56 protein-coding genes and 1 tRNA gene (1 of these 57 running past the window's edge) are annotated in these 57671 nt (G+C 44.8%); 32 read left to right on the top strand and 25 right to left on the bottom strand.

Annotated features, from left to right (window positions below):
- The 4 genes in view from GTQ48_RS12375 to hemB are tightly spaced (at most 9 nt apart) and all read left to right on the top strand, a layout consistent with a single transcriptional unit that may run on beyond the window.
- Positions 1–189 carry the final stretch of a hypothetical protein gene (locus tag GTQ48_RS12375; RefSeq protein WP_163106975.1) on the top strand. It extends 372 nt beyond the left edge of the window, so 189 of the gene's 561 nt are visible here — the last part of the coding sequence; its start codon lies off the left edge, out of view; its stop codon occupies positions 187–189.
- Positions 190–966: a TatD family hydrolase gene (locus GTQ48_RS12370; protein WP_163106974.1), complete on the top strand. Its 777-nt coding sequence runs from the start codon at positions 190–192 to the stop codon at positions 964–966.
- A gap of 9 nt (positions 967–975) precedes the next feature.
- Positions 976–2865, top strand: a complete 1890-nt coding sequence (locus GTQ48_RS12365; RefSeq protein WP_163106973.1) for a sensor domain-containing diguanylate cyclase — start codon at positions 976–978, stop codon at positions 2863–2865.
- A 2-nt stretch (positions 2866–2867) separates the two neighbouring features.
- Positions 2868–3872 (top strand): porphobilinogen synthase, encoded by a 1005-nt coding sequence (hemB, locus tag GTQ48_RS12360; RefSeq protein ID WP_163106972.1) that lies wholly within the window; start codon positions 2868–2870, stop codon positions 3870–3872.
- A gap of 101 nt (positions 3873–3973) precedes the next feature.
- Here the strand turns inward: hemB and GTQ48_RS12355 are convergent, their stop codons facing one another.
- Both GTQ48_RS12355 and rhlB read right to left on the bottom strand, forming a co-directional pair.
- A complete protein-coding gene (locus GTQ48_RS12355; protein WP_163106971.1) occupies positions 3974–5485 on the bottom strand; it encodes a Ppx/GppA phosphatase family protein in 1512 nt (503 codons plus the stop codon).
- Between the two features lie 13 nt (positions 5486–5498).
- Positions 5499–6785: an ATP-dependent RNA helicase RhlB gene (rhlB, locus tag GTQ48_RS12350; protein ID WP_163106970.1), complete on the bottom strand. Its 1287-nt coding sequence runs from the start codon at positions 6783–6785 to the stop codon at positions 5499–5501.
- A gap of 100 nt (positions 6786–6885) precedes the next feature.
- Here rhlB and trxA (GTQ48_RS12345) point away from each other — a divergent pair, with 100 nt between their 5' ends.
- The 10 genes from trxA (GTQ48_RS12345) to GTQ48_RS12300 all read left to right on the top strand — a co-directional run bounded on the left by trxA (GTQ48_RS12345) (position 6886) and on the right by GTQ48_RS12300 (position 17984).
- Positions 6886–7212, top strand: a complete 327-nt coding sequence (gene trxA, locus GTQ48_RS12345) for a thioredoxin TrxA (RefSeq protein ID WP_032095435.1) — start codon at positions 6886–6888, stop codon at positions 7210–7212.
- Positions 7213–7480: 268 nt separating this feature from the next.
- Entirely contained in the window at positions 7481–8746 is a 1266-nt protein-coding gene (gene rho, locus GTQ48_RS12340) for a transcription termination factor Rho (protein WP_032095483.1), read from the top strand.
- Positions 8747–8956: 210 nt separating this feature from the next.
- Positions 8957–10255 carry an amidohydrolase gene (locus tag GTQ48_RS12335; protein ID WP_163107044.1) on the top strand — a complete coding sequence of 433 codons (1299 nt, stop codon included), beginning with the start codon at positions 8957–8959 and terminating at the stop codon, positions 10253–10255.
- A gap of 21 nt (positions 10256–10276) precedes the next feature.
- Complete coding sequence (locus GTQ48_RS12330; RefSeq protein ID WP_163106969.1) at positions 10277–13111, top strand: ATP-binding protein; 2835 nt, start codon at positions 10277–10279, stop codon at positions 13109–13111.
- A gap of 339 nt (positions 13112–13450) precedes the next feature.
- Positions 13451–13945 carry a 5-(carboxyamino)imidazole ribonucleotide mutase gene (gene purE, locus GTQ48_RS12325; RefSeq protein ID WP_032095432.1) on the top strand — a complete coding sequence of 165 codons (495 nt, stop codon included), beginning with the start codon at positions 13451–13453 and terminating at the stop codon, positions 13943–13945.
- Positions 13942–15078, top strand: coding sequence for a 5-(carboxyamino)imidazole ribonucleotide synthase (locus GTQ48_RS12320; protein WP_163106968.1), 1137 nt, complete (start codon positions 13942–13944; stop codon positions 15076–15078). The genes purE and GTQ48_RS12320 overlap by 4 nt, the downstream gene beginning before the upstream one ends.
- Positions 15079–15139: 61 nt before the next feature.
- A tRNA-Thr gene (locus GTQ48_RS12315) sits at positions 15140–15215 on the top strand.
- Between the two features lie 67 nt (positions 15216–15282).
- Positions 15283–15891, top strand: coding sequence for a copper chaperone PCu(A)C (locus tag GTQ48_RS12310; RefSeq protein WP_239060107.1), 609 nt, complete (start codon positions 15283–15285; stop codon positions 15889–15891).
- Positions 15892–16096: 205 nt separating this feature from the next.
- Complete coding sequence (locus GTQ48_RS12305; protein ID WP_163106967.1) at positions 16097–16570, top strand: Dps family protein; 474 nt, start codon at positions 16097–16099, stop codon at positions 16568–16570.
- A 268-nt stretch (positions 16571–16838) separates the two neighbouring features.
- Complete coding sequence (locus tag GTQ48_RS12300; RefSeq protein ID WP_163106966.1) at positions 16839–17984, top strand: PQQ-dependent sugar dehydrogenase; 1146 nt, start codon at positions 16839–16841, stop codon at positions 17982–17984.
- Positions 17985–18161: 177 nt separating this feature from the next.
- Here GTQ48_RS12300 and GTQ48_RS12295 read toward each other — a convergent pair whose 3' ends face one another.
- Entirely contained in the window at positions 18162–20276 is a 2115-nt protein-coding gene (locus GTQ48_RS12295) for a S9 family peptidase (RefSeq protein WP_163106965.1), read from the bottom strand.
- Between the two features lie 196 nt (positions 20277–20472).
- Positions 20473–20802 (bottom strand): Mpo1-like protein, encoded by a 330-nt coding sequence (locus GTQ48_RS12290; RefSeq protein WP_163106964.1) that lies wholly within the window; start codon positions 20800–20802, stop codon positions 20473–20475.
- 232 nt (positions 20803–21034) lie between these two features.
- Here GTQ48_RS12290 and trxA (GTQ48_RS12285) point away from each other — a divergent pair, with 232 nt between their 5' ends.
- Positions 21035–21904 carry a thioredoxin gene (trxA, locus tag GTQ48_RS12285; RefSeq protein WP_163106963.1) on the top strand — a complete coding sequence of 290 codons (870 nt, stop codon included), beginning with the start codon at positions 21035–21037 and terminating at the stop codon, positions 21902–21904.
- A gap of 77 nt (positions 21905–21981) precedes the next feature.
- On the opposite strand, the gene GTQ48_RS12280 is transcribed toward trxA (GTQ48_RS12285), so the two are convergent.
- The gene (locus tag GTQ48_RS12280) at positions 21982–22410 is read right to left on the bottom strand and encodes a hypothetical protein (RefSeq protein ID WP_163106962.1); all 429 of its coding nucleotides are present in this window, start codon (positions 22408–22410) and stop codon (positions 21982–21984) included.
- A gap of 246 nt (positions 22411–22656) precedes the next feature.
- On the opposite strand from GTQ48_RS12280, the gene GTQ48_RS12275 reads away from it, so the two are divergent.
- The 6 genes from GTQ48_RS12275 (at position 22657) to GTQ48_RS12250 (ending at position 28490) form a co-directional block, all read left to right on the top strand.
- A complete protein-coding gene (locus GTQ48_RS12275; protein ID WP_163106961.1) occupies positions 22657–23820 on the top strand; it encodes an aminotransferase class V-fold PLP-dependent enzyme in 1164 nt (387 codons plus the stop codon).
- Between the two features lie 107 nt (positions 23821–23927).
- Positions 23928–24110, top strand: a complete 183-nt coding sequence (locus tag GTQ48_RS12270; RefSeq protein WP_163106960.1) for a DUF2065 domain-containing protein — start codon at positions 23928–23930, stop codon at positions 24108–24110.
- A gap of 271 nt (positions 24111–24381) precedes the next feature.
- Positions 24382–25680: an adenylosuccinate synthase gene (locus GTQ48_RS12265; protein ID WP_032095424.1), complete on the top strand. Its 1299-nt coding sequence runs from the start codon at positions 24382–24384 to the stop codon at positions 25678–25680.
- Between the two features lie 313 nt (positions 25681–25993).
- Positions 25994–27400, top strand: a complete 1407-nt coding sequence (locus GTQ48_RS12260; protein ID WP_163106959.1) for an aldehyde dehydrogenase family protein — start codon at positions 25994–25996, stop codon at positions 27398–27400.
- 11 nt (positions 27401–27411) lie between these two features.
- A complete protein-coding gene (locus GTQ48_RS12255) occupies positions 27412–27828 on the top strand; it encodes a VOC family protein (protein ID WP_163106958.1) in 417 nt (138 codons plus the stop codon).
- Between the two features lie 191 nt (positions 27829–28019).
- Positions 28020–28490 (top strand): LabA-like NYN domain-containing protein, encoded by a 471-nt coding sequence (locus GTQ48_RS12250; RefSeq protein ID WP_032095421.1) that lies wholly within the window; start codon positions 28020–28022, stop codon positions 28488–28490.
- A gap of 45 nt (positions 28491–28535) precedes the next feature.
- On the opposite strand, the gene ggt is transcribed toward GTQ48_RS12250, so the two are convergent.
- Positions 28536–30134, bottom strand: coding sequence for a gamma-glutamyltransferase (ggt, locus tag GTQ48_RS12245; RefSeq protein WP_239060117.1), 1599 nt, complete (start codon positions 30132–30134; stop codon positions 28536–28538).
- A gap of 169 nt (positions 30135–30303) precedes the next feature.
- Positions 30304–31680 (bottom strand): Na+/H+ antiporter NhaC family protein, encoded by a 1377-nt coding sequence (locus GTQ48_RS12240; RefSeq protein ID WP_163106957.1) that lies wholly within the window; start codon positions 31678–31680, stop codon positions 30304–30306.
- A 198-nt stretch (positions 31681–31878) separates the two neighbouring features.
- Between GTQ48_RS12240 and GTQ48_RS12235 the strand changes: the two genes are divergently transcribed.
- A complete protein-coding gene (locus GTQ48_RS12235) occupies positions 31879–34002 on the top strand; it encodes a glycoside hydrolase family 3 N-terminal domain-containing protein (protein WP_239060106.1) in 2124 nt (707 codons plus the stop codon).
- 899 nt (positions 34003–34901) lie between these two features.
- On the opposite strand, the gene GTQ48_RS12230 is transcribed toward GTQ48_RS12235, so the two are convergent.
- Positions 34902–36527: an exo-beta-N-acetylmuramidase NamZ family protein gene (locus tag GTQ48_RS12230; protein WP_239060105.1), complete on the bottom strand. Its 1626-nt coding sequence runs from the start codon at positions 36525–36527 to the stop codon at positions 34902–34904.
- A 139-nt stretch (positions 36528–36666) separates the two neighbouring features.
- On the bottom strand, positions 36667–37635 hold the full coding sequence (gene murQ, locus GTQ48_RS12225) for an N-acetylmuramic acid 6-phosphate etherase (protein WP_163106956.1): 969 nt from the start codon (positions 37633–37635) through the stop codon (positions 36667–36669).
- A 218-nt stretch (positions 37636–37853) separates the two neighbouring features.
- Between murQ and alr the strand changes: the two genes are divergently transcribed.
- On the top strand, positions 37854–38936 hold the full coding sequence (gene alr, locus GTQ48_RS12220; RefSeq protein WP_163106955.1) for an alanine racemase: 1083 nt from the start codon (positions 37854–37856) through the stop codon (positions 38934–38936).
- Positions 38937–39369: 433 nt separating this feature from the next.
- On the opposite strand, the gene GTQ48_RS12215 is transcribed toward alr, so the two are convergent.
- Entirely contained in the window at positions 39370–40080 is a 711-nt protein-coding gene (locus tag GTQ48_RS12215; protein WP_163106954.1) for a YitT family protein, read from the bottom strand.
- Between the two features lie 240 nt (positions 40081–40320).
- Positions 40321–40623 carry a hypothetical protein gene (locus GTQ48_RS12210; protein WP_239060104.1) on the bottom strand — a complete coding sequence of 101 codons (303 nt, stop codon included), beginning with the start codon at positions 40621–40623 and terminating at the stop codon, positions 40321–40323.
- Positions 40624–41072: 449 nt separating this feature from the next.
- Here GTQ48_RS12210 and GTQ48_RS12205 point away from each other — a divergent pair, with 449 nt between their 5' ends.
- The 4 genes from GTQ48_RS12205 (at position 41073) to GTQ48_RS12190 (ending at position 45862) form a co-directional block, all read left to right on the top strand.
- A complete protein-coding gene (locus tag GTQ48_RS12205) occupies positions 41073–42206 on the top strand; it encodes a porin family protein (RefSeq protein WP_163106952.1) in 1134 nt (377 codons plus the stop codon).
- Positions 42207–42224: 18 nt separating this feature from the next.
- The gene (locus tag GTQ48_RS12200; protein WP_163106951.1) at positions 42225–43022 is read left to right on the top strand and encodes a substrate-binding periplasmic protein; all 798 of its coding nucleotides are present in this window, start codon (positions 42225–42227) and stop codon (positions 43020–43022) included.
- A gap of 100 nt (positions 43023–43122) precedes the next feature.
- A complete protein-coding gene (locus GTQ48_RS12195) occupies positions 43123–44466 on the top strand; it encodes an alginate export family protein (protein ID WP_163106950.1) in 1344 nt (447 codons plus the stop codon).
- A 121-nt stretch (positions 44467–44587) separates the two neighbouring features.
- On the top strand, positions 44588–45862 hold the full coding sequence (locus GTQ48_RS12190; protein WP_163106949.1) for an NRAMP family divalent metal transporter: 1275 nt from the start codon (positions 44588–44590) through the stop codon (positions 45860–45862).
- An 18-nt stretch (positions 45863–45880) separates the two neighbouring features.
- Here the strand turns inward: GTQ48_RS12190 and GTQ48_RS12185 are convergent, their stop codons facing one another.
- The 6 genes from GTQ48_RS12185 to GTQ48_RS12165 all read right to left on the bottom strand — a co-directional run bounded on the left by GTQ48_RS12185 (position 45881) and on the right by GTQ48_RS12165 (position 50326).
- A complete protein-coding gene (locus GTQ48_RS12185) occupies positions 45881–47359 on the bottom strand; it encodes a hypothetical protein (protein WP_163106948.1) in 1479 nt (492 codons plus the stop codon).
- A 346-nt stretch (positions 47360–47705) separates the two neighbouring features.
- On the bottom strand, positions 47706–47879 hold the full coding sequence (locus GTQ48_RS17545) for a hypothetical protein (protein WP_200883130.1): 174 nt from the start codon (positions 47877–47879) through the stop codon (positions 47706–47708).
- A 200-nt stretch (positions 47880–48079) separates the two neighbouring features.
- Positions 48080–48589 (bottom strand): P-loop NTPase family protein, encoded by a 510-nt coding sequence (locus GTQ48_RS12180; protein WP_163106947.1) that lies wholly within the window; start codon positions 48587–48589, stop codon positions 48080–48082.
- Positions 48579–49151, bottom strand: a complete 573-nt coding sequence (locus tag GTQ48_RS12175; protein WP_163106946.1) for a histidine phosphatase family protein — start codon at positions 49149–49151, stop codon at positions 48579–48581. Before GTQ48_RS12175 ends, GTQ48_RS12180 begins: the two co-directional genes overlap by 11 nt.
- Positions 49152–49230: 79 nt before the next feature.
- Positions 49231–49875 (bottom strand): DUF4386 family protein, encoded by a 645-nt coding sequence (locus GTQ48_RS12170; protein ID WP_163106945.1) that lies wholly within the window; start codon positions 49873–49875, stop codon positions 49231–49233.
- Between the two features lie 91 nt (positions 49876–49966).
- Entirely contained in the window at positions 49967–50326 is a 360-nt protein-coding gene (locus GTQ48_RS12165) for a hypothetical protein (RefSeq protein WP_163106944.1), read from the bottom strand.
- A 214-nt stretch (positions 50327–50540) separates the two neighbouring features.
- Here GTQ48_RS12165 and GTQ48_RS12160 point away from each other — a divergent pair, with 214 nt between their 5' ends.
- Entirely contained in the window at positions 50541–52001 is a 1461-nt protein-coding gene (locus GTQ48_RS12160; RefSeq protein WP_163106943.1) for a potassium/proton antiporter, read from the top strand.
- A gap of 408 nt (positions 52002–52409) precedes the next feature.
- Here the strand turns inward: GTQ48_RS12160 and GTQ48_RS12155 are convergent, their stop codons facing one another.
- Entirely contained in the window at positions 52410–52778 is a 369-nt protein-coding gene (locus GTQ48_RS12155) for a VOC family protein (RefSeq protein WP_163106942.1), read from the bottom strand.
- A gap of 627 nt (positions 52779–53405) precedes the next feature.
- Between GTQ48_RS12155 and GTQ48_RS12150 the strand changes: the two genes are divergently transcribed.
- Together GTQ48_RS12150 and GTQ48_RS12145 are read left to right on the top strand one after the other, a co-directional pair.
- Positions 53406–53690, top strand: coding sequence for a type II toxin-antitoxin system TacA family antitoxin (locus tag GTQ48_RS12150; protein WP_163106941.1), 285 nt, complete (start codon positions 53406–53408; stop codon positions 53688–53690).
- Complete coding sequence (locus GTQ48_RS12145) at positions 53687–53968, top strand: type II toxin-antitoxin system RelE/ParE family toxin (RefSeq protein WP_163106940.1); 282 nt, start codon at positions 53687–53689, stop codon at positions 53966–53968. Before GTQ48_RS12150 ends, GTQ48_RS12145 begins: the two co-directional genes overlap by 4 nt.
- A 122-nt stretch (positions 53969–54090) precedes the next feature.
- Here GTQ48_RS12145 and GTQ48_RS12140 read toward each other — a convergent pair whose 3' ends face one another.
- From GTQ48_RS12140 to GTQ48_RS12130, 3 genes are all read right to left on the bottom strand, one after another.
- Complete coding sequence (locus GTQ48_RS12140; protein ID WP_163106939.1) at positions 54091–54498, bottom strand: hypothetical protein; 408 nt, start codon at positions 54496–54498, stop codon at positions 54091–54093.
- Positions 54499–54701: 203 nt separating this feature from the next.
- The gene (locus tag GTQ48_RS12135) at positions 54702–54998 is read right to left on the bottom strand and encodes a type II toxin-antitoxin system RelE/ParE family toxin (RefSeq protein ID WP_163106938.1); all 297 of its coding nucleotides are present in this window, start codon (positions 54996–54998) and stop codon (positions 54702–54704) included.
- Between the two features lie 3 nt (positions 54999–55001).
- Positions 55002–55220 (bottom strand): addiction module protein, encoded by a 219-nt coding sequence (locus GTQ48_RS12130; protein WP_163106937.1) that lies wholly within the window; start codon positions 55218–55220, stop codon positions 55002–55004.
- A gap of 255 nt (positions 55221–55475) precedes the next feature.
- Between GTQ48_RS12130 and GTQ48_RS12125 the strand changes: the two genes are divergently transcribed.
- A complete protein-coding gene (locus GTQ48_RS12125; RefSeq protein WP_163106936.1) occupies positions 55476–55718 on the top strand; it encodes a type II toxin-antitoxin system ParD family antitoxin in 243 nt (80 codons plus the stop codon).
- Positions 55715–56017 (top strand): type II toxin-antitoxin system RelE/ParE family toxin, encoded by a 303-nt coding sequence (locus GTQ48_RS12120; protein ID WP_163106935.1) that lies wholly within the window; start codon positions 55715–55717, stop codon positions 56015–56017. The genes GTQ48_RS12125 and GTQ48_RS12120 overlap by 4 nt, the downstream gene beginning before the upstream one ends.
- 91 nt (positions 56018–56108) lie before the next feature.
- Here the strand turns inward: GTQ48_RS12120 and GTQ48_RS12115 are convergent, their stop codons facing one another.
- The 4 genes from GTQ48_RS12115 to GTQ48_RS12100 form a co-directional block, all read right to left on the bottom strand.
- Positions 56109–56405 (bottom strand): HigA family addiction module antitoxin, encoded by a 297-nt coding sequence (locus GTQ48_RS12115; protein ID WP_020745300.1) that lies wholly within the window; start codon positions 56403–56405, stop codon positions 56109–56111.
- On the bottom strand, positions 56405–56683 hold the full coding sequence (locus GTQ48_RS12110; protein ID WP_020745301.1) for a type II toxin-antitoxin system RelE/ParE family toxin: 279 nt from the start codon (positions 56681–56683) through the stop codon (positions 56405–56407). The genes GTQ48_RS12115 and GTQ48_RS12110 overlap by 1 nt, the downstream gene beginning before the upstream one ends.
- A 119-nt stretch (positions 56684–56802) precedes the next feature.
- Complete coding sequence (locus GTQ48_RS12105; RefSeq protein WP_163106934.1) at positions 56803–57117, bottom strand: DUF2695 domain-containing protein; 315 nt, start codon at positions 57115–57117, stop codon at positions 56803–56805.
- Between the two features lie 139 nt (positions 57118–57256).
- The gene (locus tag GTQ48_RS12100; RefSeq protein WP_163106933.1) at positions 57257–57493 is read right to left on the bottom strand and encodes a hypothetical protein; all 237 of its coding nucleotides are present in this window, start codon (positions 57491–57493) and stop codon (positions 57257–57259) included.
- Positions 57494–57671 lie beyond the last annotated feature (178 nt).

Genomic DNA, 57671 nt, shown 5'->3' with positions numbered 1-57671 from the left:
GTGTCTAAAGGCACCCGTGGAAAGCAAGTCATTACCTTTAATGACGGCTCACAGTGGCAACAAGTGGATAATACCTATTTGAAATTAGAAACAGGGCAGGGCGTTACTATCGAAAAGGGCCTATTTGGTGCATTCTTTCTAGGCGTTGATGGCATAAATAAACGTTTAAAAGTAAAACGACTGAAGTAAATGACCTTATTCGATGCTGGTGTCAATCTGCTAGACAGGCGCTTCGATGCCAGCGAAGTTATTCAACGTGCCTTCGAGGCAGGCGTTGAAAAATTATGTGTCATTACCACTCATCCAGATGAGTGGGAGCCTGCTTATCAGCTATATCTAAAGTTCCCTCAAATACTGTGTTACACCATTGGCGTGCATCCTCACCACGCAAAAGACGTTACCGACCAATCATTAATTCAACTTGAGCAGTTAGCGCAGCGTGAAGGCTGTGTAGCCATAGGCGAATGCGGCTTAGACTTTAACCGCAACTTTTCTGCACAAGACACCCAATTGTCGGTGTTTGATGCTCAGCTTGCTATTGCAGTTAAACTGCAAAAGCCCGTTTATCTGCACGAGCGCGATGCGTTTGAACCACAGATGGGGCTGTTAACTCACTATATTCCTCAGTTGCCAGGCGGCATTGCTCACTGTTTTACTGGCACGGTGGAACAGGTTAATGCCTATTTGTCTCTCGGTTTGTACATTGGGATCACGGGGTGGGTATGTGATGAAAAGCGGGGCGACGCGCTAAGAGAGGCGGTAAAAAATATTCCCAAAGACAGGCTTATTTTTGAAACTGACGCTCCCTATCTCTTTCCAAAAACATTAAGACCAAGAAAGCGAAATAACGAGCCAGCCTTTTTGCCTCACATTGTGAGGGCGGTTAGCGAGATGTTAGCACTATCTGAAGAGCAGCTAAGCGAATACAGTTTCACTAACAGCTGCACTTTGTTTTCCATAGGCTGAGAACGGTTGATGCAAATTCACACAGACAAGCTACGTAATTATGATGTTGGTTTGCTGGTAACTGCCATCGTTGCTGTTGTGCTTTTTATATCACTGTTTTTAAATATATCCCCCAACTCGTCGCAGCCCCCGCATTACTCACAATTAAAATATCGTTTTGCATCACCTGACGAGCTAAATTTTGAGAATGTGGACCAAGTACCATCCAACCAATGGGTGCCCGCTACATCACCCGTCAATTTAGGAATGAGTGACAAAGCCGTGTGGTTTTCAATGGTCATTGAGCCCACTCAAAGCCCAGATAGCAAATATTTGCTGCATATTGACTATGCCTTATTAGATGAACTCGACGTAGGCATATTTGAGAATATTAGTTCGGCGCCCGTTGTTACTTACTCTGCTGGAGATACACAAACGGCAGAAAACCGTCCGTTTCAACACGTAAAGCCACTTTTTCCGTTGCCGTCTAGCCAGTTTTCACAGCAGGTTTTTATTAAAGTAAAAACCTCGGGAACCATCCGGTTACCCATTCGTATTTGGAAAGAAAGTGAATTCATTCAGTTCACCGCCAATCGAAATGCTGCATTAGGTGTCTTCTTTGGAATACTGATTGCGATGGGAATAAGCAATTTATTCCTCACCGTCACTACTGGGAGTAAGTCATTTTTCCTCTACTCCGGCTACGTTTTTTGCCTAGCCCTCACCATTGCCACACTTCAAGGTTATGGTTTTACCTATCTTTGGTCGGGTAGCCCTTGGTTTCAAGGTAAAGCCGCCGTTATTTTTGCCAGTGCCACCATCATGTTTGGCAGCATGTTTACTCGTAGCTTATTGCCCATAAAGAAATACAGTATTCTGTTGGACAAAATAATGCGCGGCATTGGTTGGCTATGTGGGGCAAGCATCGTTGCCAGTGTGTTACTGCCTTATTCAATTATGATCAAAATTTTCTTAGTGGCCTTGAGCATTATCGTCTCTTTCACGTTGCTATTAGGCGCGTGGATGGCCACTAAAGGCGAAGTGATAGCTCGATACTTTACCATTGCTTGGGGCTTTTTACTGATAAGCGCCTTAGCGGCAAGTTTTGACAATTTAAACCTAGTCCACCTGCCATTAACGTCTAATACGTTACTCATTATTGGTGGTGCAGTTGAAACGCTTATTCTGGCGTTAATCTTGGCGATTAATTTCAGCCACAGCAGAGATACACTGATAAACGCTAAGCAATTTGCATTAGAGCAAGAGAAGCAGGCCAACACGGCCAAAGAGCACTTGCTAACCATGCAGCAACGTCATCAAGAAGATTTGGAGTACAAAGTTGAAGAGCGTACCCTAGAGCTTGAGGTTACGTTGCGAGAGCTCTCTGAAGTGAACCAAGAGCTAGAGCGACTCAACGCAGTAGACCCGCTTACAGGCGCTCACAACCGCCGTCACTTTGATAAAAGCCTGCGCGCACAGGGGCGACGAAGTCGCAGAGAGCAAATACCGCTCTCGTTGATTATTCTCGATATTGATCACTTTAAGCAAATTAACGATAAATTTGGTCATGATGCCGGTGATGAGTGTTTAAAGCATATGACACACCTCTTTCAAAAACATATTCATCGCCCTAGCGATGATTTATGTCGAATTGGGGGCGAAGAGTTTGCTGTTATCTTACCTAATACCGATCTCCAAGGCGGTAAATTCATTGCCGAAAGTCTGCTAACAGCGTTGGCATCTGAACCACTGAGTTATGAGGGCGATGAAATAAACCTTACTGCCAGTGCCGGCGTAGCAACTGCTATTATGCATGATGAAGATCAGGCTCAACACTTATTCAGACTTGCCGACTCACTATTGTATAAAGCAAAGCAGAGTGGGCGAAACAAAGTAATATCTCAACAACTGCAGGACTAACTATGACCACTTCGTTTCCCAATCGCCGAATGCGCAGACTTCGAGCTAAAGATGCTCTGCGTGGACTCGTTGCTGAGAATGCACTTTGCGTAGATGATTTAATTTACCCCGTATTCGTATTGCCTGGGCAAGACTCACGAGAGGCCGTCCCCTCAATGCCAGGCGTAGAGCGTCTTTCTCTCGACCTTTTATTGGAAGAAATGAAAAAGTGGGTTGGGCTAGGCATTCGCACATTTGCCCTTTTTCCCGTTACGCCAATGACATTAAAAACAGACTGTGCAAAAGAAGCGTTTAACCCTGATGGTTTAACGCAAACGGCACTTCGCGCGATAAAAAAAGCGTACCCAGACATCATGCTAATGTCTGATGTTGCTCTCGACCCATTTACGTCTCACGGCCAAGATGGCCTCATTGATAGCGATGGGTATGTGGTCAACGATGAAACGGTGGAAGTATTGGTAAAGCAGGCTTTATCTCATGCCGAAGCTGGCGCTGATATTGTGGCACCATCAGATATGATGGATGGACGCATAGGTCAAATTCGCCAGGCGCTAGAAAGCAACGGATATGTAAACACGTGTATTATGGCCTACTCAGCCAAGTACGCTTCGTCTTACTACGGGCCCTTTAGAGATGCCGTCGGCTCAGCTGCCAATATTAAAGGCGGCAATAAAAAAACCTATCAAATGGACCCTGCAAACTCCGATGAAGCCATTCATGAAATTGCCCTAGATATCGAAGAGGGTGCAGACATGGTAATGGTGAAGCCAGGCATGCCATATTTAGATATAGTGCGTCGCTGTAAAGATGAGTTTAGCGTGCCTACGTTTGCTTATCAGGTAAGCGGCGAGTACGCCATGCACCAAGCGGCTTTTGCCAACGGTTGGTTAAACGAAGATGAGGTGGTACTGGAATCGTTATTGGCATTTAAACGTGCCGGTGCCGATGGTATTTTGACTTACTTCGCCCCCAAAGCAGCAGAGCTATTGCGCAATAGTAATAAATAACACGTTAGGCATGAGTACAAACAAAAAGAGCTGCTTTAAAGCGGCTCTTTTCTTATGAAGTAATTTTTTTCTTATGTAGTGGCCTTACCTAACATCGCTCATTACAAACAAACCAGCTCACATCCTGCTTTGTGCTGCAGCCAGCACTCATTGGCTAGCTCGGCATTAATTAAAGGGTGAGACTTCAACCAACCTTCTGGAAAGGTAAGCGTCCACTTATCACCTTCACACAACAGTTTTACATCGGGAATATGCTTGTTTTGTCTGCGTAAACACAGCACCACGGCAATGCGTAAAACCCGAAGTAACCCTTTAAGCATAGGGCGGTAATCTTGGTGATAATTATCAAATATATCACTGGCAACATTTAACCGATGCTGAGACACAAGCTCTCTAATTGCTGAGCGCTGTAAACGGGTGAAGCCTGGTAAATCAATATAACTGAGTATATAGGCACCGTGTTCATGATGGCGCTTGTACTCAATATGCAGGCCAATTTCGTGAAGCTCTGCGGCTGCGCCTAAAATTGTCTCGGTATCGAGGTGACAAATATTCTGTTGACCACATAGTTGATAGCACAGCGACAGCGCCACTTGCTTTACCGTAGCTGCGTGAGCCGTGTCGATGTGGTAACGCTGTTTGGCTTGGTTTAGCGTCTGCTGGCGGCGGTCGTTATCGGTAACATTGTCCAACATGCCATAGATTAGGCCCTCACGCAGGGCGCCACCAGAAATGTTCATGTACTTGATATCAAGCGCTTCAAACAAGCTAATAAGAATAGCCAGTCCCGATGGAAATATTGCTTTGCGGTTTTCTTCTAACCCTTCAATAGTGAGTTGGTCGATAGAGCCGCATTCAACACACTGCTTTTGCAAGTGGTAGAGGTAATCGAGTCGAATAGCATCGCTGATCCCTTGAGCCACTAATATTTCAGTTATCGCCTGGGGCGTACCTGAAGCACCAAGACAGTTTTCCCAGTCAAAGCATAAAAAGGCGTTAGACACTTCACCAATAAGTGCATGTGCAGCTTTTTTTGCCTTATCAAAGTTGTCATCGGTTATGCTTCCCCCATGGAAATAGCGTTCCATAAAGGTGACACAGCCCATGTCTAAACTTTTCAAATGAATGGGCTGCATATCATTACCAATAATAATTTCAGTGCTAGCACCACCAATATCAATAACAAGGCTGTTGCCTTGATTGGCCGATGTATAGGCTACGCCGAGGTATATCTGTCTGGCCTCTTCTTCGCCGCTGATAACATTAAGCTTATGATTAAGGATTTCTTCGGCTTTGCGCACAAAAACGTGTGCATTGGTGGCAAGGCGCAGTGTCGCGGTTGCAACCACCTTGATATTTGAAGGGGGGATATCTTGTAATCTTTCAGAGAAAACTTGCAGGCATTTCCAACCGCGCTCCATGCTTGTGTCATCAAGCAATAATTGTTCATCAAGCCCGGCTGCTAATCGCACCTTCTGCTTAATTTTACCAATAATTTGAACGCTTCCATTGACCACATGGACGATCACCATGTGAAAACTATTAGAGCCTAGGTCAACGGCGGCATAATACTCGCCGTAGGTCTGGGCATCGTGCTGGAGTTCTGCCTGCATAGTGTCTCGTGTTTTATTTACTTGTATTTCGCTGCTGGGGTTTGCCGCGCCCACGGCTATTGCCTCTACGAGAAGAGTTTCGATTATTAGGCACACGCTTTCTGCGTGGCTTAGGAGGTGTTACCTCATCTAATAATGCGGTTCTGTCGTAGTCTGTAACCGGAATAGTTGCATGAATGTACTTTTCAATTGCCGGTAGGTTAAGCGCGTATTTTTCGCACGCAAAACTTATTGCAATACCGCTTCTTCCTGCTCGACCGGTACGGCCAATACGGTGCACATAATCTTCGGCATCGTCAGGCAAGTCGTAGTTAAATACGTGCGTTACCGCATCAATATGTAAACCACGAGCCGCCACGTCCGTCGCAACTAATATGTCTAATGCGCCCTTGGTAAAGTCTTCTAAAATACCAAGTCGTTTCTTTTGCGGAACATCGCCACTTAACAAACCAACGCGGTGTCCGTCTGCGGTTAGCCAATCTGTGACTTTCTCACAGCTGTGCTTGGTGTTGGCAAACACAATGGCCTTTTCCGGCCACTCTTCTTCTAAGAGCGTGAGAAGCAGCAACATTTTATCGTCATCTGACGGATAAAATAGCTCTTGGCTTACGCGGCTTGCAGTCGTTTGTTCAGGGGCAACTTGCACATGAGTAGGGTTATTCATGTGTTCATAGGCCAGCTCCTGTACGCGATAACTCAACGTGGCTGAGAACAGCATGCTAAGTCTTTCGTTTGCAGGTGGCATACGACGGAATAAAAAGCGGATGTCTTTAATAAAGCCCAAATCGAACATACGATCGGCTTCATCGAGCACGGCAACCTGAATATTTTTCAGCGAGAACACATCCTGTTTATAGTAATCCAGTATGCGTCCTGTCGTGCCAATAATAATATCCACCCCTTCTTCTAGGGTTTCACGTTGACTTTGGTAACCTTCGCCCCCATAAATCAACCCTAACGATATTCCAGTGTGCTCACTGAGCAGTTTGGCATCGTTATAAATTTGCACGGCAAGTTCTCGTGTAGGTGCCATAATAATGGCACGCGGACCGTCTAATTTGCTGTTACTTGAGTTTTCTGCTTTGCTTAGCAGGTAATGGAATGTAGCGACCAAAAACGCAATGGTTTTTCCCGTGCCCGTTTGAGCTTGGCCAGCAATATCGAGGCCTTCTAACAACGGAGGCAGTGCAAGTGCCTGAATTGGTGTACAATGCGAAAAATTCTCTGCCGTCAAGGCGTCAACGACTTTGCTGTTGATCGGCAGGTCAGAAAAATGAGTTTCAGTTAAATGAGTAGGCATAGCTTATAGCTTATCAGTGCTTGCATTAAAAAACAGTTTCTATATAACACTTATGGTAAGGCTGAGAAGACTCAGCGACAGACCAACAATGGAGAAAAGAATGAGCGACAAAATTATCCAGTTATCTGACGATAAATTCGAAGCAGATGTTATCAATGCTGACAGTCCTGTACTAGTTGACTTTTGGGCCGAGTGGTGTGGCCCCTGTAAAATGATCGCACCTATCTTAGAAGAAGTTGCGACCGAGTTTGATGGCAAGTTAACAGTTGGCAAGTTGAATGTCGATGAAAATAACGAAACTCCGCCTAAATACGGTATCCGTGGCATCCCAACGTTGTTACTTTTCAAAAACGGTAACGTTGCAGCGACAAAAGTGGGTGCGTTATCAAAAACTCAGTTAACAGAATTTCTCAACGAAAACCTGTAATTGATACAGAAAAGCCGGTGTAGGTAACCCCTACATCGGCTTTTTTCATCACACTAGGTAGCATTACACTTTAGGATAGTGAGCCCAATTTAATTAACATTTAGTGACCAAATCGCTGGACGTTGGTTAAATATAGTGCTAACTTTTCCCTCAGCGCTCATCCGAGCAGCATTCTGCAACTGTCCAAATCCGGGCGATACCAAATCTAAACGAGAACAGAGTGACCAAAAGTCCTGTAAGCGAAGCTCAAGCACAAAGACCCACCAGTATGAATTTAACCGAATTAAAGAATAAACCAATTAGCGAATTGGTTAACATGGCCGAGAAAATGGGCCTTGAGAATATGGCTCGCGCCAGAAAACAAGACATCATATTCTCTATCTTGAAGACGCACGCTAAAAGTGGCGAAGATATCTTCGGAGATGGAGTTTTAGAAATTTTACAGGACGGTTTCGGCTTCTTACGCTCAGCTGATTCTTCTTACCTCGCAGGTCCAGATGATATTTATGTATCGCCTAGCCAGATTCGTCGCTTTAATTTGCGCACTGGTGACACCATTGCAGGAAAAATTCGTCCTCCTAAAGACAGCGAACGTTACTTTGCGCTATTAAAAATTCGCGAAGTAAACTTCGACAAGCCTGAAAACTCGCGAAACAAAATCTTGTTTGAAAACCTGACTCCTTTGCATGCTGCAGATCGTTTGCGCATGGAACGTGGTAATGGTTCAACAGAAGATATTACTGCGCGTGTTCTCGATTTAGCATCGCCTATTGGTCGCGGTCAGCGCGGACTCATAGTTGCGCCGCCTAAAGCCGGTAAAACGTTGCTTCTACAGAATATTGCACAGTCTATTGCTGCCAATCACCCAGAATGTGAATTGATGGTACTACTTATCGACGAACGTCCAGAAGAAGTCACTGAAATGCATCGCCTAGTACAAGGTGAAGTGGTTGCCTCTACGTTCGACGAGCCAGCAAGCCGTCACGTACAAGTGGCAGAGATGGTTATCGAGAAAGCGAAACGCTTAGTAGAGCATAAAAAAGACGTGGTTATTCTTCTCGATTCAATCACTCGTCTTGCTCGTGCCTATAACACGGTTATTCCATCATCAGGTAAAGTACTTACCGGTGGTGTAGATGCAAACGCACTTCATAAGCCAAAGCGTTTTTTTGGTGCTGCCCGTAACGTTGAAGAGGGGGGTAGTTTAACTATTATCGCCACAGCACTTATCGATACCGGCTCTAAAATGGATGAAGTTATCTACGAAGAGTTTAAAGGTACCGGTAATATGGAACTTCACCTTAATCGCAAAATTGCGGAGAAGCGTGTGTTCCCAGCTATCGACTTTAATCGTTCTGGCACACGTCGTGAAGAGCTACTTACAAAACAAGATGAACTACAGAAAATGTGGATCTTGCGTAAAATTGTTCATGAAATGTCAGAAATCGACGCGATGGAGTTCTTAATTAGTAAGCTCTCTATGACGAAGACGAACGATGAATTCTTCGATGCAATGCGAAGACAAAGAAGCTAGCACTCGCTAAGAATATGATGAAGGCGCCTATTGTGAAGGCGCCTTTTTTGTATCTGTTTATGTCTACAGGCTCATGTATTGAGAGTATTAGACTTCCGTATAATGTTTTTGTATTTGTCGATGCGTTATTTTTCCCTTCTCAGCTAAGGTTGGTGGTGTGTTCTTTTACCAGATGATCTATTCTGGCTAAAACAACAAAGGAGAAACATGATGATTAGGAAGTTAGCAACGTTAACCTTCGCAAGTTTAGCAGTGTCAACCAGCGTATTTGCTGCAGCTGTCGATGTTGACAGTTTGGCCACCAATGTAGAGCCAGATGTCATTAAATGGCGTCACCACTTTCACCAGTTCCCCGAGCTGTCTAACCGCGAATTCAAAACCGCAGACTATATTGCGAATTACCTCACCTCCCTGGGCTTAGAGGTACAAACCGGCGTTGCAAAAACTGGCGTAGTGGCCATTCTCGACTCTGGAAAGCCAGGTCCTGTGGTAGCGCTTCGCGCCGACATGGATGGGCTGCCTGTTAAAGAGCAAAACCAATTATCCTATCGCTCTGAGCAGATGGGCGAATACAATGGAAATGACGTGCCGGTCATGCACGCATGTGGTCACGACACTCATATGGCCATGCTGATGGGCGCAGCTAAAATCCTAACCGGCATAAAAAGCGAACTTACTGGCAAGGTAAAGTTCATCTTTCAGCCAGCAGAAGAGGGCGCACCCGCGGGAGAAACCGGTGGTGCCGAAGTAATGGTAAAGGAAGGGGTACTTAAAAACCCTGATGTGGATGTGATTTTCGGTTTGCACATCAATGCAAACACTGATGTGGGCAAGGTGCGCTATAAGCCTGGTGGCACCATGGCTGCCGTAGATCCGTTTAAAATCGTTATTCACGGTAAACAGGCGCATGGCGCTTACCCGTGGAAAAGTGTCGATCCCGTCGTCACTGCCGCACAAATGATCATGTCTATTCAAACCATTGTGAGCAGAGAATTAAAGCTAGTTGACGACGCTGCTGTTGTTTCAATCGGCTCAATTCACGGTGGTAACAGGTCTAACATTATTCCTAATGAAGTTGAGCTTGTTGGTACTATTAGAACGTTGAATAAGGCTGCCCGTGAGCATATTTATGAGGCACTGCCTCGCAAGGTAAACGCCATCGCTGAAAGTATGGGAGCCAAAGCAGAGCTCACGTTACCGTTAGATTATTCCTATCCTATTACGTATAACGACCCCGCATTAACGCAAGCCATGTTGCCAACAATGCAGCGCACCGCCGGCGTTGAAAACACCTTGTTATCTAACCCTGTTACAGGTGCTGAAGACTTCTCTTTCTTCCAAGAGCAAGTGCCTGGCCTGTACGTGTGGGTTGGCGGAAAGCCTCTGAATGTGTCTGAAGAAGATAGCCCCGCTCATCATACCCCAGAATTTTATGTGGACGATGAAGGCATGAAGTTGGGCGTTAAATTACTCACTAACTTTACACTCGACTACATGGAGCAAAACTAAACATGGCGCTGGAGATGTTCTTTGGGTAAAACTCGTTTTGTTTTTAGTTGGTCTCTAGCGCTTAAAGCTTTTTTAGTATGCTTAGTGGGGGTGGGTATTAATGTATTGCCAGCTCCTTTTGATAGTTCAGGTATTGCCGTGTTTGGCTACGGCGCAGCGGTATACGCAGCACTTCGCTTTACTCCATATCTATCGATACCCATTGCGCTACTTATCAGTGCGCCTGTGTGGTTTGGCGATGGAAGTATCGTAGGAAAAGAAAGCCTCACTCTTCTTCCTATCGTTATAAGTCTGTTTGGATATCACAAGTCACTGAAACAGGTGATTAAAATAGGTGCGGGCTTTTGGTCTTTTGTCTTTGTACCTATTTTGGTACTAGAGCATTATTTCAATAACGGCGCCGATAACAGCGAAAGCCTCAATATAATAATGTCTGGGGTTATGGTTACCTGGTTAAGCGGTGCTTTTGGGTTAGTCACAGGCCATTTCGTTTATCTGGCCACTCATGGTTTAAGGCGAAATATTGCCTACGGGCCGGAGAAGGTTAAGCTTAATTTTCTTTTTAGCTACTTCTTTTCTGGCTGTTTCTTCGTCGGCTCCATGGCCGTAATTTACTTGTCGGTTGCGCTGTTTCAGCAACAGCAGGAGCGCCAAATTCAACAGTATATGGGTCAACGGGTTGCGGTAATGCAGCAACAGCTATCCGATTTCATTGAACAGCACCAAAGCGTTGTATCGGCTACGGCAAAAACGCTTTCAGGTAACACTACTGAAAAAGCATTAGACAAAGCGTCCTCAAAACAGCTGTCTATAATGGCCGCGTACTACCCTAACTTCATTACGTTTCTTATCGCTGATGAAGATGGCGACATTACCCATACTTACCCCACCAATTTAATTGATAAAGTAAAAGATGGCGTGCGCTCAAATGTCGCTTATCGCCCCTATTTTTCTGAAGTAATGGAATCTGGCGAGCCTTATTTATCCGATGTATTTCAAGGGCGTGGTTTTGGGAACGACCCTATTGTCGCCATTTCCGCTCCTATTAAAACAAGCAGCGACAACACCGTTGGTATTGTTGAAGGCTCATTGTCTCTTAAAAGTTTTACTGCCTTTGATGAACTCAGTTTACAAGGCTTTTCCTTGCTAATAGAAGACAGGAAAGGGGATGTAATATTTGCATCAAACGCGCTTAACTTAGAGCCGTTAAGCAAAGCGCCGTTTTATGAGTGCCAGCCAAAGTGTGATGTTGAAATAGATAATAGCGTAGGCGGAAAAAACTGGCTGCGGTTTAAGGGTGATATACCACAGGTTAACTGGACGTTAAGCTATTACTTCAACCGGGAATACCTGCAAGCCTCTATGGGCAGCTACCTGATGAAGGACTTGCTCTTACTGTTGTTGTTATCTGTCCTTGGTACATTGACTGGCTTTCTAGTCGCTCGAATAATCAGCATGCCCCTTAGACGACTCATTCGTTATATTGCTAAGTTTGACCCCAAAAGTACGCAGGGAAATAAACTCCCCAGTCGTGCATTTCACATTCAAGAGCTCACTGCATTAAACAATGAGTTTATAAGTTTGGAGCAGCGCTTACTGACAGCCTTTGATGAATTAGATAAGGCAAGGGCAAACGAGAAGCAGCTGAACGTAGAGTTAGGCGAGCTTAATCAGTCACTGGAAGCGCGTATAGAAGAAAAAACCCATCATTTAGAAAGCGCATTAAAATCTGCAGAAGCGGCGAATATTTCGAAAACCCAGTTTCTTGCCAACATGAGCCACGAAATTCGCACTCCAATGAATGGCATTATTGGTTCGTGTGAACTCATGTCAGAGTACGAACTGCCTGGTCATATAGCGTCACGAGCCAACACCATTTCGCGCTCGGCCACAAATTTGCTGCATATCTTAGACAGTATCCTCGACTGGTCTAAAATCGAGTCAGGCAAGATGGCAGTAGATTACCAAGATACACAGGTACGCGAACTGTTGTTAGGTGCCAAGGAGCTTTACGCCTACACGGCCAACGTGAAAGAAGTGGAGATTGACCTTCATGTGGATGACTCAGTTCCTAACGCACTAGCCCTTGATGCTGGCAAAGTTGGTCAAGTGGTTAATAACTTGCTGAGCAATGCGATTAAATTTACTAATGGCGGCACCGTTACACTAACGGCAAGTTATGCCGACAATACCCTTAATATTAAGATCACTGACACCGGAATTGGCATTTCAAAAGATAAGTTACATACTATTTTTGAGAAGTTTGAGCAGGCCGATGCCTCCACCACTCGCGACTATGGAGGAACGGGATTAGGCTTGCCAATAAGTAAAGGTCTTGTGGAACTGCTCGGTGGTGAAATGAGTGTAGAGAGCGTGCTGGATAAGGGCTCTACGTTTACGTTTTATATTCCTTGCAAAGAAAGTAAGCATGCAGTAGTCGCTAAAAGAACCGATGCTCAGCCTAGTATCGCAACCATACCCGATAACACCCATATTCTATTAGCAGAAGATAACGATATTAACGCCGAAATAGTCATGGATATGTTGTCTAGCGCTAACGTCCGCTGTATACGTGCTAAAAATGGTCAAGATACGTTAGAGGCAGCGAAAAAATATCCGTTCGATGTCATTCTCATGGATTGTCAAATGCCGGTAATGGATGGCCTGACAGCCGCATCGCAAATTCGCAAGCACGGTATAAACAAGGACACCGTGCGTATTATTGCGCTAACGGCAAATGCCTTTGAGGAAGACAGAAAGGCGTGTCTTAACGCGGGCATGGATGCGTACTTAAGTAAGCCTATTCGAAAGCGTGTGCTATTTAACTGTATTGCCAACGAACTCGCCGCTCTCTAGATATCTTGTCACAAGTCATTTAACGCGCAATTTGAAACGCCTTTCTACGGGCAATTGAAGTGGGAATTTTGCGCAAGTTACGCTACAATCGCGTGCTTTTCAAACTTGTCTATTTTACATAACCTGAATCCTGTTTAAAGAATGGTGCAAGCTTTTGTTCTATAAAATATAAATTAAAATTTCAAACTCAGTACTGCTAGAAATGCGAAGTGCAAGGCGCAAAAGTCACGTAATAGTCGTTCTATTACTTACTTTTGTAACGCAGTAATTCGCGTTTCTAGTGGTGCTGAGCGCCGTTTCTTAAACAGGATTCAGGTTACCTACTCCGAGGATCATTAGATGGCGAAAGTCGCGATTGTAATGGGTTCAACTTCAGACTGGCCTACCATGCAGCAGGCTGCAAAAATGCTGAAGTCGTTCAACGTCGAATTTGACGCGAAAGTCGTGTCGGCGCACAGAACACCAAACTTACTAGTGGAGTTCGCAGAGAGCGCTGCAGATGAAGGCTTTAGCGCCATTATTGCAGGTGCCGGCGGTGCTGCTCATTTGCCTGGCATGATTGCGGCGCATACTCATCTGCCAGTATTTGGGTGTCCGGTAAAATCAAAAGCACTTAGCGGTTTAGACTCATTGTTATCAATTGTGCAAATGCCTAAGGGCGTTGCCGTTGGTACGCTCGCCATTGGCGAAGCTGGCGCAGCTAATGCTGGGCTATTGGCCGCTCAAGTTGTTGCGTTGCAAGACGAGACAGTACGAGACGCGATTATTGCCTTTAGAAAAACTCAAACCGAGACAGTGCTAGCGTCAAGTAACACATTGGAGCTAGATGAATGAGAGTCGTCGTTTACGGTGCAGGTCAATTAGCACAAATGATGTATCTTGCGGGTAGCCCGTTAGGTATTGATGTTCAGGCCGTTGACGTAAACAACGACACGGTTGTTCATCCGGTAAGTAAAACTCCTCTAGATATCCCTCTTGATGAAGCGTTAGACGGTGCTGATGCGCTAACCGTTGAATTTGAGCACGTTCCCGAGCGCCTGCTTGAAGTTGCCGCGCAAACCAATAAGTTAATGCCGAATATTCAAAGTATTTTGGTGGGTGCAGATCGGGTTCGTGAAAAGCACTTGTTGCAGACTATGGGTGTGGCAAATTGCGAGCACAAAATTGTTACGCACTTAGACCAATTAGATGAATGTGTTGATGCGCTTGGCAGCAAGTTAATTTTAAAAGCCAGTCGCGATGGTTACGATGGTTACGGCCAATGGCGTTTGTCAGACGACGCTGAATTACCAGAGTTAAAGCAGTCTCTTCAGGGCCTAGATTTAGAAAATGTGCCTTTAGTTGTTGAGAAAATGGTTGCCTTCGACCGCGAGCTTTCACTCATTGGTGTGAGGAATGCCAAAGGTGATATTCGCACCTATCCACTTGCGGAAAACTTGCATCATCAGGGCCAGTTACATGTGTCTGTTGCGCCTGCAACAAACGTCGATGAGGCGCTACAACAACAAGCACACGATATCTTTACCACCTTGGCCGACGGTATGGATTATGTGGGTGTACTTGCCGTGGAGCTATTCCAAGTAAACGATACCTTATTGGTGAATGAATTAGCGCCGAGGGTTCACAACTCAGGTCACTGGAGTCAATCTGGCGCGGTCACCAGTCAGTTCGAGAATCATCTCAGAGCGGTGTGCGGATTGCCGTTAGGCGACACATCAGCGTTAGGGCCTAGTGCCATGGTGAATATTATTGGGTGCAGTAGTTTTTCTCGAGAGCTTTTGAGTATCGATGGCAGTCATCTGCATTGGTACGGTAAATCGGTAAGAGATAAGCGTAAGATGGGCCACATCAATGTGACTACTGATAGCTACCATCAGCTTGGTGAAAAGTTGATGGCACTTAGTCAGTACCTCCCCCTTGAGTACTTCCCAAAATTAGTTGCTGAGGCAACGCGATTAAAAGGTTGACAGTAACCATTTAATCGCTAGAATACGCATCCGCTGTCTAGGCAGCGGTTTTAAATAGTGTGCCGACTTAGCTCAGTTGGTAGAGCAACTGACTTGTAATCAGTAGGTCGCCAGTTCGATTCCGGCAGTCGGCACCATTTATCTTTGTTATTACGCATTTCTTACGTAATATAGTTCCGTTAACCACAACGGAGCAACTTCTCAATGTCATTATCTTCCTATGTTCGCCAGTTTCATGGTAAAGCGTTTAGCTGTCTGCTAGCCCTAACGTGTTTTACTTCGGCTACTGTTTTTGCTCACGGTGAGGACAGCCTTGAGCGTGAAATAAGCCATGAGCATGAGCACGGCAAAAACCATGAGCACGACAAGAGCCATGAGCATCATAAAAAACATGGACACATGACAGACTCCCAATCGCCCGTTGTCCTTAAAGATGGCTATGCCCGAGCAACCTTCCCAATGGCTAAAACGGCAGCTGTTTATTTTACATTGCACAATCATGGCGAAGACGACCTTCAACTAAGCGGTGTTACTGTTGACGCCAAAGTGGCAGACGAAGCGCAAATTCACACCACGAAAATGGAAGGCGACGTTATGCGCATGCGTCACTTAACTGATGGTGTGACCATAGGCGCTCACGAACATGTCACTTTCACATCTGGTGGTTACCACGTAATGCTTTTAGGTTTAAAAAATGGTTTAAGCGAGGGAGGAGAAGTGCAACTCACTCTTCACTTTGATGGGCAAGAGCCATTGTATACGGTTCTACCTGTAAAAGCCGATACACAAGCTGTGCATAAACACGGGCATTAAGCACAGGCATTAAGCACAGTGACGTATTTTTTGATGCCGGACAATATCTGTATCTTTCACGTTGAAACTTAAGGGTCTAGCATCTATAAAATAGATGGCTGCAATCAACTTAATGCGAGTTCTATCTGCATTAAGCTGATGTATAGTATATTGATTCGTTAGCGTTACTGCTAATTAGTTCTAACATTATGTTGAGGAGCGAAACATGAGTAAAATTGATATTGGAATTTCAGAAAGCGATCGTGGTGAAGTAGCACATGGTTTAAAGAAACTATTGGCAGACTCGTACACGTTATACCTTCAAACTCATAATTTTCACTGGAATGTTGAAGGTCCGCAGTTTCGCGAACTACACTTGATGTTTGAAGAGCACTACACCGAGCTTGCAGAAGCTGTTGATGAAATTGCAGAGCGTATTCGTACATTAGGCGTGGCGGCTCCAGGAACGTATAAAGCGTTTGCTGAGTTAAGTGCTATCGATGAAGTCGACGGTGTGCCAGAAGCTACTGAAATGGTGCGTTTACTCACCCATGCTCACGAGCAAGTGGTGAAAACGTGCAGAGAGTCATTGAAATTAGCCCAAGGTGCAGATGATGAATCTTCAGCTGCGCTAATTGGCGATAGAATGCGCGTTCACGAAAAAACGGCTTGGATGCTTCGCGCGACGCTACCAAAGTAGACGTTAAAAGACCGCTCTGTAAAAAGAGGCCTTTGCCCGATATCTCGGGACGAATAAAATAAAGGGTACAGCTATGCTGTACCCTTTTTTGTATAATTGTTACTTCACTAAGTTATATTCGCCCTATTTAGATATAGAAGGTTAAATACAGAAAGCTGGATGCAGAAAACCAGGTACACAGCAAAAGATGTAACTGAGATAGCGCATTAAAAAATGCGGCAGTCAAAAAACGACATCGATAAGAGCAATAGCGAACATTGAGGCACAGATGAAAAAATTTACAGCGGGATTACTTGGCCTTTGTAGTATCAGTTTGGCAGTCAGCCAAGGCGTGATGGCAAATAGTCACAATGACACAGACAAGGTCATTAGCACCAAAGATAACGGGATAAAAGTAACGACACTCGCGCAGGGGCTCGAGCACCCATGGGGAATGGCGTTTCTACCTAACGGAGATATGCTAGTAACTGAACGCTCTGGTGGTATTCGTAGGTTGTCACAAAGCGGCGAGTTATCAGACAGGCTTGCAAACGTGCCAGAGGTTGTTGCAAACAATCAAGGCGGAATACTGGATATTACTATCGACCCTGATTTCAGCGAAAATAATACGGTGTATTTTTGCTACAGCAAACCCTCTGATGAAGGCAAGCCTGGCAGTAGCAGCAGTGTGGCGAAGGCGACACTAATAGACAATGCGCTCGAAAATGTAGAGGTAATATTCAGTGCTTCACCTGTTATCGACAATGGTTTCCACTTTGGGTGCCGATTAGTATTTGATGCTGAAAAGTCTCTGTACGTCACCCTTGGCGATCGCTACAAATACATGAAGGAAGCACAAAATACGGATAATCACTTCGGTACTATTGTGCGCATAAATCGCGATGGCGGCGTACCTGATAGTAACCCTTTCACTGACGGTGATGCGCCGGAAGTATTCAGTTTTGGTCATCGAAACGTTCAGGGCGTAACGGTTCACCCCGATACTGGTGCAGTGTGGGCAATGGAGCATGGGCCTAAAGGCGGTGATGAAATAAACCTTATCAAAAACGGCGCTAACTATGGCTGGCCTGAAATCACTTATGGCATTGATTACAGTGGCGATATCATCAGTGATAAAACTCACATGGAAGGCATGGAGCAACCTTGGCTCTATTGGGACCCTTCTATCGCTCCTAGTGGGCTCGTATTTTATACCGGTGACATGTTTAAAGAATGGCAGGGAGACATTCTTGTGGGGTCGTTGAAGTTTACTCATCTTCGTCGTATCGATGTGGTAGATGGAAAACCCACAGAGCAGCACGAATACCTACGAGATAACGGCGCTCGCATCAGAGATGTTGAGGTTGACGAAGCGGGTGCAATTTATCTGTTAACGGATGCGCCAAATGGCAAGGTGCTAAAGCTGACCAAATAGTGCCAATGCCAACGGCAGTGTTAAGGTCAGTGCCAATACGAGTGACTCAATAGGTCAGTCGACGCTCTTATCATCACGAGTAAGACAGGGCTTGGCAAAAAAAAAAGCAAAAAAGGCAAGCAAAAAAGCCGAGCTAGCGAAGTGCGCTAGCTCGGCTTTTTATTTGAAGCGCGTTGTTTATTTATCTTTACCGTCGGATGTGGTTTTGTAGCGCTCGAACCACGCAATAATATTCCCCACCTTTTGAATAAGGCGAGATGGCTTGCTTGCTATCCCGTGTGAGGCGCCAGGTATTCTCACCATGGCTGCATCAATATCCTGAAGCTTTAACGCTTGGTAATACTGTTCAGACTCACTAATCGGCGTGCGGTAATCAGACTCACCGGTTAACAGCATAGTGGGCGTCGTCACGTTGCCAACTAATGAAAGTGGGCTGCGTTTCCACAGTTTGTCGGCAATATTCCACGGCATATCAGACATCCAATATTGACTGAAAAACGGATAGGCATCGGCGGTCAAAGCAAAGCTCATCCAGTTAATCACGGGCTTAGCAACCACGGCCGCAGCGAAGCGGTCGGTCTTTCCGATTGACCAAGCAGTGAGCACACCACCCCCCGAACCACCTGTAATAAATAGGTTGTCGGTATCAACATAACCCTTGTCGATGACAGCATCGACGACATCCATAAGGTCGTTATAATCCTCAGATGGGTAGTTATGGTGAATAAGGTTGCCAAAATCTTCGCCATAAGAGCTACTGCCTCTTGGGTTAGACCAAGCCACTACATAACCTTGTGCCGCCATTAACTGTATTTCCATGGCGAAGTGGGGGCCGTAGGCAGCGTGCGGACCACCGTGAATTTCTAAGATAAACGGGTATTCTTTACTGCTATCAAAACCGGGTGGTAGTGCTATCCAAGCATCGATGTTTCGCTCATCAACGCTAGAAGTTACCGATAAATCAATCACCTCTGCAAGTGCCTTATGACCCAGTGTATCGTCGTTGAGGTGTGTTAACGCTCTATCGTCATCGCGGGTGCGATACAAAGTGAGATCCCCCGGCATGTTTCGAGCTGCGCTGGTATACACAACGGTACCTTCATCGCTCATGGCGAAGGCCCCCGATGTATACGGTCTACCTAGTGATTGACCACCTATGGCAACGTCCAATGGTTTCACGTCGCCTTTGAGGTTCACTGCTGCTAGCTTATTGTCACCTTCATCGAGGTATGAAAAGAGAAGCCCTCGACTATTCTTACGCCAAGTAAAGTCGCCAATAGCACGGTCAAGGGAAGAGGTGAGACGGGTAATTTCGCCGTCACTTAGCTTCATCACAAGCAGGTCGTTGTTTTGATAAGACAGTTTTCTATCGTTAACATGGGTAAACGCGAGGTATTTACCATCTGGGCTTAGGGCGGGTGAGCCCTCAGGTCCTTCCATACTGGTCACTTGCTCACTTTCAGCGGTAGCGACGTTGACTCTGTAGATATCACTAAAGTAAGGATGCAGGGCATAGTCCTCTCGATGAGGCGTGGCAAAGTATATCCAATCTCCATCCCGTGAAAATGAAAGCGAACCACCGCTGGGAAACTTTCCATCCGTCAATTGTCTTGGCGTGCCGCCTTCAACAGGAAGAACATAGATTTGGTTATATCCTTCCCGTAAATAGCCTCGTCCGTCGCCGCGGTATTGCGTGGTATCAATATAGGTGGCTTGTTCTGCCCATTTGGCTCCTTCTGGCTTTGCCGGCATGCCGGTAAATATTGGGGCGTTTTTTTCTTCGGTAAAAAGGCTAAAGGCAAGCGACTTGCCATCAGGAGACCACGTTAAGTTAGATGGCGCTTCGTCGCTATTGGTAAGGCGTACAGATTGCTTTGAATCAAGGTAATACAAGTGCAGCTGAGCGCGTCCATCAACGGCTTTGGTATAGGCGATAGCAGTGCCGTCGGGGGACAGTGTGGCTTGAGAAATATTTTCATCTTGCGCAATGAATGGACGATGTTTACCTGAGCTTATATCAACCTGCCACAGCCTGCTTTGCCTGCTGTCAGACATAATGTCTAAGCTCTGACGGCTATAAATAACGGTGTCATCATTGATGAACTGCGGATTAGAAACAAACTCTAAATTGAATGTGTCGTTGTAGGTTAGCACGTTGGGTGCGTTATCAGTTGGGCTTGCAACACCAACGCTATCAGCAGCAGATACTGGCGTTAGGGCAGCGCATATAGCCGTCATCGCAGCACATAACGCGAAGTTACGTTTACGATTTACCAAGCGGTAAGCAGACATAGGTTTTCCTTTTTATTTTTAATGCAGAGAATGATTCGGTAACGATCATTTCTCTTACCATAGCCTGTTGCTTTAAATTGTGTAAAGCCTGTGCGGCAAACTTGCCCTTTAGTGTGACAAACAGCTCAATGCCTTTGTATTGGGGCGCGCGCAGAAACTGCTTATTGAGGCTAATTGTTAAGGCTAATTATTTTGGCTAGTTCCTAAGGCTAATCCGGCCTACCAAAATATCTTTAAACATTACCCAGTCGCCTATAAAGCTGTATAGGGGGTATTTAAAGGTAGCGGGTTTATTTTTTTCAAAGAAAAAATGACCCACCCAGGCAAATCCATATCCCACTAGGGGAATCAACCAAAGGTAAACCAACACGTTAGTGAATATGGCCGTGGCGACAATACCCAGAACAAGCCATGAGCCAATAAAGTGCAGCGTGCGGCAAGTGGCGTCGCTGTGTTCTTTTAAGTAAAACGGATAAAACTCTGCAAAAGAGCTAAAGCGGGAATCAGACGATATTTCATTGCTCATAATTTTCTGCCCTATTTATACACGTCATCGCTTACTAAGGCGAAGCGCTTATTCTTACTATTTACACTAATTTAACATGGTGCTTTGTCAAATAATGTCATAAATACGACAATGTTTTTTCTACTTTGACTGTCATTACTGCCTATAAATAGGATATGCGCTTAGCCTTGTATTTTGTGTCTAACTACCCCATATTCCTTTGCATGTAATGATTTAACAAAAGGCACCCGTTATGGAAAATATGATTGCTAATACTCAGGCAACCATTGTTGATATTACCGTCGAAAACTTTCAACAAATTATAGTTGAAGCGTCGCAAGAGAAAGTGGTGCTTATCGATTTTTGGGCTCCGTGGTGCGAGCCATGCAAAGACTTACAGCCAATTTTAGAGAAACTTGCCGGTGAATACAGTGAGCACATGATACTGGCGAAAGTTGATTGTGAAGCGCAACAAGAGGTAGCTGCTCAGTTTGGTATTCGCAATCTGCCCACGGTGATGGTAGTGCAAAACGGTCAACCTGTAGATGGTTTTGCCGGTGTGCAGGGCGAGCCGCAAATACGCGAAATGTTGGGTAAATACTTGCCTAACCCTGAAGACGAACTGCTTGCCACCGCGGGTAAAGCAATTCAGCAGGGTGACTATGCTGCAGCATTACCTGCTGCAAAAGAGGCGCTGGCACTTAACGAAAGTAATGTGAACGCTAAGTACATGCTTATCGACTGTTTTATAGAAACAGGCTCAATCGATGTAGCTAAGCAGCTATTGTCAGAAATTAAGCTAGTGGATCAAGACTCCCGCTACCAAACTTTAAATGGAAAAATAGAGCTGGCGGAGCAAGCGGCCGATACTCCAGAAATACGACAGCTGCAGTCGGTGGTTGAATCGAACCCAGATGATTTACAAGCAAAGGTGGATTTGGCCGTTCAGTTACAGCAGGCCAATAAGGCGCAAGATGCACTTGCACTGCTGTATGCGGTGTTAAAGAAAGAGCTTGGTTTTGGCAATGCTCGCAAACTGATGATGGATATGATGAACGCGCTACCAGACGGCGACCCGCTTAAATCTGAATACCGCAGAAAGGTATACAGCCTGCTTTACTAAACGGCACAAGGCATAGTCTTAACCGCGGCTGTTAAGGCTATGCTTTTCCAAAACCAAGTCTTTGAGACATTGGTCTCTCACGGCTTTGTTAGAATGGGTGAAAACCCCTCCTGATTAAGCCAGTTAAGTGCTTCAAAATACTTTTTAAAATATTGCCGTTCGTAGTGAGGAAATTCTGAATCTCTTTGTTTAGACGGGTGAGTTCGCTCAAGGTGGGCCTTTTTAACCATGCCACTGTCTAGTACGTAGGCCGAACGGCACAGCCCCATAGCAATGTTGGTCTTAATGGCTTCTGAAAGGTACGCCTGACAATCTGGTGTAGCGAGCACCCAACGCCTACCATCCATTAACGCTGCCCAAGGTTCACCATCAAAGCGTTTAATCAACGAATGCATCTCTTCAACAAATAGCTGGGTGGTCTTTAAATTCCACGCGCCTAAGGCAAACACTTCTAACACATTGCCAGAAATGTCCACAGAGTAATTGCCGTAAGGAGGGAACTGCATTTCTTTTTTATTACCACCCTGTTTTTGAAAGTGTGTGCCTAACGAGAGTTAATGTGAAGCGTATGATATTTTATACTGTTACCTCATTTTATAGCATATATTCTGGGTTTTAAAACTTACATAGGTATAAATATTCATACTATGGATTAAACTTTTTACACTTAGGGAGAGTTTAGTTTGCTCTTTTCATGTCAGCGCTGATAGGTTTTGGTAAGTTAAGTGTTGTCAAAACAAGAGTATTTCATCATGTCCTATCAGCATTTTTATACCAGATTCCTCAAGGCAAATGAGGGCAAGCAACATTACGCGTGCCACAGTCATTACTTTTGGCCAGACTGTACTCGCGAGGCCATGCTTCAATACTGGGATGATAGCGCCCGCTACGTTGATGCAAAATGGGGCTATTTTTTTGAAACACTCGTTCCCGAATTACAAAGCAAGATAAGTGAGATCATCGGTACTAGCGCACCAGAACAGCTGGTGTTTGCATCTAATACCCATGAGTTACTGTATCGCATAATGAGCTGCTTAGATTACTCTCGCGAAGTGACCATTGTATCCACAGATAGCGAATTTCATAGCTTTCAGCGGCAAGTCACCCGCATGAATGAACAAGACAATATTAATCTTATCAGCGTGCCCACCCAGCCGTTCGATACTTTTAGCGCGCGTTTTAAAGCTGCTATTAATGAGCATCAGCCAGATCTGGTGTTTTTTAGTCATGTGTTTTTCAATTCAGGCTACGTGGTAGATGATGTAGACAGTATCGTTGCTAGTGTAACGAACGACGATACGCTAATCGTGGTAGACGGTTATCATGGGTTTATGGCAAAGCCTACAAATCTTAAACATATAGAAGACAGAGTTTTTTATTTATCGGGAAGCTACAAATACGCGCAGGCAGGAGAGGGGGCGTGTTTTGCTCATATTCCCATAGGCTGTACGTTGCGCCCTGTCTACACCGGGTGGTTTGCCGAATTTGGTACGTTAGATAAGCCTCGTTCGGGGGAGGTCCAATACAGTACCGACGGCATGCGGTTTGCCGGCGCCACGATGGACTTTACTGCGCTGTACCGTCTGCGTGCAGTACTAGAGTTATTTGAAGCGCATCACCTCAGTGTCGAGAAAATTGACGAGCACGTAATGGGCATGCAGCGTCACTTTTTAGCTCAGCTAGATGCAAGCGGCCACACGCAGATTAACCGACAAGCGTTAGTGGTTAAAGATGACAACGTACGGGGGCATTTTCTCACCTTTGAATTTGATAGTGCTGATGAAACCCAGCAGTTAGCGAATGCTTTAAAAGCGCAGAACATACTCACCGATTACCGAGGAAATCGATTGCGCTTTGGATTTGGCCTATACCATACGCCAGACTATGTAGATTTGAGTGCTCTTAGCAAGGTGTAACGCACTATTTAATAGCGTCCTTCTCCCTCAACGGTTACCCTTGTAAACTTATTCATAGCTTGTTAACTAAGGCTGCTAGCTGAATTCGCTAAAGAAAGGAGAGGGAAATGTCATGGTTTATACCTGCACTGGCAATGGTGCTTATTATTGAGGGAATAGGACCATTGCTATTTCCCAACAAATGGCGCAATTACTTGCTGCAAATAAGCCAGCAGCCCAGTAATCAACTTCGTCAAATAGGTGGTGTGTTGGTTATTTTTGGTACACTGTTACTCCTGTTTTTTTCATAGCTCAATGAGCACTTCAATAAAAGCATAAGAAAGACGGTTTTAATTCTATTGACCGTTTGTTCAGTTTATCCCGCTTGCGAGTAAAAAACGTTACCCGTTAACCCTTTATAAAATATAGGGTTAGTGGGGTTTGTACCTTGCTTTATGAGTGCATTGACAAAATATCTTCACACCAAAGGACGTTCTGTGGCGCATTTTTGTTCGAAAAATAGATGATCCTTTGCGTAGAATTTTGTAGAATCCCCGCCTAATTTTTTAACACATATGATTCATGGCAAAGAACGTTGTGGTACTCGGCACTCAATGGGGTGACGAGGGTAAAGGAAAGGTCGTAGACCTACTCACTGATCGCGCAAAATATGTTGTTCGCTACCAAGGCGGACACAACGCAGGTCACACTCTAGTAATCGACGGTGAAAAAACCGTTCTTCACTTAATCCCATCAGGCATCTTACGTGACAACGTTACCTGCATAATTGGTAATGGTGTTGTGTTAAGCCCAGACGCACTTATGAAAGAAGTCACTATGCTAGAAGAGCGTGGTGTTCCTGTGCGTGAGCGTTTGAAAATTAGTGAAGCTTGTCCTCTGATTCTTCCTTATCACGTAGCACTTGATGTTGCTCGTGAAAAGGCGCGAGGCGCTAAAGCCATCGGTACAACCGGTCGCGGCATTGGTCCAGCTTACGAAGACAAAGTGGCTCGTCGCGGTCTTCGCGTGGGTGATTTGTTTAATGCTGAAGACTTTGCTGCCAAGCTAAAAGAAGTGCTAGATGTGCATAACTTTACGCTGACTCAATATTACGGTGAAGAAGCGGTCGATTTTGACGAAACGTTGAAAGGCGCGATGGAAGTTGCCGATATTCTTAAAGCAATGGTTATTGATGTTACCGACGAACTTGATAAAGCCGACAAAAACGGTTTGCCAATCATGTTTGAAGGCGCTCAAGGTACGCTGCTTGATATTGACCACGGTACCTATCCTTATGTTACTTCGTCGAACACCACAGTAGGCGGTGTGGCAACAGGTGCAGGCTTTGGTCCATTGAAGCTTGATTACGTGCTAGGTATTGTAAAAGCCTACACAACCCGAGTTGGTTCTGGTCCATTCCCTACAGAGCTAGATTGTGAAGTAGGTCAGCACTTAGGTGTTAAAGGTCATGAGTTCGGTGCAACGACAGGTCGTAAGCGTCGCACAGGTTGGTTTGACGCTGTGGCCATGAAACGCGCGGTGCAGATTAACTCTATCACAGGCTTTTGCTTGACCAAGCTTGATGTACTTGACGGTTTGGAGTCGCTTCAAATTTGTGTAGGCTACAAAGACGCTGACGGTAATGTGAAAGACGTACCGCCTATGGCTGCTGATGGCTACGATAAGATAACGCCGGTATACGAAGAAATGCCGGGTTGGTCTGACAACACCTATGGTGTTACAGAGTTTGAAGGCTTACCGCAAGCAGCGAAAAACTACATCAAACGCTTAGAAGCGTTAACAGGTGTGCCAATCGATATCGTATCAACAGGCCCAGACAGAAACGAGACTATCGTGCTACGTCATCCTTATGATGCCTAATGCAACGAAACGTTAGCTTAAGTATGCAGCCGCCGCTGTATTCTTAAGCCGATACATCAAAAAAACCTAGCCTGTGCTAGGTTTTTTTATGCGCGAAACAAAGTAGATAACATCGACATAGTTGTCTAAGCAGCCCTAAAACCGCCGTAAAAATACGCTGCAAAGGGCAATAAGCGCTGATCACGCGCTAATAAAATACGGCAACGAGCGAATATTAATAAACAATTTAGTTGCGTTGCAGCAGAACATACCTATTAATAGAGTATAGAAAGTCGAATTTTTTTAGAGCTGACAACGCCAGCGGAGCCTTCATATGCCAACTAGACCTACTCTTCATGCTATCGAACCGGATATTTGTTTTATCGACAATGTTAAAAAGCTAAACGCTAGCTATCGCACCACAAAGACACAGTCTCTCGACTGGCGGAAAAATCAGTTGTTGGCATTAAAGCGCATGTTAGAAGACAACCAAGAGGCGTTGTTAGAGGCTCTTAAAGCGGATTTGGGCAAATGTGAAACCGAGGCCATGGTTGCCGAGCAAGGTTTTTTATTATCCGATATCGATCACACCCTCAAGCATTTAGATAAATGGGTTAAGCCTCGCAAGGTGTCAACTCCCATGGTAGCGTGGCCAGGAAAAAGCTTTCAGCAGCCTGAGTCGTTAGGTACAGTGCTAATCATTGGTGCCTGGAACTACCCTTTACAGCTATTGCTAGCGCCTTATATTGCCGCACTAGCGGCGGGCAACTGCGCCGTATTAAAGCCCTCAGAGCTCTCAGCACAAACCTCGGCGCTGGTGGCAAAGCTTATCCCTCAATACATGGATGTGTCTTGTGTAGAGGTGATAGAAGGCGGTAAAGAAGAGGCAACTGCGTTACTTGCTTGCAAATGGGATCATATCTTCTACACCGGCGGTGAGGTCGTTGGCAAAATTGTGATGAGCGCAGCGGCCCGTTATCTTACTCCGGTTACCCTTGAACTTGGCGGTAAAAGTCCGTGCTTTGTCGATAAAAATACAAATTTGAAGGTTACTGCTAGGCGCATTGTCTGGGGTAAGTGGATGAACGCAGGGCAAACCTGTGTAGCCCCAGACTACATCATTGTAGAAAAGGGCTTTGAGCAGCCCCTCATCGATGCCATTAGAAAAGAGCTTAAAAAGCAATATGGTAAATCGGCACTCGCCTCGCCAGATTACGGCAACATTATCAACAAACGCCATTTAAGTCGTTTACGCAGTTATTTAGATAACGTGAATGTGGTTTATGGCGGCGAGTTTGATGAAGAGCGCCCGGCAATGGTGCCCACCTTAGTGCTCGAACCGGGTCTTGATAGCGCTATAATGCAAGAAGAGATCTTTGGGCCTATTTTACCCATAGTCACGGTACCGTCGTTAGATGATGGTATTGCGTTTGTGAATAACGGTGCTAAACCCCTTGCGCTCTATGCTTTTAGCGACAGCGACGAGGTGCTCGACCGAATTATAAGTGCCACTAGCTCCGGTAGCGTTTGTACAAACGACACCATGTTATTTATGACCAACCCCGAACTTCCCTTTGGCGGTGTTGGTAATAGCGGTATGGGCAGTTATCATGGTCGTGCAGGGTTCGATACCTTTAGCCATTTGAAGACAGTAATGAAGCGGTCATTTGCGCTAGATGTCCCCTTTAGATACGCGCCGTTTTCCAAATTTAAACTGTCGCTACTCAAGAAATTTTTATAATAGGACGTTTGATGACACAGCCTTTTCACTTAGCTATTCCAGTAACAAACTTAGACGATGCCAATCAATTTTATGGCGAACTGCTTGGCTGTGAGAAGGGGCGTAGCGATACCCAGTGGATAGATTGGAATTTCTTTGGCCATCAGCTAGTCACCCACTGCGTAAATGAAATGCCCTCGCCACCTTCCTATAATGGCGTAGACGATCACGCAGTGCCGGTGCCTCATTTTGGCGTAGTGCTAACAATGGGGGTATGGCAGGAACTAGCAGAAAAGGTAGAGGCGGCTAATATTGAGTTTATTGTTGCTCCTTACATCCGTTTTAAGGGAAAGCCTGGAGAGCAGGCCACTATGTTTTTCAAAGACCCTTTCGGCAATGCGTTAGAATTTAAAGCGTTTGCCGACATCAATCAGCTGTTTGCCTCGTAGCTTAAAGTTCAGGCTCGTGGCTTGACGCTCAAAGCGCTACACCTAACGCTTTAGCAGCACACCCTCAGTGTAGTGACATTACCTGGGTAATGTCACTCTCATTTCATTTTCTCAAAGCCAGTGAAAATCAGGCAAGCCTAAACCAGACGAGTAAAAAACAAGCGAGTATAAATCAAGTGGGTAAAAATAATTTGCAGAAAGTTCTTATTTTAGTCGATGTGCAAAATGTCTATTACACCTGCCGTCAGGCGTACAAACGCAACTTTAACTACAACCGCTTTTGGCAGCGAATTAACGCCAATAGCGATATTGTCAATGCATTCGCCTATGCAATAGATAAGGGCGATAACAAACAGCGGGAATTTCAAAATATACTTCGGGCTATTGGCTTTGATGTAAAGCTAAAGCCTTTTATTCAACGTGCCGATGGATCAGCAAAAGGTGATTGGGATGTTGGCATTACCGTTGATGCACTGCAATACGCCGACAATGCCGATGAAGTGGTGCTGGTATCTGGCGATGGCGACTTCGATATACTCGTGGAGGCACTGAAGGCCAAAGGCAAAAAAGTCTCTGTATATGGTGTACCGGCGCTAACGGCAGAAAGCCTGCAAAAAGCGGCATCGGAGTATATACCCATTGATGCCGCACTTTTACTTTAGCACTCTCGCTATTTCAACGCGCTCCTAATACTGGATTTACATGCCTTAGTTAGGGGCAGCAACAATGCTTTTTCCTCTGCCGCTGGCCTCTGATGCTGCATCAATACCTGCGCCAGTTCGCTTAATAAGGTGTACATCACCAAAGCGTCGGTTATCAATGATATACCCCATGCTTTCAAGGTTTTTCAATGTGTCGTTGTTGAAACCATCGTGCATTCTAATGGTGTCTTTCGGAAATAGTTGATGATGAAAACGGGGCGCATTAACGGCATCTTCGGCGCTCATGTCGTACAGCAACACATTTAATAACGACTGCGCTACCGATGAAATAATGGTGGTTCCCCCTGGAGAGCCGGTCACCAGCACCACGTCATTGTCTTTTTTCACCAAGGTTGGCGTCATCGAAGACAGCATACGCTTGTAAGGTTCAATAGCATTAGCCTCGCCGCCTATCGCACCAAAAAAGTTGGGCACGCCTGGCTTGGCGCTGAAGTCATCCATTTCGTCGTTAAGTAAGAAGCCTGCGCCGCTAACCACTACACCGCTACCAAAAGTTAGGTTAATAGTGGTGGTATTGGCAATAGCATTGCCCCATTTATCCATAATAGAAAAATGGGTAGTATCTTCGCTTTCAGGAAGGCCAGGCTTAATCGCGATGGTTTCTGAAATGGTATCTGGTTGAATATCCTTTGCCCGCGCCGCAATATACTGTGGCTGGGTAAGGGCGGCAACAGGCACGCTTACAAAGTCTGGGTCGCCCAGGTATTCAGCTCTATCGGCAAATACACGCTTACCAATTTCCGACATTATATGAATGTATTCGCTGCTGTTGTGGGCTGGCACTTCGTGTTGCGCCGTGTAGGCCTCAAGCATACCAATCCACTGTGCTACAGCGACACCGCCTGAGCTTGGCGGCGGGGCAGTCACTAACTCATATCCCTGCCAGCTCAATTGCAGTGGCTTTCTCCACACTGCTTTATAGGCCGCTAGGTCGTCGTGGGTAATTAAGCCCTTATTCTGCTTCATAAAGTCCACAATAAGGTTAGCCACTTCGCCTGAGTAAAAGCCCTCTTTGCCTTTTAATTGTATGGTTTTTAACGTGGCCGCTAATTCCGGTTGTTTAAATACGGTATTGGCTTTAGCCTGTTGAAAATAGTCTGCAAAGTTGCTGTTAATACCGTTATTTTGAGTTCGGCGTATGTAGTTTGAAATATTATTAGCTAGCTTGTCGTGCACAACAAAACCGTCTTCAGCTAATTGCACTGCAGGGGCGAGTAAGCGTTCCCAGCTCAGCGTGCCATACTTTTTATGGGCGGCCCACATTCCTGCAACCGTGCCCGGAATTCCGGAGGCTTTTGCACCAAAGAGCGATTCGTAAGGTTTTACGTCACCGTTATCGTCTAAATACATATCGCGGTGAGCCTGTTGAGGCGCCATTTCCCGATAGTCGAGAAAGTCGGTAGTGTCTTCAAACTTAATAGTCATAAAGCCACCGCCACCAATGTTGCCTGCCTCAGGCAAGGTGACTGCCAATACAAATTGTGCAGTAATCGCGGCGTCAATGGCGTTACCGCCTTCTTGTAATACTGCCATTGCAGCATCGGCACTGTAGCTATCTGGCATGGCAACTGCCTGCTGCGCCATTAGGCTTTTAACATTATCATTTTCATACAGACCAGCATCAGAAGAAGCCGTATAAGTGCAGCCTGCTCCTAATGCTATGACGCCAAAAAGCATTGCCGCTTTTAGCATCCAGGCATTAAATATTATCCGTCTAGTCATGTATAGCTCCTTTGTAATGCAAAAGTGGGGGTTACCCAATCATAATGACGCTAGCAATGAAGTATGCAATTAGCGTAAGTACACCGGCGAAAAGCGCATAGGGTATTTGTGTTTTAACATGGGTAAGTACATCGCACCCTGCTGCCAGAGAAGAAACCGCTGTTGTATCTGAAATAGGCGAGCAATGATCGCCAAATATACCGCCTCCCAAAATAGCCGCAATAACCAGCGATGGGGGTAGCCCTAAACTTTGTATTAGCGGTACGCCAATAGGAATAAGAATAGCAAAAGTGCCCCACGAGGTGCCCGTGGTAAAAGACATCACGCCACCGGCAATAAATAGCATTGGCACAATAAACACAATAGGAAGGTATTCGCCCACTACGCCAGCAACAAACACCCCTGTTCCTAAGTCTTTTAAGCTATTACCAAGGGTAAGAGAAAGCAATACAATGGTAACCAAGGGCAGAAGCTCGCCCATGCCTTTAAAGCCAATCTCTACCGCTTCTTTGTGGGTGAATCGTTTGTGAAACAACAGCAAGAAATACGCAACGGCAGTAGCGAGCGCTGTGGCGTAAAGTACAGATTTACTGCCGCTTCCTTGTGAAAGCGTGCCGTTACCAGTCCAGAACATAAAGCCCACCATGCTAAATACCATTACCAGTAGAGGCGCTATCATAAAGCGCGCTTTGGTAGCCGGTTCAGAGTGCTGCGTAACGTCGGTGTGAGAAAGCGCGTTTTCTTCTTCTAGCATTGGGCCGTGTACTTTGTCGGCAGATATGGTGTAGGCGACAATAAGAAGAGTAAAAATGGCGTAAAAATTAAATACAACGCTGCCCCATAAAATGGAGGCAGAAGAGGCGGGCAGTTCGTAGGCGTCTAGCAAACTTAGTATAAACGCGCCCCAACCGTTAAGGAGTATTAGTATACAAACTGGCGCACTGGTAGAGTCGATAATGTAGGCAAGGCGAGCACGGCTCATCCCAAACCTATCGTATAAACCTCTGGCAAATATACCCGCAGTCAGCACGCTTAAATTTGATTCGATAAACACCGCAATACCGGTAAACATAGTCAGTCCGCCTACCTGTTTACGAGTTTTGGCTACGCCTTTGCCAACCAGAAAGTTAACGGTAGCGGTAACACCGCCAGAATCGCGAATAAAGGCTAGTAGTGCACCAACTAATACTGAAAATAATAATACCCTTGTGTTACCTGGGCTAGAGGCTGTGCCAACCACTCTTTCAATCGCATTAATCGGCGCAAGGTAAGTGCCGCTTAAATCCGTATTGACCAATATCAGCGTTTCCGCGCAAAGCACAGCAAGGGCCAGTGCGAGAATGACTTCTTTTTTCCAAAATACAACGGCAATAGCCACAATTGGGGGGATGACTGACATCCAATCCATACTACTTTCCAAATTTTAACGTATTGACTTAGCGCCAGGGGAGCGCTCATTAACGTGACTAACTCGCAGAGAAACTGCGGGTTTAGCGGTGATCAGAGCAGTTCGCGTTCTGCTAACTTCCTGATTTCGTTCTGCTAGCTTCCTAATTAATAGTAGCGTACCGTATTGTGTGCGTTGTTACCAAGGATTAGATAAACATTGTCGTTCTTCACATTTAAGAAAACTAAAACCCCCGTTATAACATCATTTCGTTCAGCGCTCTTTGCGTTAACGTTTTTTAGAAAAAGCCTATCCATTGCTGGTTTTATTACGGCAGTAGCTGTGCCTTGTTTCGCATCTGATTTTAGCGCTAGTTTTACACCTAGCAGCGCCAACACTGAAGCCAGTGACGCCCAGCTTACAAAAGCCAAGTTGATGATAGGGCAAAAAATGATGTTGGACTTCCGTTATTTTTGCCAAGACGATACCTTATCCAAGCAATGCAGAACGCCTGTTACGTCCATGCCACAGCCATTACTAAATTTACTCAGTAGTGAAAATATTGGCGGCGTAATACTCTTTAGTGAAAATATTCATAGCGCTAAGCAGCTTGTAACAATGAATTACGAGCTACAGGCCAACATGCGACAGGCGGGAAAAGAAGCCCTTTTTATTGCTGTTGACCAAGAAGGTGGGCGGGTGGCTCGATTACCTACCACTATATTACCTGCTTTTGCCGGCAATCTGGCTATTGGGGCGTCTGCGCATCAACATGGTAATGCGTTTGCTAGCAACATTGGTGAGCACATAGGCAGAACATTGCTGCCGCTGGGAATAAACACCAACTTCGCCCCTTCGGTTGATATTAATAGCGAACCTAACAACCCCGTTATTAACGTTCGTAGCTTTGGTGAAAGTCCTGAACAAACCGCAGAACTTGGTGAAGCCTTTGTGTCGGCTATGCAAAAAGCTGGGGTATTAAGCGCGCTTAAACATTTTCCTGGTCATGGGGATACTCGCGTAGACAGTCATTCGGGGCTACCGCGAGTTGATCATTCGCTTAAACAAGCACAGTCTGGCGACTTGCTTCCATTCGCTAATATTATTAATAGCGACACACCGCCAGCCATGGTGATGAGCGCGCATATTCAATATCCATCCCTAGATAATACCACCATCAAAAACAAACAAGGCGAACTGCAAATTGTGCCGGCCACCTTATCTAAGCGCATCTTAACCGACATGTTGCGCAACCGTTTAGGCTTCGATGGACTCATTGTAACCGACGCGTTGGATATGGCGGGTATATCACAGTTTTTTACACAAGAAGAGGCGGTGATGATGGCCTTTGACGCGGGGGCAGACATTGCACTTATGCCCTATACCATTCGCAATCCACGAGACATAGAAGCGTTTAAAGCTATGCTAAATAGCCTTGCAAGGCGAACGGTGAAAGATAAACAAAAGATGGAACGGTTAACAGCGTCACACCAACGGGTGTTGCGCATGAAGTTACATCATCAATTAGGCCGGTACGTGAGTAAACCTATGTCGTGGTGGCTTAATGAAGCACAGGCGAACACCGGTAAGGCTACTCCACGCAGTGACAAGGTTATCCCAAAATCGAAAGGTAAATCAGCAGGCTATTTAGAAGAGAATGCCAATGCACTGTATTTAAAAGGAAAACAAATCGAGAAAGCGCTTTCTGAGTCGTCTGTTACCTTACTGTTTGGAAAAAATAAACTTCCCGTGAAAGCAGTGAAGTGGGTAGCGCTGATGCCAGATGCAGCGCGATGCTTAGCCCTTGAAGACGCCGTACTTGCTGTCGACACTAATGCTCAGTACGCGTGTTTGCCGCTCATCGAGCTGCCGAATAAAGGGTTAGTATCGCGGTTAATCAAGCAATCTGATGCACTCATTGTGGGTGATATTACGCCGCTTCACGCCAACTATGAGCTTGGTGGGTTAGATCAAGCCTCGCAACTCGCAAATAGGGCGAGTGGAGCGCAGTTAAACGCCTTTGGCGCATATGTAATGAAGCTGGCAAGGTCGCAAGGCAAAACAGTAATTTTTGCTGCAATGAGAATGCCTTACACCGCTAAGGCCGCAATGGACTATGCAGACATTGGCATTGCAACTTATGACTATGCAGTAACAGTTTTACCAGAGTCGAAACAGTCGAATGCTTCACAAGACAATTCATTGGAGAAAAGTGCGCTAATCGAGATCAACAGCGATGAACCTGGCCCAAGGGTGTCTAGTCAGAGTCTTAAAACCTTAATGAAAGTGCTAAGCGGAAAACTTGTTCCAAAGGGGAAATCTCCAGTTAGCTGGCAACAATAGTTACGCTAATATTTTTAATGATATGTGCCAAAGTAATAAAAGTGCTGGGGCTAGTATTAAGGTTGATAGAGGGTTAATACAGGGGCAAAACAGTGTAAAAAAGAGGTCGGAGGCAAGGTGAAAACGAGGTCGAAGGCAAGGTGAAAACGAGGTCAAAACTAGGCGAGTGTTAGTTCAAATACGCGGAATATAGACCTGTAAATTGCAACCCAAACATTGAGCTAAGTACTAGGCCAAACAGGAAGTAAAATACATAAAAAAACGCGCTGAAAATTGGTAAGAATAAGCGGTGTGTTAGTACTCACTAATCAGGTTTTTGAAAAGTCTAAAATGTTATCTCAAACTGAAATGTTAGCAGGTTTTTTGTAAAAACTTTATCAGCAATTTACGCTAATTTTTGTTTACTTTTTTGTGATGATAGACAACGAATAAAGCTACAAATAAGACAATAAACGAAGGAATAAACTAAGCTTTCACTGTCAGTTTATGTCACCTAATAGCGTGTGTTGTTATGTACCAACCTGCTAATAATCGTGGACTGTAAAACATTAGATAAGTGCTGAACCTCTCAAGCTGTTCCTCAAGTTAAGCCCCAGCTCATACTGTAAATATACGTCAACAATTCTCAAGAATACACAGGTAATATTTAGAATATCCCTTTAGCCAGCATTTTAATAAACACTCTTTAAATAAATGTGAGTGCTCACTAATCTCTATGCGTCCATCTAGCAGGCTTGCTCGTTGCCGATTTATACACGGCGTTAACCGCCCGCGCTTTTACAGGCGCTCACGCTGTAGCAGGTGTAAACTCATGCTGCTGAAAATAGCCGCTTGTCATAAATGGTTTGGTGGGCAATATCTAAGTGAAACCATTAATAGTTTGTAAGTGATTACCAACTTTATTTTGAAGTGTGTTGAGTCTGCTCTGAATACAGTAGATAGGGTGCTCGCTGCGCTTTAAATTTTACAATGTCTGCTTGCCAAGACTCATAAATTTCATCTGCGTTCTTGCCTGCCACTATGTCTTCTCTCAAAGACGAACTTCCGGCTAATTTATCGAAGAAATCTGGGCGAGTAAAAAAAGTCTCATCAGCCAGTTTTACCGCGTTAAATGTGTTTAGCAACGTTTGAATATTTAGCCCGCTTATTGAGCTTACTATTGCATTTTTGGCCACGTGTTTTTCTGCCGCTTTTTCTTTTGGTTTTTGTGCTTTTGAACTTGTATTTGTTCTTACATTTGGTGTTGTCGAACCCTCTATAATTCGCGGCTCTAATATTTGCCTCTGTGCTTGAGAATATTGTGCACTAGAAAGCTCAGGAGCATAAGAGTCTGCCACAAGAGTTTGAGCAAACAATGTTGTGCCTTTGTGCTTTGGATTTGATGCTCCATGGTTTGCATTTACCTTAATTCGACTGTTGCCCAACTTGGCAACGGGGTGACCAATAAGTTGAAAAGGAAGGTCAGTTCCGCGACCAATGCTTACCGATGTTCCCTCAAAAAAGCACAGCGTAGGGTAAAGCCGAATAGCATTATCATTGGGAAGGTTTGGACTCGGCGCAACGGAAAGCGAGTAAGGAGTGGTTCGGGTATAGTTTGCTACTGGCACCACCGTTAGCGTTGCGCGTTTATCTGTGTCTAGCCAACCTTCTCCCACTATCATTTTTGCAAGTTCACCTAGCGTCATACCATGAAGTACGGGAATGGGATGCATGCCTATAAATGATTTAAAGGGTGGCGTAAGTAACGGCCCATCAACATAGGCGATATTAGGGTTCGGCCTATCAAGCACAATCACATCAACACCTTGTTCAAACGCGGCTTCAATAACGTAATGCAGGGTACTCAGGTAGGTATAAAAGCGCACACCCACATCCTGTATGTCGAAAATAACGGTGTCGATATTTTCTAACATCGCCACAGAGGGCTTTTTTGTTTTACCGTAAAGAGAGTGAATGGGTAAGCCCGTTTGAATGTCGATGTTGCTGTCTATCTTTTCTCCGGCGTCTTTATCTCCTCGAAAGCCATGCTCGGGAGACATAATGCTGACCACATTGATATTGCGAGCGAGCAATGCGTCAAGCAGATGCTGTTTAGTTGCTGACGGAGCGCCAGTTGACTTATCACCATCACCCTGAACGCTAGGCTCCGGTTCGCTATTCGTAACCAGAGCACTTTGGTTAACAACCAGAGCAACACGTTTTCCTGATAACAAAGGCAAATAAGTGTCAAACTGCTCAGCGCCAACTTTAATCTGTGTGGCACTAGCGGGTGGTGTATCTGACGCTGCCAAAGCCCCTAAAGGAGTAGCCTCTAGAGGAATAGCCCCTAGAGGATTAGCCCCTAAAAGAATAGCTCCTAGAGAAATAGCGCCTAATGGAATGACCATTCCTAAGCTAAATCTCAAGAACAATTTCAGGCACAATCCCAAGCTTTGCCTCAAACTTAATGTAAAGAACATTAAGCTGTATCGCACTGCCGTGGTAACAAACGGTAAAAGGCATTTTGATGATCTATGTGTTGTCATATTGCTTCCCTTGTTAAGGCTTTGCTGCATGCCTTTTACCAACATATTGCACCCTTGTTGACCCTTATAACCTTTTATAGCCAGGGGCTCATCTCTTTCGTCTGTATTTTCTAGTTATCTATTTTTAGTAATTTATTCGCTAGTTATCAGCCTTTGGCGTTGGCTTGTCCGCGGTGTCGGTTTTTACTGCTTTTCTTAAGTATCCGTTATGATGGCTCAGGCTTTTAGCTGCCTGCTCTGCATTGGTGTTAGTCAGTACCATCAATATGGCGACCTTTGCCTTATTTTCGCAGGCGTCGAGGGCCTCTATGGCGGTGGCTTCATCACACTCGGTGGCTTGCATTACAATGCGACATGCACGGGCTTTCAATTTCTCATTTGTGGCGTTCACGTCTACCATCAGGTTTTCGTAGGTTTTACCTAATTTCACCATGGTGGTGGTACTTATCATATTGAGGATCATTTTTTGCGCTGTGCCCGACTTCATTCGGGTACTGCCTGTTAATGCTTCTGGGCCAACTACTGGGCATATTGTAATAGCGGCGGGTTCAAATATGGCTGCGTCAGGACTACAGGCAATAGCGGCGGTGGTGCACCCTAGCTCACTTGCATAGGTTAACGCGCCACTGACATAGGGTGTGCGGCCACTTGCTGAAATGCCCACTACGGTGTCGTTTTTAGTCAGTGATAGGGCAACCAAATCATCTTTGCCAGCCGCACGGTTATCTTCAGCGCCTTCTACTGCGTGCACTATGGCATCGTCACCTCCTGCAATAACTCCCACTACCAGTGAATCGGGCACGCTAAACGTGGGTCTGCACTCAACCGCGTCTAAAATACCTAACCTACCGCTGGTACCGGCTCCAATATAAATAAGCCTACCGCCCGCTTTAATGCTTTGCGTTGCTGCATCCACGGTTTGTGCAATTGCTTTAATCTGCGTGGCTACGCTCGCTGCCACTTTTGCATCTTCGGCATTAATTTTTGAGAGTACGTCTACAGTGGAAAGTGTATCAATGTCGAGAGTGTCTGGGTTTCTGCCCTCCGATACGATACGCGCTAAATCGTTGATAAGAGAATGAGAAGATGAAGGCTGTGACAATGGCATGAGAGATACTCTAATGAACGGTGAATAACGGGCTAATAGCAAAGGCTAATCAGAAAGCGCTTAGAATAACGGCATTTGCCTAAAGGTGAAAGGCCACAAACCACAGGTAAAGACAAACGCGGTCAGGTTTAACTCATGATATAATCTGCGTTATTAGATATGGTCACACAGTGATTGTATTGTGATTAGCAACTTTTTTATGCAGTGAGAGTTAACCTGTGAGCCGTCAAACTCAAGCCATCATCCACGCAGATGCCGTACTTCAAAATTTCAGAACATTGTCGTCTATGGCAAAGCACAGCCAGTCTATGGCAGTGATTAAAGCCGATGCCTATGGTCACGGTGCTATTAATGTTGCGCGCATACTTCAGCATGTGTCGCCGCGCTTTGCAGTGGCTATTATTGAAGAAGCGGTGGCATTAAGAGAAGCGGGCATAACGGTGCCAATAGTGGTACTTGAAGGGGCGCATCAAGCCAAAGAGTGCGCAATGGCGGCGCAATACGACTGTATATTGGTAATGCATTCTTATGAACAGCTACAGTGGATGCAAAAGTGTGAAGTATCTAAACGCCCCCACATTTGGTTAAAAGTAGATAGTGGTATGCATCGACTGGGTTTTTCTACCGACGACATTGAAGAGGTTGTGGCTCAAAACCAAAGCCTGCTTACTAATGAAACTACTCTAGTAACGCATTTCGCCAGCGCCGACAATCCAGATAACGATTTTACAGCCACTCAAATAGCCGCCTTTGAAACCAAGGTAGCGTCTTTGTCGTTACCAGTTAGCCTAGCGAACTCGCCAGCAAGCGTAAATTGGCCACAATCTCAAGCACAGTGGAATCGGTTAGGGCTCGGTGTTTATGGTGGACAGGTTTCTACTCAATCTATCATCAGCTCGGCAGTGCAGTTGTTCCCTGCAATGACCTTGCGCTCTAGCGTTATTGCGCTTAGAGACATCGCTGAGGGTGAAGGGGTAGGCTACGGACAAACCTGGCGCGCCCAAAAGCCAAGTAAAATTGCGACAGTGGGAATAGGTTATGCCGATGGTTATCCACGACACTGTCCTAACGGCACGCCCGTAATGATAAGAGGGCAGCGCGCGTCGCTTGTAGGTAGGGTGTCTATGGACATGATAACCATTGACGTAACTCACATTAATAATGTGACCACTGGCGATACGGTAGAGCTGTGGGGAGAAAACATCTCTATCAGCGAAGTGGCCTCTTGTGCGGGCACTATCGATTATGAACTGATGACACGCGTGTCCAGTCGCGTCCCTCGTATCGTGAGATACGCCTAAACTTTTATGTAGAGTGTTTCCCACTCAGAAACTGCACTACACGGCGAATAGCTAAAATTATATTAATAACTATTCGACAAAAGAATGAGGCGATTTAGCCTACCTTGTGTCTATACTGTTTGCGTGCAATGTGTGTGTGAGGTGAATGTTTCATCATCGACAGTGTTGCCAATACTCATAAGTGAGGTTTGTATGCGTACTTCGTTTTCAAGACCGAGAGTCAACCGTGGCGCAGTAAGCCGTCCACCAACGCCTGTTAAAAAAGAAGCAGTAGCCAAAGTCGACGCCAACGCACCTAAGCGGTAAAAATACAAATAAGCAATTCAAAAAAGCCCGATTGATGTGAGTCAATCGGGCTTTTCTTTTGCGCGCCACGTCAATTTGTTGAAATTGTGTCGCCAAAGCATAGGCACATCAGGCGTTCAAAATTGCATCAGCTATTTTGAGGGTGTAATCCGTTGTCTAAATGCTCGTTCTGTTCGCCTGTGAGTGTGGTGTTGTCAGCGTCAGCACTATTCACACTGTTACTATTATTCTTGTTCTTCGATACCGGCGCGTAACGCTCGGGGCGGTGATTAAGCGATATCACCATGTTAAGGCAAAGTGCTGCAAGAATAGAAATTAACACAAGGTGCCACTCTATAAACTGTAAGGCGCATAATAGTATGACGCTATCTACCGATAGCTGGAAAAAGCCAGCTCGGATATTAAAGCGCTGCTGTAAGAAAAACGCCATAATGCCGATACCACCTAAGCTAGAGCTATGACGAAACATCATTAGCATACCCACACCAATGAGAATGCCGCCAAATACCGCGGCAAAAAATGGGTTTACGTGGCTTATATCAACAAAGGCTGGTATTTGCTCGGTAAGCACCGATACCGTGGTAACAGAGATAAATGTATTAATAGTGAAACGCTTACTTATTTGCGTCCACGCTAAGGCGTAAAAGGGGATGTTGATTAAAAAGAAGAGCACACCAAAGTCAATATCTACTGCGTAGGTGCCGAGCAATGCTAAGCCTGCAGCACCACCTACCATTAAGTCTTGAGACTGGAATAAGAACACGCCAAACGCAACAAATAAACCCGCACTAACTAAAGCGAAGACGTCTTCGATAACACTGTGATTTGGTTTTTGCATGATAAAGAGCTTGCGTTAAGAATACACAACGTAATTGTACGTTTACAACATGCTGGAATATAGAGAGGAGCGGTTAACTTAAAGTCGGCAGATCAGCCAATGGTATGCATGCCTTTACGACTCTTATCTCTTCCGTAAACAAGGTGTTGCGGCTATGTAAACGTTGCACCAGATTGTGACAACCACTTCAGTACTAGGCATAAAATGACCGCATTAAATCACGAACTAATAGGTTGTTGCCTAATCGAGTGTGGCACTCCAAACGATATCTTGTTTATTAAAACTAATAGTGCACTGCATAATGCCAAAATGGAGCGGACTGGACGCTTCTATTTTGCTGCCGTTAGCCACAAATTCCGTATGCCACGTTAAAAGCTCAGCGGTGTTCAACTGACGCTCTACATTGGCTTTTGATATACCAGGATAGAAATTGTCGCATAAAACGATGACCTCTCTTCGCGCTTCAATCCAGTAAAAAGTCACGGCAATGAGCGCTGCAATAGCAGCGATTGCAGCAATATCCGCAAGAATTGAACGTTTCATAGCATGCATTGTTTTACCTCTATCATTGCGCGGTGGCAGACTACATCGAGAAGTTTCAGACACTATAATGAGTAAAAAGTGCGTTTACAGGTTAATAAAAAAAGAAACGGTTCCTACTTAAGCGCATAAACATATCACGACCACGTGTGGGATATAAAGAATGCAAAATAGGGAAATGAGCTCTCGTAACGCGGTTGTTTTTTAGTTAGAAAACTTGTTGGGAGCTTATTTAGCAAAACGCCTCATTGCACAAGCCTGTGTTGTATACGTAAAGGCGAACGTAAGCATTAAATGCGTTATACGTTATATTTTTGTAAGGTTTACGCAGGGCTGATACCATGAATGCAAATCTCTCGGCGTAGAATTATTTTTTTGAAAGCTAGGTAATCAAACACCTTTCGTAAGCCTTCTTCTTCTCTTGTTTCGCCAATTTACTTGTAGGAACTGCAATGAAAAAACTCCCCATCGCGCTATCGTTGGTTGTCGGTAGTGGCATCGGTTGCTCTATCGGCATTAGCAAATCAGCGATAGCTGACGAATTACCTTTTACTCTTTCTGGTCATGCTCGTGTTAACTACGGGCATCAAGACTGGCTTATCCCTGATTTTAGAGACGGCTTTGAGTTTGAATCGTTTAAACTAGGTGTGGCTGGCGAATTTGATAAATTTAGCTATAAAGCGGAGTACCGCTGGTATGAAAATGTCGATTTTAATACGGTTCGTTTTGCTGATTTAACCTATCATTTTAACGATCGCACTGAAATTACCGGCGGTATTACGCAAACGCCTTTTGGCTTACAGCCCTTTGCGAGTAATAGTTTTTGGTTTTCAGTCAATTACTACCTAGGGTTTGAAGACGACTACGATGCCGGCGTTAAAATAAACCATACGCGAGGCAACTGGGATTTTCAGGCAGCCTACTTTATGAACGATGAATATAACGACGCTGCAAAGTTTAGTCGTTATTCTTTCGATGTTGCCGACGACGGTGAATTTAGAAACTCAGAAGACGGACAGTATAATATCCGGGCAAATTATACTGGCCGTTTTATTAGAGGTGCTACCACCGAGATTGGTGCGTCTTATCAGTATGGCAATATCCTTAACCTAGATACCTCTAGCAGTGGCGATATGAATGCCTATGCTCTGCATATGCGTCATACCCAAAATGACGTTAAGGTAGAGCTTCAATATATCAACTACGAATACAACTTAGCTGCGCCAGAAGGTCAGGCTGACGATCGTTTAGCGCTATCTTCGTTTACCTTTCCCTTTTTAGCTGCGGCAGACGGACAAACCTATTCGGCCAATCTCATCTACTCGGTGCCATACGACTTTGACAATATATCATCAATGACATGCTACTCAGAGTTCAGTCTTGCTAAAGGTGATGATGCCTCAGGTAAAAACTCATCTCAGTGGGTGAATGGCTGTAGCGTGGGATGGGATAAATTATTCATGTATGTGGACAGCATTCGAGGCAAAAATATGTGGTTTTCCGGTGGCCCGGGAATTGGCTTAGACATCGGCGGCCTGCAAGACACCACGCACAGACTCAATATTAACGTTGGAATTTATTTCTAAGCGCTTAGGGGAATTATTATGAGAACAGTATTTACCATTATATTTTTACTCGCTTTTATACCGTCGGCGAGTCACGGTCATGCGTGGTTGAAGTTAAAAATAGCAACCGCTGAGTATGCGCCTTATACCTCAACAGATATGCAGCACGGCGGCTATATTAATCACATCATTACCGATGCGCTGTTAGAAACTGGGGTGCAGGTTGAGTATGTATCAATGCCATGGGAAGAAGCGTTAGAAGCTACCTTAGCAGGTGAATACGATGCTCTTTCTTACGGCAATTTTGTTCGCTCCAGAGAAAGTGAGTTTTTTCACAGCAAGCCAATTAGCGCTGAAAGTTTAGTCTTTTATGTGAATAGTGAAAAAGAAATACGCACCTGGTCTAAGCTAAGCGATATCGCCGATTTGAAAATGGGCATAACAGAAGGATACCTTTACAACGACGAAATTGCCGCTTTTATCGAAGGCAATGAAAATGTAGTAAGGCGAGGTAGCGATCGGGAAAACTTTGAAGCACTAATCAATGGCGATATTGATATTTTCCCCATTGATGAGCTTACCGGCTGGTATTTGTTAGAGCGTGAATTCACTGACGCTGAGCGAGATAACGTGGCTCTTATTTCTCCCTTCATTTCTACCGTAACTACCCATCTTCTTGTGCCTAAGGGTAAGCAAAACAGTCAGCTAGTGCTGTCGCTGTTTAATAAAGGTATTGATGAGCTAACGTTGGAGGGCAAGCTGACACGGTTTAAGCACCTGTTAAAAGAGGGATACTATCAGCATCCACAGAAGAAAGTGCACTACGACAGACGATAGCTCAATACAAATAACGCGCTATAAGTAAACAGATAGTGCGTTATGCGCAGCCCTGCGTATAATCACAACCCATAATTTTTTAGGTCTTTATGGGTTGTTAATGAGCTCGTTTTTTAGTCGGTTACCTTTACTCTTCGCTTTTCCTTTCTTTCTTTTCTCTATAGCGCTAATTATATTGTCGCCACTTGCGGCTAATAATGCGTTAGCGGAAACAGCGATACACAACGACAACCAAGTGCATGTGGACGTATCAGGCTCACTAAGAGTGCGCTATGAGTCGCTGCATAACCCTATTTTTCCTACTACGCGTGAGCAGCGCGAGCAAAACAATGAGCGTATTTCTACCCGAGTCATTGTTAACACCACGGTAAGCTACAACAATATTAGCGCAACTCTGGATGTAAGAGACTCCAGAGCGTTTCTTGATAATAACGACCCTACCTTGGGCGCCAATCAGGTCAATACACTTGAGCCCGTGCAGTTCTATGTTTCTTATGCGCCCACATCCTTAGCCACTATAAACGCCATCAAAGTAGGGCGTATGGAACTTGATTACGGCAGCCGTCGCCTGCTGGCAAAAACCGTCTATCGCAATGCTACAAACAGTTACGACGGAGTAGTGGTAGACGCTACATTCTCACAGTGGAATGTCAGTGGGATATATATTCAGCCTGTGGTGCGTTTTCCTTCCGATGCAGCAAGTGTTGATGCAAACGAGCGAGCATTTGATAAAAGCTATAGCGAGAGGCGTTTATTCGGGGCATATATCACCTCTCCCGATGACAATGTAAAGCTACAAAGCTACTGGCTAAAAGAAGATGACGGCGACGAGTTGGCCACGAATAACAGAGACTTGTTTACCTTATCCATAGACTATACCAAAGCATTTAGTCATGGTTGGAAGGGTAACGTAGAGGTTGTCGGTCAAACTGGAACCGCAAGAGAAACCAGAGCCGCTGACGACACTTTAGATAAAGACGTTCGCGCCTACATGCTATTTGGCTACCTAGGTAAAAAGATTACTGCCAACACTTTTTTACGCGCCGAGGTAGATTACATCAGTGGTGATAACGATACGTCAGACAACAGAATTGAAAATTTCGACAGTTTATTTGGTGTTAGGCGTTTTGATTTTGGGCCAACGGATGTGTATCAAGCCATGCCCCGCAGAAACTTGAAAACGGTAGGATTGCGCAGCATTAGCAAACCTGCAAGCGCCCACCATGTGTTGCTTGGCTATAAAGCCATGTGGTACCAAAAAGCCCCTGAAAGTGTGGATGATTTTATCGGGCATCAAGTAGAGGCAAGATGGCGCTATAACGTATTGCCTAATTTGCGCTTGGCTATTGGCGGTGCGTATTTGTTTAAAGGGCGGGGCTTTGAGCGCGGCGACTATAGCGATAACAGTGCGTTTGTTTTCACAGGTGCAATGTACAGCTTTTAAACGCCGTTTGCTGATACCTGATGCGCCTAGCTAATAGAAATTAGTTAACCTTTTCCCTGTGTAATTAACCTGTTATCTTTGCTCATCGTTTGCTAATAGTTAAGAGAGCACCTTGCCATTTATGTCGCTAATTTCCCGATTTCGGGCACTCTTATCGCTTCTAGGGCCCGGAGTACTCATGGCCACAGCGGCCGTTGGAGGAAGTCACCTTGTAGCGTCAACGCAGGCTGGGGCTAAGTTTGGCTGGCAGCTCGCCATACTCATTCTTGTGGTTAATATACTGAAGTACCCTTTTTTTAGGGCCGGGGTTAGCTACACCATAAGTACTCAGAACACCCTGCAGCAGGGGTATCTTAGTATGGGTAAGCGCTATCTAGGGTCGGCGCTGTGCTTAAATATGCTCGCCTCTGTGGTGAATGCAGCCGCACTTTTGCTGTTTGCCGCTAGTTTACTCTCGTACTTTGTGCCTTTCGATATCGCGATCACGCTCTCCTCATCCTTGGTATTGGGTCTTATTTTAGTCATTTTGTTAGCCGGGCATTTTGAAGGCTTAGACAATATTGCAAAGGGCATAATGGGCGTCTTGGTGGTAGCTACCATTGCAGTGTTTGTTGTTGCCCTAGTGGGGTATACCCCGGTTACGCCTAAAGAGACACCTCCTTCTCCATGGACGCTAGCAACCCTTGGCTTTTTAGTTGTCACCATGGGATGGATGCCTGCGCCTATTGAAATATCGTCAATTACGTCGCTGTGGTTAAAGCGTCAGTGTAAAGACAAAGCGGTTACTCCTAGAAGCGCGCTGTTCGATTTCAACCTTGGCTACGGCGTAACGGTGTTGCTTGCCATGCTGTTTTTAGGGTTAGGTGCACTGGTACTCTATTCAAGCGGCACGCCTCTGGCCACAAGCGGTATAGGGTTTTCTCATCAGCTTATTAGCATGTATTCTGCCACCATTGGTGAATGGGCCCATGGGCTTATAGCGCTGGTGGCCTTTCTGTGTATTTTTGGGTCGGCACTCACCGTTTATGATGGTTATGCGCGAGTGGTCGCAGAGGGTATTTCGCTGCTTTTACCGAAAAAAGCGGGCGAAGCAGCAAATAGTGAAAAAGGCCCTCAGAACGCTCTGGTTACAGTAGTGCTGCTTACCATGGCTGCGATAAGTTTTGCCATAGTGCTATTTTTTAAATCAGCGCTGTTAGCCATGATAGGGTTTGCAATGACCCTCGCTTTTGTGACAACCCCGGTTTTTGCGTGGCTTAACCATAGATTAGTGGCCCGTAGTCAGCTGCATAAAGACGCCGCGCCAAGCAAATGGGTTACGGCGATAAGCTATTTAGGGCTTATTTATTTATTCGGATTTTTGTTGGTCTTTGTTTGGTGGAAATGGTTGGCATAACGCGAACTAACACACGTATTAGTCTCTAAAGCGAATAATGTCGCCCACGGAGCAAATAAATTTCACCAGCTTATCGTGCTCATACAATTCACTCATTAAGGTAATGGGCTTTTGTCGTAATGAGTCGCTTGCAATAATGTTTTGCCAATTAAGCGGTGTTACCGATTCATTGGGCCGGGCGTTTTGTATTTCTTTGAGAAATGCGTCGGCAATAATGCCTTGTCCTATCACTGTAGGGTGCACCCCGTCTAGGCTAAAAATACCGCCAGATAAAATGTCGCCCTCGGTCGATGTATCGTAGTACTTGGTGTCGATAGGAGGATAAACAAACTGCAAAGCCTCGGGCAGTGGGTAGGTTGGCTCACCAAAATTGCGCTTCCACGCCATTTCTGTTAAGTCGTTGCCAATATCGACAATATGAAAGCGCTCGCTGCCTAAGGCTTCATTTTTAGCAGCCACCAACGCTTTAATACTACGATTAAACTCGACGATAGTTTTATCGATGAATACCGCATCTCTAAACGGGAGGTATTTACCACACCCCTTGGCAGCCGATTCCGACAGCGGAAAATAAGAATAAAACTCATAATAAAGGGCCTTTTTATCAGGCCGAGAAGGGTCGGTTATTACCCGCTTTTCGCCCATCCCTTTGGCAATAGGCGCAATAGTGACCAAAGGAACTGTGCCTACAAAAACCTTCCAGTCACTTTTCTTATTGTCTGCCATAGCGTCAACAACCTTGTTTAACAGCATGTCGTATTCGGCGTGAAAGTCGTTGGGGTGCCATAAATTCCATTGGCTACGCTCTTTGCGCGAAGCCTGTAGCACTCGCTCGGGGTCGTTTGGTGTTTGGGCTATATTGAGGCTTAACACCGTGCCTAGCGCGTTATTGGCGCCAAGCCACAAGCAGAGGTTTTCAACGCCTTCTTCACTCGCGCAATGCTTTAGCCAGTCTACGGCGGTATAGTTGCCGAAGGTGTCTAACCCCTCATCGCCTAATGGGTTAAGTACGCGATACGCATTTCTCGAAAAGGGCGTACTCACGGCTTGAAGGTAGCCATCGCCGGTAGCGGTGCTGTTTGCTATAACATCAAGGCATGAGCGGGGAGTGACCATAAAGGCATCGCCCACATCCATCCCCTCAACGGCCACATTGTGAAAACCTAGCGAGTCGAAATTGCTACCCACGGGTTTACCCGGCATGCCGTCACCACGCTCGTAAAAGTCTTCAGCCTGATCGAGCACGCTATTAATCACTGAAAATGCATTTAGCCATTCAAGGCCACGAATGTTTGCGCCAAACTTTCTTTCCAGTGCCCTAAAAATGCGTTCTAAATCGACTTTAGTTTTATAGCGCTCATCCCAGCGAAGGTAGCGGTAGTTGGGTTCGCCAAGCGCGTCGGCAAGCAGTGTGCTGTAACTAAGTCGCGTGTTAGCCGCACTGCCTGACATAAAGCCTTGGGAAATGCTGTCGCCTATAGTAAATATTTTGGTCATTGAGGTACGTCCATGCTAGGTAAGTGAGGACCCCACTCCAATAACTTCAGCGCAATGACACCAGCGCAATAGAATTTGTGTCCGTTTACTTAATAAAGAGTGATTAATGTAAAATAGGTTGGTTAAATTTTCAACAGCTAAAACCTCAAGCAGCTAAAACCTCAAGCAGCCAAGACCTCGAACAGCCAAGACCTCGAACAGCCAAGGCCTCAAACAGCTATAAACCAATCTGCAATCTAAACTGCTATTGAACTCGAGATAAAATCTCTGACCAAGCCTACGATCAAACTAGTGCCCAAGCTGTTGATCATGCTGGCGAGCACACCGGTGACCACAGAGTGATGCACTAGAATTTTTGCTTTCTTCTTTTTATTGGGAAAAGCCCCAACCAAAACCCTGCCTCAAAGATAAAACCAAGCACGACAAGAGCAAACAAACCGGTTTCAAAGCCCATGCTGTATGAGAATAACGCAGCAAATAGAAATAATAACGCAATGGTGATACGAATAAATGGGGGCATCAGAATACTCCATGTTGGTATGCCGAACTGTAATTATAGTGCATTGAGTAAAGCCATTAGCAAAAACAACGTAAGCGTATGTGTCTGAGTCTATCTGAACGCTTATTTGAGGAGAGAGTTGAGCGCTTAGCTGAGCACGTAACTAAGCACATATGTAAGTCTAAGTGAGTTTGTGCTTAAGCTGGTTTTAGCCGTAATTTTCATTGCTGTGACAGCCAGCGAGACTTTGCTTGGTTCGACTCAAACATGCGCTTGTTGCCTTCAAAGCTATTAAATAGGTGTTCATGAGCCGCTTTTGAAAATGTGTCATTGCGTTCGGTGTACTGCGAAATCCAGTGTATAAGCATATCTAAATTGGCGTCTTGGGCTTCCTTACTCTCGTACTTATGTGGCTCCCACGGCCTGTTTTTGGCATTTTGTATACAGTCATTAACGGATAAATTGAGAAAAAGCACGCTACTGGCTAAAGGCACAACAAGCGCCAATAAATCAGAATAACACCCTTCAATAACCCAGTGAGTGTGTGTATTTACAAACGCATCTATCAACGCTTTAGATTCTGCCATAGGCATTCGCGATGGTGGCGATTGCGGTTGCCACGCTATGGTGTCTAAGTCTAAATGGGCGACACCGTATGTATTCGCTAGCTCTTTTGCGAGGGTGGACTTTCCAGACGCAGAGTTTCCAAAAATCAGAGTGTTAGTTAACATGGCTTTCCCGTGACCCGCTTTCAAAGGCGGTGACTCCCCAAGACTGGCTTGATTTGCAAATTTGCTTTAAGCCGTAATTACGAAAGTGTTTTCTCATATGTAAGTTCAAGTAACCGTGGGCAAATACAATAACCTTACCTTCTTTTTGCGCAATGGTGATTAATTCTTGCGCTGCAGTTTTAGCGCGTATTTTTGCTTGTCGATAAGATTCAAACGGGCCCGTTTTTCCTACCGTCCATAAAGCTCGGTTTACATAAACCCAGGTCCACGCGTTAAGGGTAAAAGGTAATTTAAAGCGCGGAATGTCCATCTCCCGATATAACGCCGATGTGAGATCTGGGGATTTGTTGAGTGCTATTTCACAGCTATGAACAGCACGAGGTAAATCGCTAGAAACCACGTAGTAATCATCAAAGCTGTCAGTAAATACAATGTTTGGGCGACTCGCATTAGCAACCATCGAGTGATTGTAATTCCTTACCCAGTTTGCGAAGCCCGCGCTTCCCAAGCGAATATTTTGGGATTTTTCTGGTTTTCCGTGTCGTACTAGCACTATTTGCATAGCTTCACTTCCGTGTTATCACTACTATTGAAGGGCAATGCGTATTAAATGACAAACCCATGTTACATATATATGGCTGTTAAGTTTCGTTGCTTTTTAACAAGGTTACGCCCAGCCAAGAAAACCATACTATCTGACTTACGCCAAAGATTTCGGTTAATACGTCGGCGGGGTACACCGTGAGTACACCAACAGATCCAACAAATAATCCAACAACGTTAAACGCTTTTGGCAGCGCTTGGCTTTGTAATGCCGCAATGCTTATCAGTAAAACCCATAATCCACCTACTACTTCGTTGCCGCCACCCAATCCTTCCACTACGGTGTAAACAGTGCGCCACATTGTCATTGCTTGTTTAGGTTCAGTGGTAGCAAGGTCTATGGCTGCGCCCAAGCCAATATTCGCTATCATACCGCTGGCTATCACCAAGCCTACCCAAACCACACCAAAAACAGCGGCAAGTGAAGAAAGTGTAGGAGCCCCTTTTTTTAAACGCTCGTGAAGTGCCAGTACTAATACCGCTAATACAATGCCAAAAAGGACATACATAACTAAGTTAACGATGGATAGCACTGTTTTGTTCTCGGCGAGAAAGGCAAATTGTTGCGCTGCATCGCCACCACCGGGTGAGCTCCAAAACGCACCAAAGAACACAAACGCAGAAACATAAATAATGGCTTCAATTAATGCCGCAATGCCGCCTGTTTTTTGTAAGTTACTCAATTCATATATTCCCAAAGTTAAACATCACTACACGCCACACCACTATACACCAATGCGGTCAACACCAGCGCCAGTCATTATTACGCTGAGACTATAAACAGTCGGCTTGTTCAAATTTATGAAAGCCTGCTCGAGTAAGGTCTGTTAGCTCAATAAACAGTGCGTCGTCGAACGTTTTAAAATTGAAGCAAGACTTGCCCTGCATTCGCTTTTTAAGTTCAGGGGAAATGTTGTCGAGTAATTCAGGAAAAACATAAACTGGCATTAAGTGAAAGCTAACGTAATTCTTATTAACCTTTGCTGAGGCAAAATACATTGGCTTTTTATTTTTCATAATGTGATGGGTATTAAGATAAAAGTGGTTGGGTTCGTTGATGGCAACCACCATATCCTGTTCATAGTCCGTCAGAATGTTTTTTAAATAATCAAAGATGATGTCAAAGTCTTTCAATTATAATCTCCCTAAACCAAGTTCTAAATATAGCGCTGTTACGTGAGACATCAAATAGTATTAAGAACGCTATCAAAATTTGGCAAAGAGGTAGTAAAAAAGCCGAACGACGAAACCGTACGATTGTGGTGCTCAATCGTGCTTATAAGCCTGTTATTCTAGCGCCTTTCCGTTTTCTTCATTTTTCCGCGCAACTCAGTACAAGGATATTCTTATGTTTGCGGTCGACCACATTATTTTACTCAGCGCTGTGCTTGCCATACTTGGTGTATTAGCCAGCAAATTGTCGCCGCGATTTGGCGTGCCGGTGCTCGTTCTCTTTTTAGGTGTTGGCATGCTGGCCGGAGAAGACGGCATTGGCAGAATTCTTTTTGATAACGTGGATGTGGCTCATTCAATTGGCACGTTTGCGCTTATTCTTATTTTGTTTGATGGTGGCTTACAAACCTCGAAAAGGTCGATAAAACGAGCATGGAAACCTGCGGCACTTTTAGCCACCCTTGGTGTAGTGGGTACTGCTACGGTCACAGGTATAGCGGCCATGTATATTCTGAACTTACCGCTGTATATGGGTCTGCTGCTTGGCGCTATTGTAGGGTCGACAGATGCTGCTGCGGTATTTTCTGTACTGAGAAATGCAGGCATTACTATACCTCCAAAAATTAAGGCCACGCTAGAATTAGAAAGCGCATCAAACGATCCCATGGCCATATTTCTCACCGTTGGGTTAATTACACTCATAAAAGACTCCTCTACCCAGCCTATCGAGCTGGCGTCGCTATTTGTAAGTCAAATGGGAGTAGGGGCCTTGGTGGGGGCCGGTATTGGGGGTGTTGCGGTATGGATTTTTAGAAGAATTACCCTTATGGCTATTGGTTTGTACCCTGTGTTTGTCATGCTGTTCGGGGTGTTAGCGTTTGGATTGGCCGCAAATCTAAACGGCAGCGGCTTTCTAGCTACCTTTATAACGGGCGTTATTGTGGGAAACAGTCGTTTTTCTTATCAACGGAACACCTTTGTATTTCTCGACGGGCTTGCGTGGCTCGGGCAAATCGCCATGTTTGTTATTTTAGGCCTTTTAGTTACACCCACCGATCTCTTTCAAACTTGGAAAGAAGGGCTAATCATTGCTTTCGTGCTTATATTTGTTGCGCGGCCGCTAATCGTTATGCCGCTAATGATGCTAAGTCGTTTTTCGTTTAAAGCATCATTATTAATATCATGGGTTGGGCTACGCGGCTCAGTGCCTATTATCTTGGCTATATTCCCGTTGATATTTGAGCTGCCGAATGCCGACCTCATATTCAACGTGGTGTTTTTTATCGTACTTATATCTGCCTTACTGCAAGGCTCTAGTTTACCCTTTGCAGCGAAGAAGCTGGGGCTAGTGCTGAATGCGAAGGCTAAAGAATCAAGCACTATCGAAATAGTGAAGGTGGCTAAGAGCAAGCGAGAGTTAATAGAAATAGAGTTGATAGAAGACTCACCCGCGATAGGGCTGTCGATTGGTGAGCTGGTGCTGCCTGCACAAACGATTATTGCGGTAGTTGCGCGTGGGGAGGCAACGCTTATTCCTAAAGGTAGTACACGTTTAGAGGTAGGCGACCACGTATTTATTATTACTAAGCTGCTTGATAAACAAGCCGTGGAGAGCTGCTTTTATCACGAAGGTTAAGTTGAAACACAACATCAGCAAACCTTTTGAAATTACATAGCGAAAGAGGGTTAACTATGACAATGATGACCGGGAGAATTCAGCGACCAAAATAATGAGAAAACTTAAACCGGCTAAAAAGTAAAATAGTTTTCCCGTTTTGCTAGAGCCAGCGTTACTCGCGCTTTCTCTTTTTTTAGCCTTGTCGCCGAAAAGTACAATAACACCGAAAACGGGGGCGATTAAGTAGAAAAGCCCTATTAATGGGCTTCCGAAAGATAGCTCTTTGAATAGCGCCTGACAATCTGTATTACAACTGTGCGATCTTGCAGCTGCTTCAAAAGAAACCAACAACGAAACAACTAAAATGGCAGAAAGGAGATGTTTTATAACCGGTTCCTTTTTAATGTAAATTGCGCGTTTGAACGCTTAATCACCTTCGATCGATCCAAACTCACGTATTTGAATATGGTTACCCTCGTTATCCACAATGTTAGCCACTGTAAATATGGGGTTTGCCCATTCACCGTCAAGTGCCTTACCACCTAACTTTATTGCTCGTTCTTTGGCATTTTCGATACTTGCAACGGCAAAAAACAATTTTATAGGGCTAACGCTACTGCGCGGGATACTAAAGGGCGGTATGTGAACAATGAGGTTAAAGCCATCTTTATCCAGACTAATAAAATCAGCAGTCTCCCTGATAACTTTCATACTAAAAAGCTGCACGTAAAACTCAGATAATCTGGTTAGATTGTTCGAATAAACAATTGCTCCATGATGAGCGGGACCAGCCATGTGTAATTCCTTATTGTGTAATTGGGTAGACAACCCACCTAGTTTGCCACTCTATGCTAAACCGCTAATGTCTTTTTAAGAAGTAGATTATTGAGCTCTTGTTTGCTTTGCTCTGGTGTCTTGCCGGCAGTGTCTAGGATGATGCTAGCTGATTTCCAAGGTTCATATTCTCTTGTAGTTACGCTTTCCCATGAGGGAAGCACAAGATTTGAAATGTCAGAATGCCTGTTTTCCACACGCTTTTTATGCTCGACTTTGACGGAGCAAATAACTTCTATCTCTATATAAGGTGAAGCAGCTTTGTTGGTTACTTTTATCCATTCCTGGCGCGATTCTAAAACCGGATTCGTGGAGTCTGCAACTACAGAGAGACCGTTTTTTAAATTGTACTAAGGATAAAACTTTGGTCATAACTTGGTCTAATGGACTGAAATAGAATAGATACTCCTTGTTTGACTAACTTTCCAATAACGGGCAAAAATACGTAGGCTATAATAATGAGCGCAGCGAAGGAAGCCTGCGTGTTTTGTGCCTAGCGAGCTTGCGAGCGAGTTAATGCATTTGTTAGTTGCCGTAAATTCAATGGTTGTGCTAACATTTGTGTGTACATTGAGTAAGGAATTTACTATGGATACTCGCATACAATTTAGAGTAGACGAAGAAACTAAACGGCTAGCTCAGATAATGGCCGAAAGCCAAGGGCGCACTTTAAGTGACGCTTGTAGAGAGCTTACGGAAGAACTTGCTGAACAGCAACGCAAAATAATTACCCATGAACAGTGGCTTACTGAAGAGGTGAATGCTGCGTTTAATAAATTAGAAAGTGGGCAAAGTAAGTTTCTCAGTCATGAAGAGGCAAACTTGGACATGGAAGCTCGAAAAATGAAAATTAGGAATAAAGTCAAAAAATGATCGTTTGGGAAAAAAGTTCGCTGGACGATCGTGAGGCTATTTTCGAGTTTTTATACGAATTTAATCCTTTAGCAGCAGAAAAAACTGATGCAATAATTGAGAAAAAAGTTGAAAACTTGAACCAGCTACCTCTTATAGGAGTGGAGAGAGAGAGTATACAGGGAAGATTGTTAATAATTCCGGAGGTCTCTATGATCGTTTCATATTTCATGAAAGATGACATTATTCACATTCTTCGAGTTTTACACCAAAAGCAAAAATTTCCTGTAGGCAACTAACTTTTAAATAAGGGCGCAGACATGTGGGGCATTGTTTGTGGAGCTTTGGGGGTAAAGTGGCGCAGTCACCCCAAAGCGCCGCGGAGCGAACAATGTTCCTATGATTGCCTTGCAATGCTTTATTAACTACCTTGAACCTTCTTACCTTGGGTAAAGAACACCCAAGCAAAAAACAACATGAATACTAAATCATTGAGTCCATAAATACTGTAAAAGACACCCGCAAATAGATCCTTATTATATACCGTGCCAAGGCTATGTTCTGTGAACCAAACCACCCACGCGATTACATAAACCAATTTTTCAATAGCAAATGCACCAGCTAACCACTTCACATTTGATTCTATGAACGCCGCACCTAAATACGCAAGGCCCCAAACTACAATCATGAGAAGGCCAAAGTTAGACATTACAACAGGATCAAACTCATTAATAACTGAATTAGTGAAAGCCCGGGAGAAAACCAAGACCCCACCAATATTCATCATAGCTGCGGCTATAAAGCCTAATTTTACTTTATCGTGTTTCATTCTTGACCGACCTCTGTGTGACTTCAAATGGTGTGGTGTGAAATATGACTCAGTGATGAAACATAGTTTAGCAAACGATTATCGGCTTTATTCATTGAGAGCATAACTTTCAAATAACGGGCGCAGGCACGTAGGACATAATGGCGAAGCCGGCCTGCGTGTGTGCGTACCAGCGACCGAGGGGAGTGAACTGTAGCGTTTTGTTAGCCGCGCTCATGCCAATACCCCGGTTTTCGGTGATTATGCATGATAGCTACGACACTTATCTCCCTGTCTTCTATGATTTTATAGATAATAGAATAAGGGAACCTGCTCAATACAAAGCGTCGGTGAGTTTGCCCCAACTTTGCCCATGCAGATGGCAAAGAGCGAACTGAGTCAATGGCTTCCTTAATCTCCTTGGTGAATTCGTGCCCCAACCCGAGATATTGTTCTTGATACCAACTAAATGACTCTTTTATTTCCCTTTTGACTTCGGGGTGAAAAGAAACAGGTAGCATCTTTTAATTGAGATCCTTTTCTATCTCTTCCCAACTAATGCTATTTACTACGCCAGACTCTAGTTCCGCACTACGAGCTTCGGCGAGCTTTACCCACTCAGATTCAACATCGCTATCAATTTTTGTATCCATAGCAGTTAAAAGACAGTGGGCAGCAAGAGCTTTCTCTTTGGTACTGAGTTGCTCAATATTTTCAAGCATAACTTTTAGTGCGTCAGACATAAAATAACTCCCATTAGTTAAGATTTGATAATACCACTAAAAAAGAGGTGTGAAACGTCGGGTTAACAGGCAGCGGCTAACACCCGCATAAAGAGCAAAAACACGTGGGCTAGAATACCAAGCGAAGCGCAGGGAGCCTACGTGTTTTTTTGTCCCCCCGCGAGCGAAGCGAGTGTTTATGCGTTTGTTATGCGCTATTGACTTACACTGCAAAAATACCATAATTAGGTATATATTGGTACTTGGAGAAAGCGAATGGCTAAAAATACCAGCATTACTCTTGGGGACCACTTTGATGGCTTTATTGTTAGCCAAATTCAAACGGGTCGATATGGTTCAGCGAGCGAAGTGATTCGTTCAGCTCTCCGCCTGCTAGAAACACAGGAAACTAAATTAAACACTTTGCGTCAATTACTAGTAGCTGGCGAAGAAAGCGGTGAAGCTGAATACGAACTTGAGCACTTGATATCAGAACTTGATGGTGAATTAAAAAAGTGAAACCATTTAAGTTAACTGTACTCGCAAAATCCGATTTAAAAGATATCGCGTTATTTACGCAACGGAAATGGGGCCGAGAGCAGCGTAATGTATATCTTAAGCAGTTCGACGATTCATTTTGGATGTTGTCTGAAAATCCCGATATTGGTAAAAGCTGCGACGAAATAAGAGACGGATACAGAAAACTTCCGCAAGGTAGCCACGTTATTTTCTATAAACAAACAGGTAGTCAGGAAATTCTGATCATAAGAATCCTTCATAAAAGTATGGATGTAAATCCTTTACGCTCTGGCGCATAACGCCCTAATTTGGCGGCACAAACGCGTGGGCTATACTGCGAAGCAGAGCCTGCGTGTTTGTGTCCCCAACATTTGATTGTTATACGCGCCTTTATACCGCAGCCAGATTATAAGGTGAGACATGTAAAGAACTTTGATGTTGCCGCGTTTGCCATAAATCAAAAGCATTCTGCAAACGTAGCCAATGAGCAGCTGAAGGCTTACCAAATGCCAGCTCTAGACGAAGTGCCATCTCTGGCGTGATGGCTCCTTTACCATTTAGAACTTTTGACAATGTTTTTCGACTAACGTCTAAATGCTGAGCTACATCAGTGATAGTGAGTTCTAGAGCATCAATAACAAGATCTTTGAGTATCTCACCAGGATGTGCTGGGTTATGCATATTCATTAGTGATAATCCTCGTAGTTAACGATTTCAACATCTCGTCCAACAAAGCGGTATGTAACTCTCCAGTTACCACTTACTCGGACAGACCAAATATCATTTCTGTTACCTTTGAGTTTATGCATATAAAGGCCGGGTAAATCCATGTCATCAGGCGTTTCTGCTTGATCGAGATTAGACAGAATCAGACGAAGTTTATTTTCATGCTTCTTCTGAATTCCTGATGTGGTTCCTTTAGCGTAAAACTTCTGAAGGCCTTTATGTATAAAACTCTTAATCATTCAGCCATTGTAACCTCATGGGTTACGAGTTGCTAGTGGAATTTTCAGCGCGTATAACGCCAGCCCGACAGGGCCGTCCGGTGGAGGGCCGAAGGCCCGGAACAACCTTCATGGCTTTGTTATGTGTTTTTGGCGATTTCACTTTCCCAGCCATCTTCAACATTTGCGAGTATTTCGCAATCACAGGAGCCGCCTTGCTCCGAAAGCCAAGGCAAAATTTCATCTGTGTCGAGATTCAAGCTTACGAGAAATGAAGAGGTGATTCTTGGGGTATGGTCGCAGCCTTGTATCCCTAGCTGAAAATCTAAGTGGTCGAAGAGCCTGCCAAGATCTTTCAGCGAAAGCGGCATTTCTTCGATAGCCTTTTTCGTATCTTCGGCCACCATAGCCTCGACTAAAGCTGCTCGTCGCCTTTTTTCTTGCTTAGATGTCACTGTATCTCCTACACATAACTTTTCAATAACGGGCGCAGGCACGTAGGGCATAATGGCGAAGCCGCCCTGCGTGTATGCGTCCCAGCGAACGAAGTGAGCGAGTTTATTGAGTTGTTATTTGGCATGTTTAAACAACCTATTAGACATTGAGCCAGTTTTTAAGCAATGTTGGAGCTTTACCTGTGATGGCTATGTATGTAAGCCAGAAAGAAAAGGAAAAAGCGCTAATAATTGAGACCCAAACGCTGAGCGAATAAAGGCCATACGAAAAGAGTTGGCCAAATGCGATTAAAAACGAAAGCCAGCCAAATAAACTTACAATCGAAGCTAAGACTCTATAAAACGGCCTCACTTTTGGTTTAAAGGTTTCATCCATTACGTATTCTTTCTATTTTACAATCAATTTTCTAAACAACGCGACTGACACATAGACACAATGACTCCCTGAGAAATGCTAGCCTCCGCATTTTCGTGGGTTAACTTTTCAGCCAGTGCCATAATTAGTTTGCTTAAGACTAAATCATTTGGAGGCTAGCATGAACAAACATAGCATG

This window comes from Alteromonas genovensis (assembly GCF_010500895.1).
Taxonomy (GTDB): Bacteria; Pseudomonadota; Gammaproteobacteria; order Enterobacterales; family Alteromonadaceae; genus Alteromonas; species Alteromonas genovensis.
Note: the sequence above shows the minus strand (reverse complement) of the source record. Positions and strands in the feature narration are given on the sequence as shown.

What these genes read in the sequence shown, in the direction of transcription:
- GTQ48_RS12185 (WP_163106948.1), bottom strand. Translation starts at nt 47,359, where the DNA reads ATGACCAAAATATTTACTATAGGCGACAGCATTTCCCAAGGCTTTATG.
- GTQ48_RS12255 (WP_163106958.1), top strand. Translation starts at nt 27,412, where the DNA reads ATGACACAGCCTTTTCACTTAGCTATTCCAGTAACAAACTTAGACGAT.
- GTQ48_RS12190 (WP_163106949.1), top strand. Translation starts at nt 44,588, where the DNA reads ATGTCGCTAATTTCCCGATTTCGGGCACTCTTATCGCTTCTAGGGCCC.
- GTQ48_RS12180 (WP_163106947.1), bottom strand. Translation starts at nt 48,589, where the DNA reads ATGTTAACTAACACTCTGATTTTTGGAAACTCTGCGTCTGGAAAGTCC.
- GTQ48_RS12300 (WP_163106966.1), top strand. Translation starts at nt 16,839, where the DNA reads ATGAAAAAATTTACAGCGGGATTACTTGGCCTTTGTAGTATCAGTTTG.
- GTQ48_RS12150 (WP_163106941.1), top strand. Translation starts at nt 53,406, where the DNA reads ATGGATACTCGCATACAATTTAGAGTAGACGAAGAAACTAAACGGCTA.
- rhlB (WP_163106970.1), bottom strand. Translation starts at nt 6,785, where the DNA reads ATGCCTACTCATTTAACTGAAACTCATTTTTCTGACCTGCCGATCAAC.
- GTQ48_RS12270 (WP_163106960.1), top strand. Translation starts at nt 23,928, where the DNA reads ATGTCATGGTTTATACCTGCACTGGCAATGGTGCTTATTATTGAGGGA.
- GTQ48_RS12370 (WP_163106974.1), top strand. Translation starts at nt 190, where the DNA reads ATGACCTTATTCGATGCTGGTGTCAATCTGCTAGACAGGCGCTTCGAT.
- GTQ48_RS12200 (WP_163106951.1), top strand. Translation starts at nt 42,225, where the DNA reads ATGAGAACAGTATTTACCATTATATTTTTACTCGCTTTTATACCGTCG.
- purE (WP_032095432.1), top strand. Translation starts at nt 13,451, where the DNA reads ATGGCGAAAGTCGCGATTGTAATGGGTTCAACTTCAGACTGGCCTACC.
- trxA (WP_032095435.1), top strand. Translation starts at nt 6,886, where the DNA reads ATGAGCGACAAAATTATCCAGTTATCTGACGATAAATTCGAAGCAGAT.
- GTQ48_RS12355 (WP_163106971.1), bottom strand. Translation starts at nt 5,485, where the DNA reads ATGCAGGCAGAACTCCAGCACGATGCCCAGACCTACGGCGAGTATTAT.
- GTQ48_RS12125 (WP_163106936.1), top strand. Translation starts at nt 55,476, where the DNA reads ATGGCTAAAAATACCAGCATTACTCTTGGGGACCACTTTGATGGCTTT.
- trxA (WP_163106963.1), top strand. Translation starts at nt 21,035, where the DNA reads ATGGAAAATATGATTGCTAATACTCAGGCAACCATTGTTGATATTACC.
- GTQ48_RS12275 (WP_163106961.1), top strand. Translation starts at nt 22,657, where the DNA reads ATGTCCTATCAGCATTTTTATACCAGATTCCTCAAGGCAAATGAGGGC.
- murQ (WP_163106956.1), bottom strand. Translation starts at nt 37,635, where the DNA reads ATGCCATTGTCACAGCCTTCATCTTCTCATTCTCTTATCAACGATTTA.
- GTQ48_RS12140 (WP_163106939.1), bottom strand. Translation starts at nt 54,498, where the DNA reads ATGAAACACGATAAAGTAAAATTAGGCTTTATAGCCGCAGCTATGATG.
- GTQ48_RS12110 (WP_020745301.1), bottom strand. Translation starts at nt 56,683, where the DNA reads ATGATTAAGAGTTTTATACATAAAGGCCTTCAGAAGTTTTACGCTAAA.
- GTQ48_RS12130 (WP_163106937.1), bottom strand. Translation starts at nt 55,220, where the DNA reads ATGTCTGACGCACTAAAAGTTATGCTTGAAAATATTGAGCAACTCAGT.
- GTQ48_RS12295 (WP_163106965.1), bottom strand. Translation starts at nt 20,276, where the DNA reads ATGTCTGCTTACCGCTTGGTAAATCGTAAACGTAACTTCGCGTTATGT.
- hemB (WP_163106972.1), top strand. Translation starts at nt 2,868, where the DNA reads ATGACCACTTCGTTTCCCAATCGCCGAATGCGCAGACTTCGAGCTAAA.
- GTQ48_RS12335 (WP_163107044.1), top strand. Translation starts at nt 8,957, where the DNA reads ATGATTAGGAAGTTAGCAACGTTAACCTTCGCAAGTTTAGCAGTGTCA.
- GTQ48_RS12280 (WP_163106962.1), bottom strand. Translation starts at nt 22,410, where the DNA reads ATGCAGTTCCCTCCTTACGGCAATTACTCTGTGGACATTTCTGGCAAT.
- ggt (WP_239060117.1), bottom strand. Translation starts at nt 30,134, where the DNA reads ATGGCGCAGCAGGCAGTTGCCATGCCAGATAGCTACAGTGCCGATGCT.
- GTQ48_RS12155 (WP_163106942.1), bottom strand. Translation starts at nt 52,778, where the DNA reads ATGGCTGGTCCCGCTCATCATGGAGCAATTGTTTATTCGAACAATCTA.
- GTQ48_RS12160 (WP_163106943.1), top strand. Translation starts at nt 50,541, where the DNA reads ATGTTTGCGGTCGACCACATTATTTTACTCAGCGCTGTGCTTGCCATA.
- GTQ48_RS12290 (WP_163106964.1), bottom strand. Translation starts at nt 20,802, where the DNA reads ATGAGCAATGAAATATCGTCTGATTCCCGCTTTAGCTCTTTTGCAGAG.
- GTQ48_RS12230 (WP_239060105.1), bottom strand. Translation starts at nt 36,527, where the DNA reads ATGACAACACATAGATCATCAAAATGCCTTTTACCGTTTGTTACCACG.
- GTQ48_RS12365 (WP_163106973.1), top strand. Translation starts at nt 976, where the DNA reads ATGCAAATTCACACAGACAAGCTACGTAATTATGATGTTGGTTTGCTG.
- GTQ48_RS12310 (WP_239060107.1), top strand. Translation starts at nt 15,283, where the DNA reads ATGTCATTATCTTCCTATGTTCGCCAGTTTCATGGTAAAGCGTTTAGC.
- GTQ48_RS12115 (WP_020745300.1), bottom strand. Translation starts at nt 56,405, where the DNA reads ATGAATATGCATAACCCAGCACATCCTGGTGAGATACTCAAAGATCTT.
- GTQ48_RS12205 (WP_163106952.1), top strand. Translation starts at nt 41,073, where the DNA reads ATGAAAAAACTCCCCATCGCGCTATCGTTGGTTGTCGGTAGTGGCATC.
- GTQ48_RS12240 (WP_163106957.1), bottom strand. Translation starts at nt 31,680, where the DNA reads ATGGATTGGATGTCAGTCATCCCCCCAATTGTGGCTATTGCCGTTGTA.
- GTQ48_RS12265 (WP_032095424.1), top strand. Translation starts at nt 24,382, where the DNA reads ATGGCAAAGAACGTTGTGGTACTCGGCACTCAATGGGGTGACGAGGGT.
- rho (WP_032095483.1), top strand. Translation starts at nt 7,481, where the DNA reads ATGAATTTAACCGAATTAAAGAATAAACCAATTAGCGAATTGGTTAAC.
- GTQ48_RS12320 (WP_163106968.1), top strand. Translation starts at nt 13,942, where the DNA reads ATGAGAGTCGTCGTTTACGGTGCAGGTCAATTAGCACAAATGATGTAT.
- GTQ48_RS12215 (WP_163106954.1), bottom strand. Translation starts at nt 40,080, where the DNA reads ATGCAAAAACCAAATCACAGTGTTATCGAAGACGTCTTCGCTTTAGTT.
- GTQ48_RS12145 (WP_163106940.1), top strand. Translation starts at nt 53,687, where the DNA reads ATGATCGTTTGGGAAAAAAGTTCGCTGGACGATCGTGAGGCTATTTTC.
- GTQ48_RS12210 (WP_239060104.1), bottom strand. Translation starts at nt 40,623, where the DNA reads ATGAAACGTTCAATTCTTGCGGATATTGCTGCAATCGCTGCTATTGCA.
- GTQ48_RS12100 (WP_163106933.1), bottom strand. Translation starts at nt 57,493, where the DNA reads ATGGATGAAACCTTTAAACCAAAAGTGAGGCCGTTTTATAGAGTCTTA.
- GTQ48_RS12175 (WP_163106946.1), bottom strand. Translation starts at nt 49,151, where the DNA reads ATGCAAATAGTGCTAGTACGACACGGAAAACCAGAAAAATCCCAAAAT.
- GTQ48_RS12305 (WP_163106967.1), top strand. Translation starts at nt 16,097, where the DNA reads ATGAGTAAAATTGATATTGGAATTTCAGAAAGCGATCGTGGTGAAGTA.
- GTQ48_RS12260 (WP_163106959.1), top strand. Translation starts at nt 25,994, where the DNA reads ATGCCAACTAGACCTACTCTTCATGCTATCGAACCGGATATTTGTTTT.
- GTQ48_RS12135 (WP_163106938.1), bottom strand. Translation starts at nt 54,998, where the DNA reads ATGCTACCTGTTTCTTTTCACCCCGAAGTCAAAAGGGAAATAAAAGAG.
- GTQ48_RS12195 (WP_163106950.1), top strand. Translation starts at nt 43,123, where the DNA reads ATGAGCTCGTTTTTTAGTCGGTTACCTTTACTCTTCGCTTTTCCTTTC.
- GTQ48_RS17545 (WP_200883130.1), bottom strand. Translation starts at nt 47,879, where the DNA reads ATGCCCCCATTTATTCGTATCACCATTGCGTTATTATTTCTATTTGCT.